The sequence below is a fragment of the Stenotrophomonas sp. STEN054 genome (assembly GCF_056854535.1).
On record NZ_JBXFWG010000002.1, the window covers coordinates 55,265 to 111,877 of the forward strand.

Consider the following 56,613-nt stretch of genomic DNA (forward strand, 5'->3'; position numbering starts at 1 on the left):
CGCATGGCGGTGGCGCCGCTGCAGGACGTACTGGCGCAGCTGCGCCGCTACCAGGGCGACCTGATTCCCGACGAAGTGAAGCTGTACGTGCGCGACGTGCACGACCACGCCGCGCGCATCAGCGATGTGATCGACACCCTGCGCGAGATGCTGGGCACGGCGCTGAGCGTGAACCTGTCGCTGGTGACGCTGGCGCAGGGGGAGACGGTGAAGCGCCTGGGTGCGTGGGCGGCACTGCTGGCCGCGCCTACCCTGATCACCAGCTGGTACGGCATGAACTTCAGCCACATGCCCGAGCTCAACCAGCCGTGGTCCTACCCGGTGATGATCGTCGGCGTGGCCGCGGTGTGCGTGGGGCTGTACCGGTTGTTCAAGCGCGCGAAGTGGTTGTAGGGCGTATCGACCAACGGTCGATACCTACCAGACCGGTAGGCCACGACCGTTGGTCGTGGCGCGTCGGGATGATTCATCAGGCCACGTAGACGGTCTTGATGTTCATGAACTCATGGATGCCGTGGTCGGCCAGTTCGCGGCCGAAGCCCGATTCCTTGCTGCCGCCGAACGGCAGCCGCGCATCGCTCTTGACGATGGCGTTGACGAAGGCCGCGCCACATTCCATGCGCTGGGCGAAGCGCTCGCCGCGCACCACGTCACCGGTCCATACGCTGCCGCCCAGCCCGAAGCGGGTGTCATTGGCCACGCGCAGCGCCTCGGCTTCGTCCTTGACCCGGATCACCGCCGCGACCGGCCCGAACAGTTCCTCGTCGTAGGCAGGCATGCCTGGGCCCACCTGGTCGAGCACCGTGGCCGGATAGCCCGCGTGGGTTCCTGCAATCGGCTCGCCGCCTGCCAGGACGCGCGCGCCCTTGGCCACACTGGCCTGCACCTGCTTGTGCAGCTCGTCGCGCAGGTCGCCACGGGCCATCGGTGCCAGCGTGGTGGCGCCGTCGTTGGGATCACCGTACTGGCGCTGGCTGGCGGCGTCGACGAAGCGCTGGGTGAATGCATCGGCCACCGCCTCGACCACGATGAAGCGCTTGGCCGCGATGCAGGTCTGTCCGCTGTTGTCGAAGCGCGACTTCACGGCCGCGGCGACGGTCTTGTCCAGGTCGGCATCTTCAAGCACCACGAAGGCATCGCTGCCGCCAAGCTCCATCACCGATTTCTTCAGCTGGCTGCCGGCATTGGAGGCAATCGAGCGCCCTGCCCGCTCGCTGCCGGTCAAGGTCACCGCCTTTACCCGCGCGTCGCGCAGCACCTCGGCGGCCTGGTCATTGTCGATGTGCAGCACATCGAACACACCCACCGGCAGGCCGCCGTCACGGCACACCGCCAGAATCAGGTCGGCGCATTGCGGTACGTTGCTGGCGTGCTTGAGCAGGGCCACATTGCCCGCCATGAACGCCGGAGCCAGGAAACGGAACACCTGCCAGATCGGGAAATTCCACGGCATCACCGCGAACACGCAGCCGATCGGCTCGTAGCGAACGTAGCTGCGCTGCGCCTCGGTGTCGATGATCTGCGGCTTCAGGTAATCCGCGGCATGGTCGGCGTAGAACTCGCAGGCGGCCGCGCATTTTTCGACCTCGGCCAAGGCCTCGGCCTTCAGTTTGCCCATCTCGCCGGTCATTGCCTGCTGCAGGTCACCGCGGCGTGCGCGCAGCTGGGCGGCGATGCTCTTGAGGATGGCGCCGCGATCCTGCAGGGAGCGGTCGGCCCAGACGGGGAACGCCTCGGCGGCGGCCTGCAGGCGCTGCTCGATGTCGGCCGCGCCGAGCAGTTCATGGCGGTAGGTGACCTGGCCGGTGGCCGGGTTGACGATTTCGACGGTCATGGGGAATCTCCATCAGGCAGATCCCCAGTCTGCGCCGGCACCCGTGAGCCGGGTGTTGCCGCCGCATGGCGGCGGCGTGCGGGCCTCAGCCGTTGTCCTGGCGGGCCAGCTGCAGGTCGCGCTGGCGCCGTTTCTCGGCACGCGCGTTGATGTACCAGCCGATTACCGCGGCCACCGATACCGCCGACACCAGCAGGGTCGCCAGCGCGTTGATCTTAGGGCTGATGCCCATGCGCACCGAGGCGAACACCTTCATCGGCAGCGTGGTCGAGCCCGGCGTGGCAACGAAGCTGGCCACCACCACGTCATCCAGCGACAGGGTGAAGGCCAGCAGCCAACCGGCCACCAGCGCCGGGGCGATGATCGGCAGCGTGATGCGGCCGAACACGGTCAGGCGGCTGGCGCCGAGATCCATCGCCGCCTCTTCCAGCGAGAGATCCATTTCCTGCAGGCGCGAGGACACCACCACGGTGACGAAGCACAGGGTGAAGGTGACGTGGGCGATCCAGATGGTGGCCAGGCCACGTGCGGGGAAGCCGGGGATGGCGCCCATCGACGCCAGCAGCGCCATCAGCGAGAAGCCGAGGATCACATCGGGCATCACCAGCGGCGCGGTGACCAGCGCACCGAACACCTGCTTGCCGCGGAAACGGCGGAAGCGGGTCATCACCATCGCCGCCAGCGTGCCCAGCACGGTCGCGGTGCAGGCGGTCCAGAACGCCACCACCAGGCTGGTCCACATCGCATCCATCAGCGCGCGGTCAGCGAACAGGTCGCTGTAGGCGCGCGTGGAGAACCCGGCCCAGACCATCGCCAGCCGCGAACTGTTGAACGAATAGAACATCAGCAGCAGGATCGGCAGGTACAGGAAGGCGAAGCCGAGCAGCAGCACGCCCAGGCCCAGGCCTTTTGCGCTACGCGGGCTCATGCCTGCTTCCCTTCCAGCAGGCGCTGCTGGGAACGGTTGAACCACAGGATCGGCACCAGCAGCAACAGGATCATCGCCACCGCCATCGCCGAGGCACCCGGCCAGTTGCGGTTGTTGAAGAACTCGTTCCACAGCTGGCGGCCGACCATCAGCGTTTCCGAGCCACCGAGCATTTCCGGGATCACGAACTCGCCCACCGCCGGGATCATCACCAGCATGCAGCCGGCGATGATGCCGGCCTTGGACAACGGCAGGGTGATGCGCAGGAACGCCTGCCACGGCTTGGCGCCGAGATCGTAGGCCGCTTCCAGCAGGCGGTTGTCATGCTTGACCAGGTTGGCGTACAGCGGCAGCACCATGAACGGCAGGTAGCAGTAGACGATGCCGATATACGCCGCAGTCGGGGTGTCGATCAGCTGCAGCTTGGGCAGGCCCATGCTGGTCATCAGCGACTGCAGGCCGCTGAACTGCAAAAACTGGTCGAGCAGGCCGTTGCGGTCCAGGATCGCCTTCCACGCATAGACGCGGATCAGGAACGAGGTCCACGACGGCAGCACCACCAGCATCATCGCCACGTTGCGCGCGGCCGGCGACAGGCGCGCGATGGCGTAGGCCATCGGGTAGCCGATCAGCAGGGTGAGGAAGGTGGAGATCGCCGCGATCTTGATCGAGCTCAGGAAGGCCTGGGCATAGATCGAATCGCGGAACAGCGCCAGGTAATTCTCGAGGTTGAGCTTGAGCGAGAACGCGCCATCCACGTACTGCAGCAGCCAGGTATACGGCGGCGAGCCGACCCGGCTGTGCGAGAAGCTGATCATCAGCACGATCAGGAACGGCAACGCGAAGAACAGCAGCAGCCACAGGGAGGGAATGCCGATGACCGTGGCACGCGTGCCCGGCAGCCAGCGCTTCAGGCCGGCCGCGTTCATGAGGTCAGCACCACGCCGTCGTTGTCGCGCCAGTGCACCCACACCTCATCGCCCCAGGTCAGGCCATCGCTGGCCCAGCGCTGCGAGTTGGCGAAGTTGGCCAGCACCTTGGCGCCGCTGGGCAGGCGCACGTGGTAGACCGAATGGCTGCCGAAATAGGCAATGTCCTCGATCACGCCCTGCGCCTTGTTGGTCGGCGCTTCCGGCTCGTCCTTGCCGATCATCACCTTTTCCGGGCGCAGTGCGAACGCAACCGGCTGCCCTTCGTAGCAGGTGATGCCGTGGGCGATGTAGACCGGTGCCGGGAACAGTGGCGAGCGCACGGTTGCGTACTCCGGCAGGTCCTCGTCGATGACACCTTCAAACAGGTTGACCGAGCCGATGAAGCCGGCGACGAAGCGGTTGGCCGGCTGCTCGTAGACCTCATCGGGCTTGCCGACCTGCTGGATCCAGCCGGCATCCATCACTGCAATGCGGGTAGCCATGGTCATGGCCTCTTCCTGGTCGTGGGTGACCATCACGCAGGTCACGCCCGACGATTCGATGATGCTGACCAGTTCCAGCTGCATCTGCGAGCGCAGCTTCTTGTCCAGCGCGCCCATCGGTTCGTCCAGCAGCAGCAGCTTGGGCCCTTTGGCCAGCGACCGCGCCAGCGCCACGCGCTGCTGCTGGCCGCCGGAGAGCTGGTGCGGCTTGCGCTTGCCGAGGTGGACCATCTGCACCAGGTCGAGCATCTCGCCCACGCGCTTGTTGATCGCGTCCTTGGCCAGGCCGTCCTGCTTCAGGCCGAAGGCGATGTTCTGCTCGACTGTCATGTGCGGGAACAGGGCGTAGGACTGGAACATCATGTTGACCGGCCGCTGGTACGGCGGCAGCGCATCCAGGCGCTGGCCATCGAGGGTGATGCTGCCCTTGGTGGGCGTCTCGAAGCCGCCCAGGCAGCGCAGCAGGGTCGATTTGCCGCTGCCCGAGCCACCGAGCAGGGCGAAGATCTCGCCCTTGCGCACGTCCAGGTTGACGTCGTCGACGGCGACGAAGCCATCGAATTCCTTGCGCAGGTCACGAATGGAGAGATAGCCGGGTGCACCGTTCGCATCGACGACGGCGGCTTCCGGCTGGGCTTCAACGGGCATGGGGGCTCCGGGAGCGGCGGTGGACAGCGGTGGCCATTCTACCGGCCGGGGGGCGCAAATGCGTGCCGACCAACGGTCGGCACCTACCGGGCCGGTGGGCGTCTGGCCGCAGCGCTCGCCGGGCGTGGCCCGGCGCTACCGGGGTGCGCGGCGGCGTGAACAGTGCCGACAGGAATCGTTCTGGTAGCGCCGGGCCATGCCCGGCGGAATGCATCACCGCGCGGCCACCGGCGGGGCGTCCTGCCAGCCCAGGCCCAGGCTCTTCTGCAGGGCCACGTAGCGCACCAGCAGCTGCAGGCGAGCCTGGGCGGCGGCATCCTGGGCCTGCAGGCGCTGTCGCTGCACGTCCAGCAGGTCGATCTGCGAGGTGGCACCGGCCTGCCGGCGCTGCAGCATCAGGGCCAGCGAGCGGTCCGCCGAGACCTCGGCGCGCAGGCTGGCCTGCAGCTGCTGGCGGGCGGCACCGAACCGGGCCAGCGCGGTGTTTGCGTCCTGCAGCGCGGCCAGCACCGTGCCCTCATAGGCCGCCAGCCGCGCCTCGTTGCCGGCCCGGGCCTGCGCCACCCGCGCCTTGTTCACCCCGAAATCGAACAGCGACCAGCGCAGGAACGGGGCGACGATGGTGGCCGCAGAGTCCGGCCCGAGGTCGGAAATCGAGGTGGCACCGGCACCGATGCTGCCCAGCAGGGTCACCTGCGGGAAGTAGGCCGAGATCGCCTGGCCGATCTGCGCCGAGGAGGCCGCCAGCTCACGCTCGGCCTTGCGCACATCCGGCCTGCGCTGGATCAGCGCGCCCGCGTCATCCACCGGCACGCTGGCCGGCAGCACCGGCAACGGCTGGTCAGCGGCCAGCCGCGCGTCCAGCGCACCGGGCTCACGGCCGACCATCAGCGCCAGCACGTCACGCGCCTCGTCGGCCTGTGCCTGCAGTGGCGGCAGCGCGGCCCGCTGCTGCTCGCGCTGGGCCTGCGCGCGTTCGACCTGCAGATCCGAATCGGCGCCGCGCTCGCGGCGTTGTCGGGTCAGTTGCAGGCTGTCATCGGCGGCGCGCAGATTGACTTCGGCCAGGGCGATGCGTTCGCGGCTGCTGCGGTAGCCCAGGTAGACCTGCGCCAGCTCGGCCACCAGCTGCACCTGCGCATCGGCCAGCGCTGCGGCATTGGCCTCGGCTTCGGCGGCGGCCTGCTCGGCCGCGCGACGACGGCGACCAAACAGGTCCAGCTCCCAGCTGGCATCAAAGCCGGCCACGTACAGCTCGGTATCCAGGTCGATATCGGCAAACTGCTGGCGCAGCTGCGCCGCCTCCTGCGGGCGACCGTTGGCCTCGGCCACCCCGGCGATGTTCTCGCCGAGGCCACGCACGCTGTTTTCAAGCGCATCGGGCGCGTTGACGTTCGCATAGCCGGCGACGGCACCCACGCTGGGCAGCTGCTCGGCGCGTCGCTGGCGCTGCAGCGCGCGCGACGCCAGCAGCTTGGCCTGGGCGGCACGCAGGTTGGGGCTGTTGCGCAGTGCCTCGTCCACCAGCTGGTCCAGCAGCGGATCATTCAGCGCGCGCCACCACTGGCTGGGCGGCGTGGCCGGCTGCACGTCGGCCTGCGCGGCACGCGGCAGTCGTGCCTGCGCGGTGGCGCCGGTGGCCACGTCCGGCTTCACGTAATCCGGGCCCAGCATGCAGCCGGCCAGCAGCAGCGGCAGCGTGGCCGGCCACAGGCGGTGCGGGCGAAGGGAGGTGGTGAAGGTCGTCAAAGTCATCAGTGCATCGCCAATGGAACGCCCTTGGGCAGGGGCTTGAGCAGGAACACCAGCGGCAGGGTCGCCACCACGATCAGGCCGAAGATCCAGAACAGGTCGTTGTAGGCCATCACCATCGCCTGCATCTGCACCGTCTGCGCCAGCACCGCCATCGCCTGCGTGGGATCGCCCAGCTGCTGGCCATAGGCGTGCAGCGCGTCCTGGGCGATGGTCGAATTGGCGGTGACGCTGCTGCCGATCGCATCGATGTGCAGGGTGGCGCGGCGTTCCTGGAACGTGGAAATGATGGCCAGGCCGATCGAGCCGCCAAGGTTGCGCGCGGCGTTGAACAGGCCCGAGGCATCGCTGGTGTATTCGCGCGGCACCGAGGTGATGGCCGCCTGGTTCAGCGCCATCATCGCCAGCGCCAGGCCGCAGCCCTGCAGCAGCTGGCCGATGACGAAGTGCGGGCCGATGCTGTCCGGGGTCAGCCCGAGATTGACGAAGCAGGCGGCGGCGAAGCACAGCATGCCGCCGAACACCATGATGCGCACGTCCACCGTTTCCAGCATCTTCGGCATCAACGGCATCAGCAGGATGGTCGGCAGGCCGGCCAGCAGCAGCACGTAGCCGGCCTGCTCGGTGTTGTAGCCGGCGATGATCGCCAGGAACTGCGGGATCATGTACATGACCCCGAACAGGATCATGCCCACCGCCATCACCATCACGAACACCGCGCCGAAACTGCGCTGGAACAGGATGTTGAGGCGGATGACCGGCGCCTTGCTGGTGAACTGCGAAAGCGCGAGCAGGGCAAACCCCAGCAGCGAGACGAGGCTGAGCACCACGATCATCGTCGATTCGAACCAGCGCTCGCGCTGGCCGTCTTCCAGTACCACGGTCAGCGCGGACAGGCCGGCGGTCATGCCGATGATGCCCAGCCAGTCCGCGCGCAGCAGCCCGCCCCAGTTCGATTTCTCATGCGGCAGGCCGAGCAGCAGCAAGGCAACCAGGCCTGCGCAGATCGGCACGTTGATGAAGAACGCGTAGTGCCAGCTGACGTTCTCGGTCAGCCAGCCACCCAGCAGCGGGCCGATCACCGGGCCGAGGATGACGGTCATGCCGAACAGCGCGGTGCCCAGCGGCTGCTGCTTCGGTGGCAGCCGCGTGCCGACGATGGTCAGCGCGGTGGGAATCAGCGCGCCGCCGGCAAAGCCCTGCCCTACCCGGCCGGCGATCATCATCGGCAGCGAATCGGCCAGGCCGCACATCACCGAGAACGCAGTGAACAGCGTGGCGCAGATCAGCAGGAAGGTGCGCAGGCCCAGCGTACGCACGAACCAGCCGGTCAGCGGAATCATCACGATTTCCGAGACCAGGAAGGCGGTGGAGATCCAGGTGCCTTCGGTGCCGCTGGCGCCGACCTCGCCCTGGATGGTCGGCAGCGCCGCGTTGACGATGGAGATGTCCAGCGTGGCCATGAACGAACCGATGGTGCCGGCCGCCACGGCCAGCCACGCGCCGGCATCGGCCTTGCCGTCGGCGGCGGGCGCTGCAGGGGCGGTGGTGGCGTTCATCGCGCCGGTGCGGCCGTGGCCTCGGCCTCGTCTTTGGTGCGCTCGCGCGCATCCTTGGCATTGCGCGTATCGACAGTCACTTCCACCGACATGCCCGGCACCAGCACCTTGCGCGCCTCGGCACCGGCATCCACGCGGATGCGTACCGGCACGCGCTGCACGACCTTGGTGAAGTTGCCGGTGGCGTTCTGCGGCGGCAGCAGCGCGAACTGCGAGCCGGTGCCGGGCGAGATGCTTTCCACCGTGCCCTGCAGGGTGGTGCCCGGCAGCGCGTCGACCTTGATCTCGGCCGGCTGTCCGGCGCGCATCAGGCCGACCTGGGTTTCCTTGAAGTTGGCGCTCAGGTACAGCGATTCAACCGGCACGATGGTCATGGTGCGGGTACCGGCGGCGACGAACTGACCGACCTGCACGGTCTTGTTGCCGACACGGCCGTCGATGCGCGCGCGCAGCTCGGTGTCCTCGAAGGCGACACGGGCCTGCGCGGCGTCAGCCTGGGCCTGCTTCAGGCCGGCATTGGCCTGTTCCAGCTGTGCCTGGCTGGCATCGATCTGGCTCTGCGCGCCCTGGATCTGCGCCTTCGCCGCATCGTACTGGGCCTGCGCGCGTTCGACATCGTGGCGCAGGCTTTCCACGTGTTCGTGGGTGTCGGCGCCGCTGGCGGCGAGCGGGGTGAAGCGGGCCAGCTCGGCCTTGCCGAAGCGCAGCGAGGCGGTGGCCGCGGTGAGCTGCGTGCGCGCCTGCAGCAGGCTGGACTGCTGGCCCTGCACGCCGGCGGCGGCGGCGGCGATGTCGGCTTCGCGCACGGCGATCACCGCTTCGGCCTGGTCCAGGGTCGCGCGGTAGGTGCGCGGGTCGATGCGCAGCAGCGGTTCGCCGGCCTTGACCCATTGGTTGTCCTGCACCAGCACTTCGGTGACGTAGCCGTTGATGCGTGGGGCGACGGCGACGGCGTCGGCCTGCAGGTAGGCGTTGTTGGTGTCCTGCAGGTAGCGGCCGACCAGCAGGTGGTAGATGAGCCAGGCGACCAGGGCGATGACCACGACGGCGCCGATGATGGCCAGGGTCCAGCGGACCTTGGGGTTCTTCAACGGCGAAGGCTTGTCCTCTTTAATGGAGGCGTCTTCTTCGGTGGGCGCGTCGGTGCGCTGGGGTTGGTCGGTCATTGTCTCGTCGCGGCGGTGGTCGGTGCCATACGGGACGGTAGGGGAAGGAGTGAGGAGGTGAGGTGAAAGCGTTTGTCGCGTGCCGGTGATGAGTTCCCGGTTGGCAGGATGCAGGGCAGGAGCAGAAGCAAAGAAAAACGGAGGCCGTTGGCCTCCGTTTTTCTGCCTGGTGGAGGTTGACCGTTGGTCGGCCCTCGCAGAAAGCGTGCCGACCAACGGTCGGCACCTACCTGCCGGTCTTCACTTCGGTCCACAGGCGGGTGTAGAGCTTGTCGGTTTCCGGGGTGTTGATCGAGTAGGTGAACATCTTCTCGGCGACGTCGGCCGGTGGGTAGATGGTCGGGTCGGTGCGGATCGCTTCATCCACCAGCTGGGTCGCGGTCGGCACCGGGTTGGCGTAGTGGATGAAGTTGGTGTTGGCCGCGGCGACCTTCGGTTCCAGCAGGTAGTTGATGAACTTGTAGGCCGCTTCCGGGTGCTTGGCGTCCTTGGGGATCGCCAGCATGTCGAACCACTGCGGTGCGCCTTCCTTCGGGATGGAGTAGGCCACGTGGACGCCATTGCTGGCTTCCTCGGCGCGGTCGCGGGCCTGGATGATGTCGCCCGACCAGCCCACCACCAGGCAGGTGCCGCCGTTGGCCAGCGAACCCACGTACTGCGAGGAGTGGAAGTTCTGCACGTACGGGCGGATCGACTTCAGCAGGTCGGCGGCCTTCTGCAGCTCGGCCGGATCGCCGCTGTGCGGGTCCAGGCCCAGGTAATGCAGGGCGATCGGGATCATGTCGGCCGGCGTGTCCAGGATGGTCACGCCGCAGTCCTTCATCTTCGCGATGTTTTCCGGCTTGAACACCAGGTCCCAGCTGTTGGCGATGTCGGCGCTGCCGCCGAAACGTTCCTTCAGCATGTCCACGTTGTAGCCGATGCCGGTGGTGCCGATCATGTAGGGCACGCCGTACTTGTTGTCCGGGTCCTGGGTGGCGATGCGCTTCATCACCGACGGATCCAGGTTGGCCAGGTTCGGGATCTTGCTCTTGTCCAGCGGCAGGAACACACCGGCCTGGATCTGGCGGCCAAAGAAGTTCAGCGTCGGCACCACCACGTCGTAGCCGCTGTTGCCGGCCAGCAGCTTGGTCTCGACCATCTCGTCACTGTCGAACACATCGTAGGTCACCTTGATCCCGCTCTCCTTCTCGAAGGTCGGAATGGTGTCCTCGGCGATGTAATCGCTGTAGTTGTAGACGTTCAGGACCTTGCTGTCCTGCGCGCCGCCGTTGCCACCGCCACAGGCGGCAAGCATGGCGGAGGCCAGGCCGAGCGTGAGGATACGCAGCTTCATCGGTGCTCCAGAATGCGGAATGGGGCGAGGCCGGCAGGGCCGGCGACGGGTGCCAGCCTACCCCCCGGCGGCTCATTCATCAATTGCGGGCCTTCACACGTTCAACAGCAGGAACTCGCGCTCCCAGGAGCTGATGACGCGGAAAAAGGTCTCGTATTCCTTGCGCTTGACCGAGATGTAAGCCCGGCAGAAGCGTTCGCCCAGCAGGGCCTGCAGTTCGGCGCACTGTTCCAGCCCGTCCAGCGCCTCGCCCAGCGAGCGCGGCAGGTTGTAGCCCAGCTCCTTGGCGCTGCCGGTCACTGGCGCGTCCGGGGCCAGCCGCTCGCGGATGCCGAGCAGGCCGCAGGCCAGGGTCGCGGCCATCGCCAGGTACGGGTTGGCATCGGAACCGGCGAAGCGGCTTTCCACCCGCATGTTCTCCGGCGTGTCCAGCGGCACGCGCAGGCCGCAGGTGCGGTTGTCATAGCCCCAATGCACGTTGCTCGGCGAGACCTCGCCGAACACCAGTCGCCGGTAGGAATTGACGTTCGGCGCGAAGAAGGCCATCGCCTGCGGCACGTACTTCTGCAGGCCGCCCAGGTAATGGCCGAATACCGGGCTGAACTCGCCCTCGCCATGGGTCTCGCCGGTGAACACATTGCTGCCGTCGCTCACCCGCACCAGGCTCTGGTGGATGTGCATGGCGCTGCCCGGTTCGTTCTCCATCGGCTTGGCCAGGAAGGTCGCGTACACGCCGTGGCGCATCGCCGCCTCGCGCATGGTGCGCTTGAACAGGAACACCTGGTCGGCCAGGTCCATCGCATCGGCGTGAGTGAAGTTGACTTCCAGCTGCGCCGCGCCGGATTCGTGGATCAGCGTGTCCACGTCCAGCTTCATCGCATCGGCGTAGTCGTACATCAGGTCGAGGATGGGATCGAATTCGTTGACCGCATCGATCGAGTACGACTGCCGCGCCGTTTCCGGGCGACCGGAGCGTCCGGCCGGCGGCAGCAGCGGGAAATCCGGGTCGGTGTTCTTCTGCACCAGGAAGAATTCCAGCTCCGGTGCGACCACCGGGCGCAGGCCCAGTTCGGCGTAGGCGGCCAGCACGCGGCGCAGCACGTTGCGCGGGGCCAGTTCGTGCGGTTCGCCGGTCTTGGTGTAGCAGTCATGGATGACCTGCGCGGTGGCGTCGGCCGCCCACGGCACCATGCGCACGGTGTCCGGGTCGGGCCGCAGCATCATGTCCGAGTCCGACGGCGAGGTCAGGTCGTAGTAATCGTCGGGGAATTCACCGGTGACCGTGGTGGCGAAGATGCCTTCGGGCAGGCGCGTGCCGTAGTCGTGCGAGAACTTGTCGGCCGGGATGATCTTGCCGCGCGCGTTGCCGGTGATGTCCGGCACCAGGCACTCGACCTCGGTGATGCGCCGCTCCTTGAGCCAGCGCAGCAGGCTGCTTTCCTGCGGTGCGGGGGGCGTGGCCGTCTTGCGCGGGCGAGATCGGGAACTCATCGGGAATCCAGTTGGTTCTGTTGGTACTGCCGGCAAGCTTGGCCGAAAGCACGGAAAATAGCGTGATAGAACGGCGCCTGCATGACACGCCACTCCGGGTGCCACTGTACGCCGAGCACGAAACGATGGTGGCGGCTGCGTGCGGCTTCGACCAGGCCATCGCCGGCCCATGCCTCCAACTGCAGGCCATCGGCCAGCCGGGCGATGCCCTGCCCGTGCACCGAATTGACCTGTGCGTGGTCGCTGCCGTGCCACTGCGCGAGCCAGCCATTGCCAGCCAGGGTGACCGCATGCGCCGGGCCGTACTGCACCTCGACCGCTGCCTGCGGATCCTCGCGATGGTCGGCCAGCCCCGGCACCGCATGCACCTGCGGATGCAGGGTGCCGCCCAGGGCGACGTTCAATTCCTGGAAGCCGCGGCAGATCGCCAGCACCGGCAGGTCCAGCGCCAGTGCGGCCTGCAGCAGGGCGAAGGCGTTGGCATCACGTGCGGGGTCATGCAGGTTGCCCGGCCAACTGCGGCCCCCTTCATAGTGCTGCGGCTCGATGTTGCTGACCGCGCCGGTCAACAGCAGGCCGTCCAGACCCTGCAGCCAGTCGTCGGCCGGCAGTGCCGGCTGCAGGCTGGGCAGCACCAGCGGGGTGACCTCGGCCGCGTCGACCAGCGCGCGCACGTACTTCTCGCCGGCCACCGCGCAACGGTGATGGCCAAGCACGGTAGTGTCGGTGGGCAGGCCCACCCAGGGCAGGCGGCGCATTGGAAAATTCCTTGGCGTGGGCATCCTTGGCCTGGGCATCAAAGTAACCGCCGGGGCGCGCGGGCGGCAAGTCGTCGCCGTCACACACCCGGCTGCGTGCATCGGCCAGACTATGCTGGTGAACAATGATCGCCCGCCCCTGCCCTGCCCCTTCATCCCGTGCCCGCGAGGCCAGCGGTGAGCGAGGATTTCCCGCCCAGCTGGTACGCCGACAGCCTGCCCGAACCGGCTGCGCTGCCGCCGCTGCGCGGTGATGTGCAGGCCGACGTGGCAGTGCTCGGTGCCGGTTACACCGGCCTGACCGCCGCGCTGGAACTGGCTCTGCGCGGCTACCGCGTGGTGCTGCTGGAAGCGCAGCGCATCGGCTGGGGGGCGTCCGGACGCAACGGCGGCCAGGCGCTGGTGGGCTACGGCTGCGAGGTGGATGAGCTGGAACGACAGCTTGGCCGCGACGACGCCCGCCATCTGTTCGACTGGTCGCGCGAGGCGGTGCAGTCGATGCGCCAGCGCATCGCGCGCCACGGCATCGACTGCCACTGGGTGGAGGGCCATGCCAGCGTCGCGATCCGTGCACGCCACGAACGCGACCTGCGCGCCGGCTGCGAGCACCTGCAGCGCCATTACGACTATCCGATGCAGTGGTGGGAGCGCGACGTCCTGCACGCGCAGCTGGACAGCCCGCGCTACCGCGCCGCGATGTTCGATCCGCTCAGTGCGCACCTGCATCCGCTGGCCTATGCGCGCGGCCTGGCCGATGCCGCCCGTGTGGCCGGCGTGGTCATCCACGAGAATTCGCCGGTCACCCGCGTGCAGCGTGGCGCGCAGGCCACATTGCAGACCGCGCAGGGCAGTGTGCGTGCCGCGCACCTGGTGGTGGCCGGCAATGCCTGGCTGCAGGGGCTGCTGCCGGACCTGGAGCGCCGCATCATGCCGGTCGGCACTTACATCGGCGCCAGCGCGCCACTGGGCGCCGAGCGTGCGCGGCAGCTGATCCGCAACAACATGGCGGTGGCCGACACCGCCTGGGCGCTGGACTACTTCCGTCTCAGCCATGACCACCGCCTGCTGTTCGGCGGCCGTGCCAGCTATTCGGCGCTGCCGCCACCGGGACTACGCGGGCTGATGCAGCGGCGCATGCACCAAATCTTCCCGCAGCTGGCCCACGTCCCCGTGGAACAGGTCTGGGGCGGCTACGTGGACATCACCCGCAACCGTGCCCCGCACTGGGGCCGGCTGGACGGCAACCTGTATTTCGCCCAGGGTTTTTCCGGGCACGGCGTGGCTGCCGCCGGCCTGGCCGGCGATGTGATCGCCGCGGCCATCGATGGCCAGAGCGCGCGGCTGGACGTGTTCCAGCGACTGCAGCACGCGCCGTTCCCCGGCGGCCGGCTGCTGCGCACGCCGCTGCTGGTGGCGGCGATGTCCTGGTACAAGCTGCGCGACGCGCTGTGGTAGCCCCCTGACGTGAAAATGTGAACTCGGTCGGAGCCCTCGCATACCGCGCGACAGCGGCGGAGTGGCACGGTCGTTGCAGGCAATTGCAAGCGTCCGCCGCAGCCGATACTGTCGCCGGCTGGGGCCAGGCGCGAAGCCTGAAGGGCGCTGGCGCGCAGCAGCATGGGAGGCTTGCGATTGAGCTGGTGGACGAATGGAATTCGCCTGGATGTACGTATCCGCCCGGCGGGGCTTGCCCTGGCGGCGCTGTACGCGCTTGCCTGCTGGGCCACCCGGCAGATTTCGCTGGACCAGTTCTACCTGCCTGCCGGCATCCGCGTAGCCGCACTGCTGCTGTGCCCGCCCCGCCTGTGGGGCTATCTGATCCTGGGCGAGTACGCCTACTTCGCGCAGATGCGCTACCCGATGATCGACCGCTACGGGCTGCCTTGGGTGGTACTGGCATCGGCCTGCCTGATACCCGCCGTGGCCCTGGTGGTGGCGCTGCACCGTCGGCGCCTGGCCACCTTCGGCGAAGCCTGGGTCCTGTCCATCGCCGCGTGGGCGGCGCTGGCCACCGCGGTCCTGAAGCTGGGTCTGGCCCATCTGCTGTGGCCTACCCCGCCCTCCGATCCGATCCTGGGTACCGCCATCCGCTACATGCTGGGCGACTACATCGCCATCATCACCGTGGTCCCGCTGGCCCTGTTGTGGTCGCAGCGCAGCGCGGGACATGACTGGTCCAGCTGGCGGCAGTGGCCGACCCTGGCCTCGCTGGCCGCCCTGCTGGTGCTGGGCAGCGCGGCGATCTGGGCCGGCGCCAGCTCCGACCCGGCCAAGACCAGCCTGCAGCTGCTGATGGCCCTGCCCGCCGTGGTGCTGACCTGCATGCACGGATGGCGCGGTGCGGCCCTCGCGGTGCCGCTGCTGAACATGTTGATCAGCGTGGGCACGCCCAGCAGTGGCCTGCCCGGCTCGTTCGACGAGCGCACGTTCATGACCCTGCAGATCGTCGCGGTCGCCGGCACCGCCCTGCTGGCGCTGGGCTCGCGCATCAGCCAGCACTACCACCACCACGCGCACCAGGACCAGGCGGGGCGGCAGGCGGCCGATTTTTCCCGCAATGCGCACATCGCCAATGAAATGGACCTGCGCCAGCGCACGTTGGCACTGCGGCGCATCGCCGATGACATCGAGACGTCGCTGGGCGAGACCGCCGACCTGCTGAAGCTGCATGGCCACCACGAACCCGCACGACGGTTGCTGGGCACCGTGACCAGCCATTCGCGGCAGTTCCGCGAGCTGACCAGCATGGTCTACCCCGCCGAGCTGGAGCAGCTGGGCCTGTATCTGGCACTGCAGGCCAGCGGCATCCACAAGGCCTGGGATGCGACCGATCGCCTCGGTCGCCACCAGCTGCAGGGCGACCCCTGCCAGTTGAACCTTGGCCTGCAGCTGGCTACCTACCGCACCCTGGCCGAGGCGGTTTCGCTGCTTCTGGACGGTGAGCGCGGACAGATCCAGGTGCGCGCACGCTGCGGCCGCCGCGGAACACAGCGCGGCATCGTGGTCACCGTCGGCCTGCTGGACCGCTACCGCACTCTGTCTGAGGACACCGTGGCCTTGGCACGACGCCGCTTGAGTGCGCGGCCCATTGCCTACGGCGGACGTGTGGACTTCCGCGGCAACCGCATCCGGATGCTGCTGCTGGATCCACCGGCGCATGCCGAGCAGGACAGTGCACTGCCGGCAAGGTTGGCGCCGCACGGCCTGCACTGAGCACCGCAACGACCGGCCCTGCGCGCGGCAGGGCCGGTCATGCATCAGCGTTACTGGCCTTCGCCCGGCAGCTCCACCGACCAGATCGCGTCGGCGCCCTTGCCATAGACCACCAGCGAGAACTCGGCGCAGCGGTATACCACCTGGCGCGGCGCATTGGCCGGAATCACCAGGCGCTGCGAGGGCAACGAGGTCTTCGCCGGCGACTTGCCCGCCGGCAGGGTCCAGAAAACGTTGTCGAGGGTGCCGACGATCAGCTTCACCTGGCCGGTCAGGTCATTCACCTGGAAATAGGTGATGCCATCGCGCTGGAAGCCATACACCTGCCAGGACGGATCCTGGCTCAGGTTCAGCGTGGCGGGCAGCGCCTCGCCCAGACCACTCCTGGCGAGCTGGATGCCATTGCCATCGCTGGGACAGCAAGCGGCAGCGGCGATCATCGGCGTGGACAGCAGCGCAGCCGCTGCAATGGCAATACGCATACGGGAAAAACGCACGGGCAACCTCCTTGTGGAATGAATGGTGATGGGCGGCCAGGCATTGCCGCGTTCGCCTGGCACAGCCGCTGTGCATCGGCGCGGGCACTGACGGTGCCCGTGAACTCCGAGGGCTCCCGGCCAGGACGGCCGGCAAGCGGCACCGAGCATACCGGTCCCGGTCCACCGCAGCCATGTCCCATCCCGCTGCGGTCACACGGCGCGGCTAAAGTTCCTGCCGAAACCGCCGCTATCCATCCCGAGCGCCCTTCCCTCACGTGAGCCTCCGCACCATGCCCGTCCTCCCGCAGGTCGTTGTCGATGGCGACCTGGCAGACCCCCTTCCGCAGCGGATCCTGCTGGTGGAAAACTCCCGCGCGTTCACCGGAATGCTGCGGGAAGCGATCGAGCAGCGCCTGGAACTGCCGGTGGTGGTGGCCTCGACCCTGGCCGAGGCCGATCGCCTGCTGAGTGACGATGGCGGCTGGTTCCTGGTGCTGACCGGACTGGTGCTGGCCGACGGTGACCGCGACGCCGTCGTCGAGTTCTTCCTCAAGCGCGACCTGCCCACTGTGGTGGTCAGCAGCGTGTACGACGAAGACCTGCGCAAGCGCGTGCTGCAGCAGCAGATCATCGACTACGTGCTGAAGAACACGCCCGGCAGCATCGATTACCTGGTGTGGTTGGTGCAGCGGCTGGAACGCAACCGCCGCATCGCCGCACTGGTGGTGGATGACTCGCCCTCGGCCCGCGGTTATGCCGCGGCGCTGCTGCGCATGTACGGCCATGAAGTGTTCGAAGCCGCCGATGGAGCCGAAGGACTGGCCGCGATCGAAGCGCACCCGGCCATCCGCCTGGCCGTGGTCGACCAGGAAATGCCCGGCATGCAGGGCGTGGAATTCACCCGTCGCCTGCGCACCCTGCGCTCGCGCGACAAGGTGGCGGTGATTGGCATTTCCGGCAACACCGACACTTCCCTGATCCCGCGCTTCCTGAAGAACGGCGCCAATGACTTCCTGCGGAAACCCTTTTCGCGCGAAGAGTTCTTCTGCCGTGTCTCGCAGAACGTCGACCAGCTGGAGCTGATCGGCACCCTGCAGGACCTGGCCACCCGCGATTTCCTCACTGGCCTGCCCAACCGCCGCTGTTTCCTGGAACAGAGCCAGCGCCAGCTGCCGCAGCTGCAGCTGCATGACCAGTGCGTGGCGGTGGCGATGATCGACATCGACCACTTCAAGCACATCAACGACACCCATGGCCACGAAGCCGGCGACGATGCGCTGCGCGCGGTGGCCCGCGCGGTGGGCGACCACGCGCGCAGCCAGGACCTGATCGCACGCTTCGGCGGCGAGGAATTCTGCCTGCTGGTGCCGGAGATGGAGCAGGACGAAGCCATCGTCTACTTCGAGGAACTGCGCCAGCGCATCGCCGCGCTGGAAGTGGACATCGGCACCGCCATCCTGCGCATGACCGTCAGCATCGGCCTGTGCTGCCTGCGCCCGCAGCGCGACTCGCTGCACAAGCTGATTTCCGAGGCCGATCGCCAGCTGTACCTGGCCAAGGCGGCCGGCCGCAACCGCGTCAGCTGCGCGACCGTGGCCAACCCGCTGCGCCCGCGCGGAGCGGCGATGGCCGCCGCGCTTTGATCCAGATCAACGCCGCCTGAGCGCGGCGATCCTACAGTCAGCCCCGACATGAACATGAAGGGGAGCCGGGGATGGCACTACTGGTCTGGCAGGACGATCTGAACATCGGCATCGATGTGATCGATCAGCAACATCGCCGCATCGTCGACATGCTCAACCACCTGCATGTGGCCCAGGCCGGGCTGCAGGCGGCGGTGGTGGCCGAAGTGATCGACGAAGTGGTGGACTACACCATGTCGCACTTCGCATTCGAGGAAGAGCTGATGGAGGAAGCGGGCTATCCGTTCTGCGCCGCGCACAAGCGCGTGCATGAGATCTTCATCAAGCGCGTGGCCGAGTACCGCCTGCGTTTCCAGGCGGGTGAGGACGTGACCGACGAACTGCGCACGATGCTCTCACGCTGGCTGTTCAACCACATCCGCGGCGATGACCAGGCCTACGCCGAACAGGTCAAGGCGCACCTCAACCAGTTCGCCCGCGAGCACCAGAGCGGTGGCTGGCTGGGCCGCACGCTCAAGCGTTTCTTTGGCTGAGCTGCGCGCGCCGCTGCAGGGCCAGCAACGCGCACAACGTCGCCACGGCGGTCAGGCACAGGTAGTAACCCACCGCGACCAGGCCGAAGCGCTCGGCCAGCCACGTGGCCAGGTACGGCGCCGGTGCCGCACCGAGGATGCCGGCCAGGTTGAACGACAGCGATGCGCCGGTGTAGCGCACTTCCACCGGATAGATCTCGGCCAGGAAAGTGCCGCACGGGCCGTAGGTCAGGCCCATCAGGAACAGGCCCAGGCACAGGAAGGTCAACACCAGCCACGGGCTGTCCGCCTGGAACAGCGGTGCGAACAGCACGCCGAAGCCGAGGATCAGCAGGCTGGCGAACACCATCGTGCGGCGCGTGCCCCAGCGGTCGCCATAACGCGCCGACAGCGGGATGCCCGCCGCGAAGAACAGCATCGCGCCCATCTGCATCAGCAGGAACTGTTCGCGGCTGTAGCCCAGCACGGACGTGCCGTGGCCGAGGCTGAACACCGTCATCAGGTAGAACAGCACGAAGGTGGCGAACGCGCCGAGCGTGCCCAGCAGCATCGGCAGCCAGTGGTCGCGCAGCACGGTCCACATCGGCAGCCGCACCGGCGCCTTGCGTTCCAGCGCCTGCTGGAAATCAGGCGTCTCGTGGATGTTCAGGCGCACCCACAGGCCCAGGCCGACCAGCAGCGCGCTGGCCACGAACGGGATGCGCCAGCCCCATTGCAGGAAGTCCTGCTGGCCCAGGCAGCGGCCCAGCAGCAGGAAGATGCCGGCCGACAGCAGGAAGCCCAGCGGCGCGCCCAGCTGCGGGAACATGCCGTACCAGGCGCGCTTGCCCGGCGGTGCGTTCTCGGTGGCCAGCAGCACCGCCCCGCCCCATTCACCGCCCAGCCCCAGGCCTTGGCCGAAGCGGCACAGCGCCAGCAGCGCCGGCGCCCACAGACCGATCTGCGCATGCGTGGGCAGCAGGCCAATGGCCACGGTGGACAGGCCCATGGTCAGCAGCGCCGCCACCAGCGTGGCCTTGCGGCCGATGCGGTCGCCGAAGTGGCCGAACACCGCCGAGCCCACCGGACGTGCGATGAAGGCCACCGCGAAGGTCGCCAGCGACTGCAGCAGGGCCGCCTGGTCGCTGCTTTGCGGGAAGAACAGATGCGGGAACACCAGCACCGCCGCCGTGGCGTAGATGTAGAAATCGAAGAACTCGATGGTGGTGCCGATGAGGCTGGCCAGCAGGACACGACTGGGGGAATTCACGGGCGGAGCGGCAGCAGTGATCGAGGACATCGGCAAGGCGTGGAAGGTGGATCGACCGATTCTGCCACGCGCGGGCGGCCTGACGGGTCGATGGTTTCAGCCGACACCGATGCCAACGGAATTTTTCTGGACACTGGTTAGGCTGCGCCACCGGTCCCTGCATGGATGCTTCGCCGATGGCCCCTGTGGTTGCGTTGCGCTGGTCCGATTCACCGCAGCTGCCGCGCACGGCGGCCTGGCTGGTCGTGGTGCTGCTGCATGCCCTGCTGGGCCCGTGGCTGTGGCAGAGCGGACGGCTGGGTGCCGCGCTGGAGGTCGAAGAACGCATCAGCCTGCGCTGGCTGCCGTCGCCGCAACCGCCCTTGCCGCGTGACGTGCCCGCTGCGGTTCCGGCGGCACCGACGCGTGCCCGCCCCTCGCGGCGGGTTGCGCCTGTATCGCAGTCGCCGGCAGATGTGGAAAGCGACAGTACGCCGACACCGCCCCCCCTCGTGCTGGGCCTGCCGGCCGGCAGCATCGACGGCGGTGATGGCATCACGGCGGCGGGGGTGGCACCACGATTGATCGGCCGCCGCGAGGTGCATGCCGTGTTCGGGCCGCGGCGGAACTACTTCCGCATCCGCAGGACGATGACGCCCGAGCAGATCGTGCACGGCGTGGCACAGCTGCTCGGCCTGTGGCCGCCGGGGTACATCGTCGACCCGTGCCAGCTGGGGAAGCAGGACATGGACTATTTCCAGGGAGCGGTGGAAGAAGTGGACCGGCAGGCGCTGCGTGACGCGGTGCTGGAGGTCAGCGGGAGATGCCGGTAGTGCGGTGTTTTGTAGAGTCCAGCCATGCCCGACTGCCTTTCGCGAAGATCAGCCGAGCATGGCTCGGCTCTACAGAAGATCAAGATCAGCCGAGCATGGCTCGGCTCTACAGAAGCCCGGTAGCGCCGGGCCATGCCCGGCGGCACGGGGCTACAGCTGGATCCAGGTCGCCTTGATCTCGCTGTACTTGTCGAACGCATGCAGCGATTTGTCGCGGCCATTGCCCGACTGCTTGTAACCACCAAACGGTGCGCTCATGTCACCGCCATCCCAGCCGTTCACCCACACACTGCCCGCGCGCAGCTGCCGCGACACGCGATGCGCTCGCCCCAGGTCGCGCGTCCACAGTCCGGCCGCCAGCCCATAGCGGCTGTCATTGGCCAGCCGCACGGCCTCGGCTTCGCCATCAAAGGCCAGCACGGCCAGCACCGGTCCGAACACTTCCTCACGCGCCAGTGCCTGCTCTGGCCGTACCTGGTCGAACACGGTGGGCTGCACATAGCACCCGCCCGCTTCCACCTCGGCGCGCTGACCGCCCAGCAGCAGGCGCGCGCCGTCGCCTTCGGCGCGCGCGATGTCGGCCAGTACCTTGTCCACGTGCGCGGCGTCGACCAGCGCACCCATCGGTGCATCGGCCTCCAGCGGATGGCGCGGCTGCATGCGCCGCCCATACGCCACCACCTGATGCACGAAATCGTCACGGATCGAGCGTTCCACCAGCAGCCGCGAGCCCGCCGTGCAGACCTCGCCCTGGTTGAAGAAGATACCCCGCGCCACGCCCTTGGCCGCCGCATCCAGGTCCGGCGCATCGGCGAACACCAGGTGCGGGCTCTTGCCACCACATTCCAGCCACACCCGCTTCATGTTGGAACGGCCGGCGTACTGCAGCAGCCTGGCGCCGGTGGCGGTCGAGCCGGTGAACGCCAGCACGTCCACATCCATGTGCAGCGCCAGCGGTTCGCCCACGTACATGCCCTGCCCGGGCAGCACGTTCAGCACGCCATCGGGCAGTCCGGCTTCGGCGGCGAGCGCGGCCAGCCGCAGCGCACTCAGCGGCGAGCGCTCCGAGGGCTTGAGCACCACCGAATTGCCCATCGCCAGCGCCGGCGCAATCTTCCAGCAGGCCATCAGCAGCGGGAAATTCCACGGCACGATCGCGGCCACCACACCGGCCGGCTCGCGGCTGACCAGGCCCAGTTCGTGCGGGCCGGTCGGCGCGATATCGCCGTACAGCTTGTCCACCGCTTCGGCCGTCCAGCTCAGGCAGCGCACCACGCCGGGCAGGTCGACGCGGCGCGCATCGCGCACGGGCTTGCCCATGTCCAGGGTTTCCAGCAGGGCCAGTTCGTCGGCATGTTTTTCCACCAGGGCGGCCAACGCCAGCAGCACGCGCTTGCGGTGCACCGGGCTCGCCTGCGACCAGTGGCCGGCCTCGAACGCGCGCCGCGCCCCTGCCACCGCACGCTCCACGTCCTGCGCATCGCAGTCGGCCACCTGGCCAAGCACGCGACCATCGATCGGGCTGATGCAGTCGAAGCGGGCGCCGCTGGCCGCGTCCACGTAGCGGCCATCGATGAAGGCCTGTGCGGGGATGGCCAGCTGGACGGCCAGAGCCTGCCAGTGGGTGCGGTCGGGGAAGTCAGCCATGTCCGGCTCCAAGCAGCGAATGCCCCGTTTATACCGCCGTGGCCGTGATGCGCCGGTTCTGCCGCCGCCGCTACCGCCAGGATGACGGGGCTGCGCTACAGTCGGTGCATCGGACCCGACGGAGGCGGCATGAAGAACCCCGCGATCGACCCGCATGCGCTGGCCACCCAGCGTCCCGATTCACTGGACGCGTACTGGATGCCGTTCACCGCCAACCGCCAGTACAAGGGCGCCCCGCGCATGCTGGTGCGTGCCGAGGGCATGCACTATGAGGACATCGACGGGCGCAGCATCCTCGATGGCGCCGCTGGCCTGTGGTGCTGCAACGCAGGTCACGCGCGGCCGCGCATCGTCCAGGCCATCGCCGACCAGGCGGCCACGCTCGACTATTCGCCCGCCTTCCAGATGGGCTCGCCACCCGCGTTTGCCCTCGCCCAGCGGCTGGCCGCGTTGGCACCGGCCGGGCTCAACCACGTGTTCTTCACCAGCTCCGGCTCGGAGGCGGTGGATACCGCGATGAAGATCGTGCTGGCCCACCACCGCCTGCGTGGCGAGGGCCAGCGCACCCGCTTCATCAGCCGCGAAAAGGCGTACCACGGGGTCGGCTTCGGCGGCATGGCGCTCGGCGGCCTGCCCAACAACCGCCGGCAGTTCGGCCTCCAGCTGGGCGGCGTCGACTTCCTGCGCCACACTCTGGACCTGGAGCGCAACGCGTTCAGCAAGGGCCTGCCGCGCCACGGCGCCGAACTGGCCGACGATCTGGAACGCCTGATCGCGCTGCACGATGCGTCTACGATCGCCGCCGTGTTCGTCGAGCCTGTGGCTGGCTCGGCGGGTGTGATCCTGCCCTCCCCCGGCTACCTGCAGCGCCTGCGCGAGATCTGCGACCAGCACGGCATCCTGCTGGTGTTCGACGAGGTCATCACCGGCTTTGGCCGGGTCGGCATGCCCTTCGCCGCGCAGCGCTTCGGGATCATCCCGGACCTGCTGACCTTCGCCAAGGGCGTCAGCAACGGCGCGGTGCCGCTGGGCGGGGTGCTGGTGGGCGAGGCGGTGCATGCCAGTTTCATGCAGGGCCCGGCGCAGGCCATCGAGCTGTTCCATGGCTATACCTATTCGGGCCACCCGCTGGCCTGCGCGGCCGCCCTGGCCACCCTGGACATCCACGCCGAGGAGCGCCTGTTCGAGCGCGCCATCGAGCTGGGCGAGTATTGGCAGGAGCGCCTGCATGCCCTGCAGGGGCTGCCGAACGTGGTGGACATCCGCAACTTCGGCCTGGTCGGCGCGGTCGAGCTGGCGCCGCGCCGCGATGCCGCCGGCGCCCGCGGCTACGAGGTCTACCGGCGCTGCTTCCACGATGGCCGCCTGCTGGTGCGCTGCACCGGCGACATCATTGCCCTGTCGCCGCCGCTGATCGTGGACAGGACGCAGATCGACCAGATCACCGGCACCCTGGGCGAGATGATCCGGGCCACCGCCTGAGGCCGGGCCGGCGGCGGGGAGCAGGTACAATGGTCGGTTCCGCTCCTGACTGTTGCCGTGCCCATGGACATCGTCGTCAAAGAAGAACTGAAGGCCTACATCGACCCGCTGACCGCGGACGAACATGACGCGCTGGAGCGCAGCATCCTGGCCGAGGGCTGCCGCGACGCACTGGTGCTGTGGGGTGATGTGCTGGTGGACGGCCACAACCGCTTCGGCATCTGCCAGAAGCACGGTCTGCCGTTCAACACCGTGCAGAACACCCGCTTCCAAAGTATGGAAGACGTGCACCTGTGGATGATCGAGCAGCACCTGGGCCGCCGCAGCGTGTCCGACTTCCAGCGCGGCGTGCTGGCCCTGCGCAAGCGCGACATCCTGTCTGCCCGCAAGCAGGTGGAACAGGCGCAGCTGCAGCGCGAGAGCGACGGTACGGCCGAACCGGCCGACGACACAGGCGAAGACAGCCCACCTTGGGAACCGGCACCGAAGGTCAGCCGCGCCGAACTGGCCCGCGAAGCCAAGCTGAGCACCAGCCAGGTCGGCATGATCGAGCGGATCCACGCCCAGGCCGCGGCCGAGGTGGTGGAAGCGGTGAAGGCCGGCGTGATCTCGATCAGCGCGGCTGCGGCCGTGGCCGACCTGCCGGAAGAGGAGCAGCGCGCGGCCGCCGCCGGTGGCAAGGATGAACTGAAGCAGGCGGCCAAGCGCGTGCGCGAATCCAAGCGCAAGCCGCGCGCACCGAAGCCTGAAGCGGCCGAGATGGATTTCGACGAGCCCAGCGAGGACGAGGTCGCCAGCCGCGATGCCGAAGTGCTGTCCGCACTGGAGCAGCTGGGCGAGGACGCCCCGGCGCTGCGTCGCCGTGTGGTCGCCCTGACCCGCGAGAACGATACCCTTCGCGCGCAGCTGGCCGCGCTGCGCAAGCAGCTTGACGGGCTGTAAGCATGCCGCCGGGCATGGCCCGGCGCTACCGATGGGAAGACGCGCCCCTGTAGAGCCGAGCCCATGCTCGGCTGCCGTGCACCGCGGCAAAAGCAGCCGAGCGTGGGCTCGACTCTACAGATCAGCGTCACCGTGCTGCAGGTAGACTCCCCCCATGACGTCTGCCATTGATCCGCGTCGCGCGCAGCTGCGACGCCTGAAAGCCATCGCCCTGGGCCTGCTGCTGTTGATGCTGGCCGGGTTCGCGGTCAGCCACTGGCAGGGCGAGCGCGGCGGCTGGGCCTGGGTGTCGGCCTTCTGCGAGGCTGCCGCCGTCGGCGCGCTGGCCGATTGGTTCGCGGTGGTGGCGCTGTTCCGGCGGCCGATGGGCCTGCCCATTCCGCACACGGCGATCATCCCGCGCAGCAAGGAACGCATCGGCGACAGCCTGGCCCTGTTCGTGCGCGACCAGTTTCTGGAGCCGGGCGTGCTGCTGGCCAAGCTGCAGGTCTTCGACCCCGCCAGCCGTCTCGGCAGCTGGCTGGCCGATCCGGCACGTTCGCGCATGCTGGCCGGCATGGCCCGTGGCTGGGCGCTGCAGGCCCTGGATTTCTTCGACGAAGGTGCCGTACGCCGGCAGCTGCACAGCTTCGTCGTGCAGCAGCTGCGACAGTGGAACGCGGCCTCCACCGCTGGCGAACTGCTGGCCCTGCTGACCGCCGATGGCCGCCACCAGCGCGTGCTGGACGAGGGCCTGCAGCGGCTCGGCCGCTGGCTGGAACAACCGGAAGTGAAGGAACGCGCCTCGCAGTTGATCGTGCGCTACATCCAGCGAGAGTGGCCGACGCTGTCGAACACGGTGAACTGGATCAAGCCGATCGACGAGATCGGCGACAGCCTGGCCGAGCGGCTGGCGGGGGCGGTGCTGGAGGAGCTGCAGCAGGTCCTGGCCGAGCCGCAGCATCCGTTGCGGCAGGATTACGAGGCCTGGCTGGGCAACTACGTGCAGCGCCTGCGCGAAGACCCGGCGCTGGCCGAGCGCATCGAGCAGCTGAAGCAGGAAATGATCGACCATCCGGCCCTGCAGGAGTACGTGCAGGGGCTGTGGGCGCGCATCCACGCCAGCCTGCGCGCGGATCTGCAGCGCGAGGATTCGGCACTGGTCGGCCATCTGCAGCGCAGCCTGGCGTCGCTGGGTTCGACGCTGCAGAGCGACCCCGCGCTGCGCGGTGCGCTCAACCAGCATCTGCTGGAGGGTGCGCAGCGCCTGACCGAGCGCCTGCGCGAGGGGGTGACCACGCACATCGCGCAGACGGTGAAGGGCTGGGACGAACGGCACCTGGTCGAGCAGCTGGAACTGAGCGTCGGCCGCGACCTGCAGTTCATCCGGTTCAACGGCACGCTGGTGGGTGGGTTGATTGGCGTGCTGCTGCATGCGGCAACGGTGCTGTTCAAATTTTGATGATTGCTTGGCAGGGGTGCGCCCTGCACCCGCGGTAGTGCCGGCCGCTTGCCGGCAACAGCAGCAGCAACGGCCAAAGCCTGCATTCCGTGGGTTGGCGGGATGGGTCCGGTTGAGGGGGACGCCGTAAGCCCATCCATAGGGGCTTGGTCGCCGCTTGCTCGTGTGCGCTGTCCTGCGCACACGGCAAGACCGGGGTTGGGCGTCCTGCCCAACCCGCCCGAGGCTTGCCTCGGGCCCATGCGGCTCACCCCCCCTCAACCGGACCCACCCCGCCTTCGACAGTTTCCCGCGATCTGTTTGGAACCTGCTGCTTATGGTGGGTGCCGACCGTTGGTCGGCACGGGGTCGGATCCCGTTGCTGCGCAACGGGCTCTGACCCCATGCCTGGCCGAAGGCGGCGGCATGTTGCGCGACTGGGGTCACACTCCTTATGCTCCCGCGCCATGCGGGCCAGGGTGGCCCGTGGGGGGATTCATGCGAAGGATATGGGTGTTGCTGCCATTGCTGGCGGCGGCCGGTGATGCGTGCGCGCAGCGTGTGTACAAGTGCAACGATGGCGGTCATACCGTCTACCAGACGCTGCCCTGCCCGAGCGGGCAGGATACGGGCGTGACGCGGCCGATCGTGCGTGATCCCAAACTGAGCTGGCAGGAGTCGGAGCGGGTCGACCGTGAGCTCCGCGATGCCCGCCGTCAGCTGCAGGCCAATGCCGGCCGCAGTGCGCCACAGGGTTCCGGCACGGTCATCGAGGCCGCCAGCAACGCCGAAGCCTGCGACAAAGCGCGTGCGCGCCGCGAGATGGCCGAGTGGTTCGGCACGCGCACGCCGCAGCGGCAGCTCAACGACGACGTCACCCGCGCCTGCGCGTCGCGCTGAAGGTGGGCCCCCACGCCCCGGCCAATCCGTGCTTGATTAACGAAATGCGAATGCCTATCATTTACTGATCGGTTGTACGCTCAGCCACCCGGCGCCCCCACCGCGCTTCCGCCCGTGTACATCCCCGGCTCCTCGTGCGCCGACGGCCCTGGCCGTCAGCGCGTGGCGATGGGAGATGCCTCGGGTCGCGCGATTCCGCGCAAGCGCCCGCACGCATGGATTCCATCGCTGATGTTTTTCTCCTGCATGGAATCGCACTGCATGGCCCGACCGAACATTCCCGTCGTTTCACCCTTGGCGCTGGCCCTGGCCACGCTGTTGTGTGCCCCGCTGGCCCACGCCGATGCGCCGTCCGCTGCCGATGCGCGCACGCTGGATACGGTGAAGGTGACCGCTGACGGCGAGATCGCGAACGGCTATACGGTCAAGAACGCGCGCAGTGCGACCAAGCTGGACCTGTCGCTGCGCGAGACGCCGCAATCGATCACCGTCATTACCCGCCAGCGCCTGGATGACATGGGCCTGTTCTCGCTGTCCGATGTGATGGGCCAGGTCACCGGCGTGCATGTGGCGGTCACCGACAGCGAGCGCATCAACTACGTCTCGCGCGGCTACAACATCACCAATTTCCAGATCGACGGCATGCTCAACACGTTTGGTGGGTCGATCAAGACCAACACCGACAACGTGATCTACGAACGCATCGAAGTGATCCGCGGTGCCACCGGCCTGACCACCGGCGCCGGTGATCCGTCCGGCACCATCAGCATGGTGCGCAAGCGCCCGACCGACACCCTCCAGATGGGTGCCAACCTGACCCTGGGCCGCTGGGGCAACCAGCGCCTGGAAGCCGATCTGGGCGGCCCGATCGCCTGGGATGGCCGCATCCGCGCGCGCGTGGTCGCCGCCAAGCAGCAGAGCGATTCGTTCCGTGATGTCTACCAGCTGGACAAGGACGTGTTCTACGGCATCGTCCAGGCCGACCTGACCGACAGCACGCTGTTCGAAGTGGGTTACGAGTACCAGTCGCCGCATACCCGCGGCGTGACCTGGGGCGTGGTGCCGTACTGGGGCCCGGATGGCACGCCGGCCAACCTGCCGCGCTCGACCAACCTCTCCGCGTCGTGGAGCAGCTGGCCGATCATCGAGAAGACCACCTTCGCGCGGCTGGAACAGCAGCTGGGCAGCCACTGGTCGGTGAAGGGCGCGATCAGCCGCGCCAAACGCAACACCGATGGCGCGGTCTGGTATGGCGCACAGGGCTACCCGCGTGCCGATGGCACCGGCGTGCTCGCCTACATCGGCAACTTCGTTGAAGACAGCACGATGGATGTGGCGGACGTCAACGCCACCGGCAGCTTCGAACTGTTCGGCCACACCCAGGAAGTGGTGTTCGGCGCAGGCCAGTCGGTGCGCAAGGGCGCGTACCCGGCGGCCTCCATCGACCCCTCCCCCGCCAGTTACGCCCAGGTGCCCGACTGGCGGAACTGGACCGGCGATGTCGCGCCGCTGTCGGTGACCCGTCCGGGCTACCTGGGTTCGCAGGATGAGCTGCGCCAGCAGGCGGCCTACGTGGCTACCCGCCTGCGCCTGGCCGACCCGCTGCTGGTGGTGGCCGGCGTGCGCTACGGCACCTGGGAAACCAAGACCTGGCGCTACAGCTACGACAGCAGCGGCGACCGCACCGGCACCACGCGCACCGGCTACAAGCCCAAGGACCAGACCACGCCGTACGCCGGCGTGGTGTACGACTTCAACCGCGTGCTCAGCGCCTATGCCAGCTACACCGACATCTTCGCGCCGCAGAACTACCGCGACAAGAACGGCAGCTACCTGGAGCCGGTGGTCGGCAAGATGTACGAAGGCGGCCTGAAGGCCGAGTTCTTCGACGGCCTGCTGAATGCCTCGGCGGCGATTTTCGAGGGCGAGAAGGACAACGTGGCCGAGGTCGATGATTCGGTGCCGCTGAATTCGCTTCCGGATGGCACCCAGGCCTACCGCTCCACCGGCAAGGGCAACAAGGTGCACGGCTGGGAAGTGGAGGCACAGGGCAGTCTCGGCGAAAGCTGGAACCTCTCGGCGGGCTTTGCCCACGCCGTCAGCCGCAGCCAGGCCGGCGTCGTACAGAACAGCACCACCCCGCAGGACACCTTCCGCCTCAACGCCAGCTGGCGCCCGGGCGGCATCGATGGCCGCTTCTGGCTGGGCGGCGGTGCCACCTGGCAGAGCCGCATCTGGCGCGCCAGCGTCAAGCCGGCAGCCGACTACCTGACCAGCGGCCGCACCGAAAGTGCGCGTATCCGCCAGGACGCGTTCTACCTGCTGAACCTGGCCGGCGGCTACCGCTTCAACGAGAACTTCAGCGCCCAGCTCAACATCAGCAACCTGCTGGACAAGAAGTATTACAGCAACGTCGGTTTCTACAACGGCGTGTACTGGGGTGAACCGCGCAACGTCACCATGACCCTGCGCTGGAAGCTCTGACGCCCTGATGGATGGCGCCGGTTCTGCGACCGGCGCCCGGCCATGGATGGCCAACCCCGGCGCGCTTCGGTGCGCCGGCCTTTCTTCCAACGAACCTGCAGGACCGCCGTGGACCGCTCGCCCGAACTTGCCAGCTCCCGCCTCAGCACCTTCTTCGCCAGCGAACGCTGGGGAGTGCTGTCCCGTTCCCTGGCCGCGATCTTCGGTGGCTACGCGCTGGCCTCGATGACCAGCGTGTTCTGCGCCGTGGCCCTGCCCGCCGCGCGTGGCCAGGCCGTGCTGACCGGCATGCTGCTGGCCATCGTGGTCGCCGCCTGCGCCGCGTTGTGGGCCTTCGCCACGCGCAGCGCACTGCGCGCCTGGGTCGGCATCCTCGGCCCCACCCTGCTGCTGGCCACCGCGTCGCGCCTGCTGGGGGCCTGGGCATGAAGAACGGATTCCGCCAGTCGATGGCCTGGCTGCACACCTGGACCGGCCTGCTGGTCGGCTGGCTGCTGCTGCTGATCTTCATGGCCGGCACCGCCAGCTACTACCGCGAGGAGATCAGCCGCTGGATGCGCCCGGAGCTGCCCAGCGCCAGGGTCAGCACCGACGTAGCCGCGCAGCGCGCCATCGATTTCCTGCAGGACAAGGCTGGCAACGCCGAGATGTGGTATGTGACGCTGCCGCAGCCGCGCAACCCGGCGATGAGCACGTTCTGGCGCGTGCCCGCCGGCCAGGCCGATCCGTCCAAGGGCCGTCGCGGTGCCTTCGGCGATGCAACGCTGGACCCGAACACCGGCGGCGAACTGAAGGCGCGCGATACCCGTGGCGGTGACTTCTTCTACCGCCTGCATTTCGACCTGCACTACATCCCGGTGTACTGGGCGCGCTACCTGGTGGGCTTCTGCGCGATGTTCATGCTGGTGGCGATCATCACCGGCGTCATCACCCACAAGAAAATCTTCAAGGACTTCTTCACCTTCCGCAAGAACAAGGGCCTGCGGTCGTGGCTGGATTTCCACAACGTCAGCGCGGTGATGGCCCTGCCCTACCACGCGATGATCACCTACACCGGCATCGTCACCCTGATGATCATGTACCTGCCGTGGGGCGTGAAAGTGGCCTACCCGCATGACGAGGACAAGTTCTTCGCCGAAGCCTTCGGTGGCATGCCCGAGGTAAGCGCACCGGCCGAGGGCCGCGCGCCGCCGCTGCCGATCGCGCAACTGCTGGACAGCGCGCGCGCACACTGGAAGGGCGTGGAAGTGGCGGGCTTCACCGTGACCAACCCGGGCGCCGCCAACGCGGTCATCGACATCCGCCAGCGCGACGGCAAGCGGCTGTCCACCGATACCCCGGCGCTTCGCTATGACATGGCCAGCGGTGCGCTGCTGCAGGAGAGCCCGCCTTCCGGCGCCGCAACCGCCACCCGTGGCGTGATGTATGGCCTGCACCTGGCCCGCTTCGCTGATTGGGGCCTGCGCGCGTTGTTCTTCCTGTCCGGCCTGACCGGCTGCCTGATGGTGGCCAGCGGCGTGGTGCTGTGGGCGGTGAAGGAACGGCCCAAGCATGCCAAAAGTTGCCGCATCGGCTTCGGCCTGCGCCTGGTCGATGCGCTGAACATCGGCGCCGTGGCCGGCCTGCCGATCGCGTTTGCCGCCTACTTCTGGGGCAACCGCCTGCTGCCGCTGGAGATGGCCGAGCGCTCGAATGCCGAGGCCAACGTGTTCTTCTACGCTTGGGGCGCCGCTCTGCTGGCGGCCTTCATCTGGCCCAAGCGGATGATGTGGGTGTGGCAGCTGTACATCGGCGCGGCCGCCTTCGCGCTGGTGCCGGTCGTCAATGCACTGACCACCCACGCGCACCTGGGCGCGACCCTGCTCAGTGGCGATTGGGTGCTGGCGGGTTTCGATCTGTCGATGCTCGCCTTCGGCGCGATGCTGGCGATGTGCGGCCGGCGCATGCAGCGCTGGACGCCGCCGCTGAGCGCGGCCGAAAAAAAGATGCGCGCAGCGGCGGCTGCAGCCACCAAGGTACCGGCTGCGCCTGCGGCTACCGAAGCGGAGGCCGGCGCATGATCCTGCTGGCCCTGACCCTGTCCTTCTCCGCGTTCACCGCGCTGTCGCTGGCGATGGAAAAGCACCAGCAGGACCTGCACGGCAAGGCCGCCGCGACGCCGGCACGGCGCGCACAGTGGCGCGTGCTGGGCTGGGCGCTGCTGACGGTCGCGTTCGCGCTGTGCGTGGTCGACCATGGCTGGGCGATGGGCCCGGTGCTGTGGCTGGGTGCGCTGACCCTGGCTGGCGTGCCGCTGGCATTTGGCCTGTACCCGTACCGGCAGACGTGGATCGCACCGCTGGCCATCGCGCTGCCGGTTCTCGGCCTGTTGGTGGCGTTTCTGTAAGCCGGCAGTCGGAGTCGGACCCCTTGCGCGCCGCGCAAGGACTCTGACCCCATCCAGGCACCGCGCATCCACGCATGGCGTGGGTCCACGCCGGGCATGGCCCGGCGCTACCGGCCTACAATTCCTGATATGGAATCAACTGCCCTGCTGCAACGGATTGCTGGAATCCGCTTCTTTTCCCGCTTGGGCGAAGAATTGCCGGCAACCTCAGACATCGTTCCCGTAGCATCCCTGACGCAAGCGTTGCAGGCCATTGATGCCGATGACTTCGAATGGATGCCGGTAACGCTGGGCGATCCGGATCCGTTCCATGGCGCATTGCCGCGCCCCGCCGAGCTGGCCGAACCCCGCCGCGAACTCAACCGCACCCTGATGCGCGTCCTGTCCGCCTCCGATCTGCCGGCCCTGCGCTGCGGCGCGCATTACCTGCACCAGGTTGCACGCGATGCGGCGATGTTCGCCGGGCGGCAGCGGTTGCTGGAATTACACCTTGGCCTGCCGGCGCACTGGGAGCCAGTGATCGCGTTGTACGAACAAGGGCATTGGCCGTTGGCCCACGCCCCGGGTCGGTTGCTGGTGTTGTAGGGCCATCCACGCATGGCGTGGATCTACGCCGGGCATGGCCCGGCGCTACCGGGACCGGATCCATTGCGCACCGCGCAAGGGATCCGACCCCCAGGTACCGGTCAGCCCAGGCGCTTCAGTTCCCACGCGCGGTGGATGCGCGCGTTGCGCTCGAAGTCCGGGCCAATCGTGCGCGCGGTGATCTCGCGGCACTGGGCGAACTCGGCAATGGCGTTTTCTTCCAGCTTGAAGCGGCGGAAGTTGTTGGAGAAATACAGCACGCCGCCCAGCGCCAGGCGCGCCACCGCGGCACGCAGCATCTTCACCTGTTCGCGCTGCACGTCGAAGTCGTCGGCACGGGCCGAGTTCGAGAACGTCGGCGGATCGCAGAAGATCACGTCGTACTGGCCACGGTCGCCTTCCAGCCATGCCATCGCATCGGCCTGCACCAGCAGATGCTGGTTGCCGCCCTGGCCGTTCAGCGCCAGGTTGTCGTAGCACCACTGCAGATAGGTCGCCGACAGATCGACGCTGGTGGTACTGGCCGCGCCGGCCACCGCCGCCTGCACACTGGCCACGCCGGTGTAGCAGAACAGGTTGAGGAAGCGCTTGCCACGCACCTGCTCGGCCATCATCCGGCGCAGCGGACGGTGGTCCAGGAAGAGACCGGTATCGAGGTAATCGAACAGGTTCACCTGCAGCAGCGCGTTGTTCTCACGCACCACGATGAACTCGTCGCGCTGCTCGAAGCGGCCGTACTTGCTGCCGCCCTTGCCGCGCTCGCGCGACTTCATCGACACCTGCTCCGGCGGCACGCCGAACACTTCGCGCGCGGCGGCCAGCAGTTCGTTGCGCCGACGGCGCACGTCGTTTTCCGGAATCGCGGCCGGTGCAGCGTATTCCTGCACGTGCAGGAAGGTGCGGCGCTGGCCACCGTCTTCTTCATAGACGTCGATGGCCGCCGCGTACTCCGGCAGGTCGGCATCGTAGGCGCGGAAGCAGGTGATGTCCTCGCGCGCGCGCCAGCTCTTGAACTTCTTCAGGTTCTTGCGCAGGCGGTTGGCCACCATCTGCGCGCCTTCGCTCAGTTCGCGCGGCTGCGCCGGGTCGCGGCCCGGCACGGCGACCGGGTCGCAGACGATCAGCGCGCACTCCAGCGCACCATTGAACATCTGGTACTTCTTGCCCGCGCGCAGGCCGGTGGCGAAGGCCAGTTCATCGTTGCCGCACAGCAGGCTCGCGCGCCACTGCGGCACGGCCTTCTGCAGCGCATTGCCCAGCGCGCGGTACAGCGCCGGATCGGCGGCCAGGCGCTCGTCGTAGGGCGGGTTGCAGACCACCGCGCCGATTTCCTGCTCCGGTGCGGCCAGGTCGGCCACGTCGGCACGGGTGAAGCGGATGGCGTGGGCCACGCCGGCCACTTCGGCATTCTCGCGGGCGGCCTGGATGGCCACCGGGTCGATGTCGCTGCCGTGGATGACCGGCTTCAGTGCGGCCAGGCCAGCGGCTTCGCGATCACGCGCTTCACTCTGGATCGCCTTCCAGGCGGCCTTGTCGAAACCCAGCCAGCGGCTCGGCGGCAGGCTGCCATGGCGCATCAGGCCGGGGGCGACGTCGGCGGCCATCAGCGCGCCTTCGATCAGCAGCGTGCCGCTGCCGCACATCGGGTCCAGCAGGCCACCACCGGCGGCGTGCAGGCGCGGCCACTGCGCGCGCAGCAGCAGTGCGGCGGCCAGGTTTTCCTTCAGCGGCGCCTCGTGGGCGGCGCCTCGCCAGCCACGGCGGTGCAGCGAGCCGCCGCCGAGATCGATCGACAGCGAGGCACGGCCCTTGCGCAGCGACAGGTTCACGCGCACGTCGGGCAGGTCGGTGTTGACCGAGGGGCGTTCCAGGCCTTCGTCACGCATGCGGTCGACGATGGCGTCCTTGATCCGCTGCGCGGCAAAGCGCGCATGGGTGATCTTGTCGCCGGACACGTGGGCGTCCACCGCCAGGGTCATCTCCGGCTTGATGTGCTCGTGCCACGGCAGCGCGCGCACGCCGTCGTAGAGGGCCTGCTCGTCCGGGCACTCGAACGCGTCGATCGGCCACAGCACGCGGCTGGCCAGGCGCGACCACATGACGATCCGCAGCGCCTGCTCCAGTTCGCCTTCGGCGTTGACGCCGGCAATGGTGGCGGTGGCCTTGCCAAGGCCCAGGGCCGACAGTTCATCGGCAAGCAGGTATTCCAGGCCCTTGGCGCAGGAGACGAAGAATTTCACGGGATCGGTTCGCAGGTGGTCGGGCGCGGCACGGGGGCCGGGCCAGTCGGAAAGGAGGGCCGTGGACACGGCCGGCAGGCCCGCGCCGGGGGCGGCGGGGCTGCCATTGTAGTCAAAGCGGGCGGGCGCGCCGTGCGCCCGGGCTTCACAGCTGGCGCAGGAGGCGCTCGAAGGCCTGCGCGGAGGCCTCTACGTGACGTTCCAGGCGGTGGCCGTCGTCCACCAGCAGCAGCTGCGCCGAGCGCGCCTGCGCCCAGGCGATGACCCCGGCGGCCGGTACCACCTCGTCATGCCAGGCCTGGACCACCGTGGTCGGCACGGCAGCGGCGTCCAGCGCCGGCATCGGGCCCATGGTGGTGGGCGGCACCATCAGGAACAGGCCGGCCACCGGCACCTGCAGCGAGGCGATGCCGGAAATGTAGGCGCCCAGGCTGGACCCGGCCAGCACCACCGGGCCCTGCGCAGCGGCCGCGGCGGCACGCTCGACCAGCCGCTGCAGGCGGGTGCGCACGTCGCCGACGCGGCTGATCTCGCTCATCGCGTCCAGGTCGGTGTAGTCGGGGCGCTCGTGGGTCCAGCCCAGCCGCTCGGCAACCTCGGCCAGGGCGGTGACCTTGGTGGCCTCCGGGCCGCTCTCGAAGCCATGGGACAGGATGCAGTGGCCGCGGCTCATGCATGCGCTCCCAGGGAGCGGTTCAACGTCGATCGGGAAGGCAGGTTCATCCTGCAATGCTAGCATCGCCGCATGCCCACCCCGCTCCTGCCCGGCCTGCAGCTGCAGCCCCTGCCCTACCACGACCGCCTGCCCCTGCGTGATGCCGACAGCCTGCGGATGGTGGTGATCCACTGCACCGAGCTGCCGGACCTGGCGATGGCCCGCGAGTATGGCGAGCGCGTGCTGTATGACAGCGGCGCGGGCAACAGCGGGCATTTCTACATCGACCGCGACGGCGGCATGGTGCAGTACGTGGCGCCGGAGCGCATCGCCCACCACGTGCGCGGCATGAACGCCGATACGGTGGGCATCGAGCTGGTCAACACCGGCCGCTACCCGCACTGGTTCGACAGCCGCCACCAGGCGATGGACGAGCCGTATACGGAGGCGCAGCTGGTGGCGCTGGAGGCGCTGCTGCTGGCGCTGGTGGCACGGTATCCGTCGCTGCAGCGCATTGCCGGGCACGACCAGCTGGATCTGGAGCGGGTGCCGGCCAGTGATGATGCGGGGCTGACGGTGGCGCGCAAGCGGGATCCGGGGCCGTTGTTTCCATGGGCGCGGGTGCTGGCGAAGGTGCCGTTGCAAGGGTTGGAGTGAGGGTTTGCAGGGCTGCGCCCTGCACCTGCAGACGCCAGGGCAACAGCAGAAGCTGGCTTCCTGAGGGGAGGCAGGGTGGGTCCGGTTGAGGGGGGCGCCGTAAACCCGTCCATGGGGGCTTGGTCGCGGCATCCATGCCGCTCACACCCCCTCAACCGGACCCACCCTGCCTTCGACAGTTTCCCGCGATCTGTCGGAACCTGCTGTTGATGGTGGGTACCGACCGTTGGTCGGCACGGGGTCGAATCAATCGAAATGCGCTTTTGTAGAGTCGAGCCGCGCTCGACTGCGCCTTGCACGGCTACCGGGCCGATAGGGTCAGAGCCGTTTCCCGTTGGGAAACGGATCCGACCCCGCGCGGCTCAGGCGCCGGTGGCGACCGGGCGGGTGCTGTCGCTGACCCAGCCGCTCCAGGAGTCGGCGTAGATGCGGGCGCCGCTCAGGCCGGCGCTTTCCATCGCCAGCAGCAGGTGGCAGGCGGTCACGCCGGATCCGCACATCAGCACGACGCGCTCGGGGTCCTGGCTGCCGATCACGCCCTGCAGTTCGGCGCGCAGTTCCTGCGGGTCGCGCAGGCGGCCGTCGAGGACGTTCAGGGCGAACGGGCGGTTGACCGCGCCGGGCACGTGCCCGGCCACCGGGTCCAGCGGCTCGACCTCGCCGCGGAAACGCTCGCCGGCGCGGGCGTCCACCAGCCAGCCGGGGGCGTGCTTGAGGCGCGCGGCGATTTCGTCGGCCGATGCCACCTGTGTGGTGTCGAAGCGGCCCGGATACGGGGGCTGCGCGGTCACCTCGCTGTGGCCTGTGCCCAGCGCGTGGCCCGCGGCCTGCCAGGCAGCAATGCCGCCGTCGAGCACGGCGACCCGGCTGTGGCCGATCAGGCGCAGCAGCCACCACAGGCGGGCGGCCGCCATGCTGCCGTCGCTGCCGTCGTAGACCACGACCTGGGTGTCCGGCCCGATGCCCCACTGGCCCACGCGCGCGGCGAAGGTGTCGCTGTCGGGCAGCGGATGGCGGCCATGGCCACTGCGGCGCAGGTCGGAAAGATCCTGGTTGAGATCGGCATGGACCGCACCCGGGATATGCCCGGCCGCGTACTGCCCCGCCCCGGCCTGCGGGTCAGCCAGCGCGGCGCGCGCATCCACCACGCGCACGGCGGTGCTGGCGGTGGCACGGGCATCGATCACGCGCACGTCGCCATCGAGGGCGGCGGCCAGCGTGGCGACATCGACCAGGGTGGTCCACGGCGGATCGATCGGCTTCATTGCACTTGCTCCAGGCGGCGACGCAGGTTGTAGAGGATGGCGGCGGTCGCGCCCCAGATGCGCTGGCCAGGCCAGCCGTATTCGAGGACATGGCGCAGGCGGCCGCGATGGTTGATCTCGACCTGGCGCAGGTTTTCGGCAGCCATCAGGTAGTCCAGCGGCACCTCGAACACCTCGGCCACCTCGCTGGGCTGCGGCACCGGCACGAAATCCGGATCGACCACCGCCACCACCGGGGTCACCCGGTAACCGGTGATGGTCACGAACGGATCGAGGTAGCCCAGCGCCTGCACCTGGCCCGGTGCCAGCGCGATTTCTTCCTGGCTCTCGCGCAGTGCGGCTGCCAGCGCATCGCGGTCGTCCGGTTCGGTGCGTCCGCCCGGGAAGCCGACCTGGCCACCATGAGTGCGCAGGGTCTCGGTGCGGCGGGTCAGGATGACCTGGGCACCGCCAGCACGCGGCACGATGCCGGCCAGCACCGCGGCTTCCACCGGCGGGCCGGGCGGCAGCAGGTCACTCAGTTCACTGCGGTTCCAGCCATCGCCCTGCGGCGGTTGGGCCAGCGGATGCAGCGCGCGCAGCAGGCGTTCGTGGTCGGCCAGTGATCCGCGCAGCGACTGCCGCAGTTGTTCGCGCAGGGGCTGCACGCGATGCAGGATGCTGCTGCGTTCTCGGTCGCTCATCGACGACCACCCTGCGATTTCATCGATATGCCGCCCGCACCCGGCGCACAGCCGGTTGTGATCCAGCTTGCACACTCCAATGCAGGGGCTTGCGACAACACGCGCCGGTTCTTCCGTAGTTTGCACCCTGCAACAGTAGCGCGAATGGCTGCAGTTGGGGACGATCACGAAGGTGCGTGATCGTCGCGGGATGCACAAACAGAAACGCGCCGGTGGAAGCCACCGGCGCGTTGTCTGCAGTGCAGTGATGTCGCTTCGACTTACTTGACGCTGACCAGCTTCACTTCGAACTGCACCGCCACGTTCGGCGGGAAACCGGTACGAGGGTCGGCGCCGTACGCCTGGTCCGGCGGCAGGGTGATTTCCCACTTCGAGCCTGCCGGCATCTGCAGCAGGGTCTCGCGCATGGCCTTCATTTCGACTTCGCTGACCTTGATCGACGGAATCTGCTGGGCCGGACGCGCTTCGGCCGGACGCTGGCCAAACGGGTACGGACCGGCCACTTCCAGCTGCACGGTGCTGGCCTGGGTCGGCTTGGCGCCCTTGCCGGCTTCGATCACGCGATACTGCACACCGCTCGGCAGCGACTGCACGCCCGCCTTGGCCTTGTTGGCCGCAACGAACTGGTCGCTCTTGGTCTTGTTTTCAGCAGCAGCCTTTTCGTACTCGGCCTTGGCGGCCTGGGCACGGCCCTGCTCGCGCTTCTGGAACGCTTCAACGGCCGGCTTCAGCTGCTCGGCGGTGATCGCCGGCTGCTTCTTGGCGTAGGCGTCCTGCAGGCCCTTCACCACCGAGTTGATGTCCAGCTGCTCACCACGACCGGTCAGCTCCGCCAGGTTGTTGCCGTAGTCGTAACCGAAGTAATAGCTCAGCTTGCCCTTTTCGGACGCGACGTCCTGGGCGAGGGCATTGCCCGTCAGGGCCAGGGCCGCGACGGCGACCGCGATAGAACGCAACTTCATCAAACAGTTCTCCAGGGGTGGTAACTCAGGGACGTTCTGCGCCGCCCTGAGGCGACGGGTTAGGATACCGGCCACAACGTGTAACCGCTACTGACCACGCAGGCTTTGACCCACCTGCGTTTCAGGAGTTCAATCTCACTTTTTTTTAACGTTCCAGGAGGTTTCCGTGGCCTCAGCCCCCGCCGACCCGCCCGTCGCCGCGACCGATGACGGTGCCATCCGCACCCTCACCGTGCAGCGCCCGGAAAAGCTCAACGCCCTCAATGCAGCCACCCTGCAGGCCCTGGCCGAGGCGTTCAGCGCGGCAGCGGCCGATCCGGACGTCCGCGTGGTGGTGCTGACTGGCGCCGGCACCAAGGCCTTCGTAGCCGGGGCAGACATCGCCGAGATGAACACCCTCAGCGCGGTTCAGGGACGTGATTTCTCGCTGCTTGGCCAGGCCCTGATGCGCCGGATCGAGCGCATGCCCAAGCCGGTCATCGCCCGCGTCAACGGCTTCGCGCTCGGCGGTGGGCTGGAGCTGGCCATGGCCTGCCACCTTCGCATCGCCGCCGATACCGCCAAGGTCGGCCAGCCGGAGATCAACCTGGGGCTGATCCCGGGCTTCGGCGGCAGCCAGCGGCTGCTGCGCCTGTGCGGCCGCGCCACCACCCTGGAACTGTGCCTGCTGGGCGCCCCCATCGATGCCGAACGCGCCCTCGCGCTGGGCATTGTCAACCAGGTGGTGCCGGTAGCCGAACTCGACAACCGCGTGCAGGACGTCGCCAGGCAGCTGGCACGCTCGGCGCCGCTGGCTCTGCGCGGCCTGCTCGATGCCGTGCACGTGGGCGGCGAATGCAGCCTGGAAGCCGGCCTGGAGTATGAAAGCGCGCAGTTCGGCCTGCTGTTCGCCACCGAAGACATGCGCGAAGGTACCAGCGCGTTCCTGCAGCGCCGCCCGCCGGCCTTCCAGAATCGCTGATCGCATGGCATCCCGACCCAACCCCGTGCAGCTGTTTGCCCGGGTCCAGGCAGACGATCTCGATGGTGCCCTGCAGAACGGCCTGATGGACTACATCGCTGCGGATGCCGACGCACGCCTGCTGCCCGACCACCCGGAGCTGCCGCAAAGGCTGCTGCGGGCACAACATGACCTGCGCACCGCCTGGGCCGCACGCGAACGCTTTCGCGCACGCGCCGTTCGCCTTGCACGCCGTGAAGCCGAACGTGATGCACGTCGCACACCGGCTCCGGCGCCCGATGTGAAACCCGCGCTGCCCGCTGCGGCCGCCGCGATCCTCGCCCGGGCCAAGGCCCGCGCCGCAGGCAAGGAGCAGTAATGGCCACTGCAAAGAAGACTACGCGCGCACCTGCGCGTCGTGGCAGCGTGATGCCGCGCGCCGACGTGGTGGAAATGTTCACCCGCCTGCGCGAACTCAACCCGCACCCGAAGACCGAACTGGAATACAGCTCACCGTTCGAACTGCTGGTGGCGGTGGCACTGTCGGCGCAGGCCACGGACGTGGGCGTCAACAAAGCGACGCGACGCTTGTTCCCGGTGGCCGACACACCGGCGAAGATCCTCGCACTCGGTGAGGACGGCCTGAAGAAATACATCGCCACCATCGGCCTGTTCAACGCGAAGGCAAAGAACGTGATCGCCACGTGCGCGATCCTGCTGGAGAAGTACGACGGCGAAGTGCCGCGCGATCGCGAAGCGCTCGAAGCCCTGCCCGGTGTCGGCCGCAAGACCGCCAACGTGGTGCTCAACACGGCGTTCGGCGAACCGGTGATGGCGGTGGACACGCACATCTTCCGCGTCTCCAACCGCACCGGGCTGGCACCGGGTAAAAGTGTGCGCGAAGTCGAGGACCGTCTGGTGAAGGTGATCCCGGCCGAGTTCCTGCTCGATGCGCACCACTGGCTGATCCTGCACGGACGGTATGTGTGCAAGGCACGCAAGCCGGATTGCCCGGGCTGCGTGATTGCCGACCTGTGTCGCTTCAAGGAAAAAACCGTCGCGTAGGCCGCAGGAAACGCATCCACGCGTGGCATGGATCTACTGCAATCCATGCGCAACCCCAGCGTCACATGCAAGCGTTTACATCGTCAGCCCCTGACGCGACGGGGCCTGCGGCGGATCCCGGCCGCGCGCGAACTGTCACATTTACGCAATCTTTACCTTCTAGCCTGCGCGCATCTTCCCACCTGCCTGCAAGGCTCCTCTCCATGAAACTGCATCACCAACTCCTGACGGTGGCCGTGGCTGCTGCGCTGTACGTGCCGGCTGCTCACGCTGAAGTCGCCATCGATGTGATCGGCGGTTCGGAAATCACCTTCGAAGGCCTGGTCCAGGCCGACGGCAACTGGTTCGACAATGACGTCGTGGACCTCAACGGCGGTGACGCCGGCAATGGCAAGGACAGCGAATTCGAACTGCGTCGCGCCGAGCTGGTGCTGAAGGGCAAGGGACCGGGCAACGTGGAGTGGGTCGTCGGCTACGACGCCAAAGCTGACAAGTTCCTCGACACCAACGTCAAGTACAAGCTGCTGGGCAACGCCAACCACTTCATCCAGGCCGGCCAGTTCAAGCAGCCGAACAGCCTGGAAGAACTGTCCAGCACCAAGAACAACGACTTCATCTCCAAGGCTGCGGTCACCAACACCTACGCGGTCGCCCGCCGCCTCGGTGGTGCCTACAGTTACGGCCAGGACAACTGGTCGGTCACCGCCAGCGCCTTCGGTCGTGAACTGACCCGCAACCTGGCCCACGGCAGCGGCTACGGCGCACGCGGCACCTTCGCCCCGATCAACGAGAAGGGCCAGGTCCTGCACTTCGGCCTGAGCTACGTCGACTACGACGCCGACGCCGACACCCTGCGCGTGCGTGCCCGTCCGAACGCCGACCTGGCCACTGCGCGCCTGGTCGACAGCGGCAACATGACCGACACCGACCGCGTCAGCACCCTCGGCGCTGAAGCCATGTACTTCCAGGGTCCGTTCAAGGCCCAGGCCGAGTACTACAGCAGCAAGGCCAAACGCTACGACCACGACAACTACACCAGCGACGGTTACTACGTCAGCGGAGTGTGGAACGTGACCGGCGAGACCTGGAGCTACAAGGGCGGTACCCCAGGCACCGGCCTGCCGAACAACCCGGCTGGCGGCCAGTGGCAGCTGGGCGTGCGTTACGACCACATGGATCTGAACGACGGCAACCTGTCGGCCAACCCGGTGGCCGGTCGTCCGCCGATCGTCGATGGCGTGCTGGGCGGCAAGATGGACATCTGGACCGTCGGCGCCAACTGGTACTGGCGTTCGAACTTCAAGTTCATGGTCAACTACGTGATGGTGGACAGCAAGAAGTACAGCTCTACCGCCCGCGGCTTCGTCAATGACGATCCGAACATCCTGGAAGCCCGCGCGCAGTTCTTCTGGTAAGACCTGACGCACGCGTTGCAACGAAGGCACGGCTCCGGCCGTGCCTTCGCCGTCTCAGCGCCCTCTCGCCCCGCGACCCGGGCGGCCGCACCTGCGCAGCACCGGCGCCGGAGCTGCGCCGCGGGGGCCGCAAAGCGCCCTTCCCTGCCCTGTCCCGAAGGCCTCGCAGGCCATCTGGCGCGGGTTCCGGGACATTCATGACGGGTGTCACGATTGCGTCATATGACAGACGCGGGCGTGTCACGTAACCGTTATGGAATGTGCACCGAAACGTCGGGCAGCCGCCCTTCGACCACCCCAGGAGTCTCTCCCGTGATCCACGCCTTCAAGTCGCGCGCCGCTGTCGCCATCCTGGCTGCATCGTCCGTGTTTGCCGCCAACGCCGCCGATGTCACCGGCGCGGGCGCTTCGTTCATCTACCCGGTCATGTCCAAGTGGTCGGCGGACTACAGCACCGCGACCGGCAAGAAGGTCAACTACCAGTCGATCGGCTCCGGTGGTGGTATCGCCCAGATCAAGGCGGCGACCGTGGACTTCGGTTCCTCCGACGCCCCGCTGAAGCCGGAAGAGCTGGCTGCTGCCGGCCTGGCCCAGTTTCCGTCGGTCATCGGCGGCGTGGTGCCGGTCATCAACGTGGCCGGCGTCGCCCCGGGCGCGCTGAAGCTGGACGGGCCGACCCTGGCCAACATCTTCCTGGGCAAGATAAAGACCTGGAACGACCCGGCCATCGCTGCCCTGAACAGCGGCCTGACCCTGCCGAACGCCAAGATCACCATCGTCCACCGTTCGGACGGTTCGGGCACCACCTTCAACTTCGTCAACTACCTGTCCAAGGTCAGCCCGGAGTGGAAGAGCAAGGTCGGTGAAGGCACCTCGGTCCAGTGGCCGGCCGGCATCGGCGGCAAGGGCAACGAAGGCGTCGCTGCCTACGTGAAGCAGATCAAGGGTGGCATCGGCTACGTCGAGCTGTCCTACGCCCTGCAGAACAAGATGTCCTACGCGGCAATGAAGAATGCTGCCGGCAAGATCGTGCAGCCGTCGGACGCCTCGTTCTCGGCCGCGGCCGCCAGCGCTGACTGGGCCAATGCCAAGGACTTCTACCTGGTCATGACCAACGCCCCGGGCGAGCAGGCCTGGCCGATCACCGCCACCAACTTCATCCTGGTGCGCAAGCAGCCGAAGAACGTGGCCGGCGCCAGGTCGACCCAGGAATTCTTCCGCTGGATCTACAAGAACGGCGACGCCCAGGCCAAGCAGCTGGACTACGTGCCGCTGCCGGACACCCTGGTCAAGCAGATCGAGACCTACTGGTCGCAGAACCTGAAGTACTGAGCAAGGCGTTCCCCCGCAGGAACGGGGGTCGGCGGGTCCTCTCTCCCTCGCCGATCCCAACCGGGCGCTGGACCTTCGGGTCTGGCGCCTTTCTCTTTTGGGGGCCCGGCCCTGCCCCTTGTAGAGCCGAGCCCATGCTCGGCTGACGGACCGCAGCCGATCATGGGCTCGGCTCTGCAAGGGCAGGCGCCGTCGAGCGAGCTCGACGCTACGGGAGGTGGACCGCGCGCAGTCCAAGGCCCCGGGGGCACCGGACATCCCCGCCCCGGGCGTCCAGAACCCCGTGAAACCCTTGTCAGAACGTGATGTCCGACACCTCTGTCATGGACGTCATACGGCTGTAACAAAAACATCATTTCATAGCCGCATCCGCTGACGCCGTCAGCTCTTCCCCGCTATGGAGTGAACATGAAACTGCACTCGGCCGGCCTCGCCGCCCTTTCCCTGGCCATCGCCCTGGGCCTGTCGGCCTGCGGTGGCGACAAGCAGGCTGCACAACAGCCGGCTGCCGACGCAGCCGCCGCGCCGGCCGTTGCCGGTGACAAGGTGACTGCTGAGGTCTCCGGCGCTGGCGCATCCTTCATCTTCCCGCTGGTGTCCAAGTGGTCGGCCGACTACAACACCGCCACCGGCGCCAAGATCAACTACCAGTCGATCGGTTCGGGTGGCGGCATCGCCCAGATCAAGGCCGGCACCGTTGATTTCGGTTCCTCCGACAAGCCGCTGAGCAGCGACGAGCTGGCCCAGGCCGGCCTGGCCCAGTTCCCGTCGGCCATTGGCGGCGTGGTCCCGGTCGTCAACATCGAAGGCCTGGAAGCCGGCAAGCTGCGCCTGACCGGTGCCCTGCTGGCCGACATTTTCCTGGGCAAGGTCAAGACCTGGAACGACCCGGCCATCGCCGCGGCCAACCCGGGCGTGACCCTGCCGGACGGCAAGATCACCATCGTCCACCGTTCGGACGGTTCGGGCACCACCTTCAACTTCTCCAACTACCTGTCCAAGGTCAGCCCGGAGTGGAAGACCAAGGTCGGCGAAGGCACCTCGGTGCAGTGGCCGGATGGCGTCGGTGGCAAGGGCAACGAAGGCGTTGCCTCCTACGTGAAGCAGATCAAGGGCTCCATCGGCTATGTCGAGCTGGCCTACGCGCTGCAGAACGCCATGCCGTACGCCGCCCTGCAGAACGCCGCAGGCACCTGGGTGCAGCCGAACGCTGAAACCTTCGCCGCCGCTGCTGCCAGCGCCGACTGGGCCAGCGCCAAGGACTTCAACCTGGTCATCACCAACGCCCCGGGCGAGCAGGCGTGGCCGATCACCGCCACCAACTTCATGCTGATGCAGAAGAAGCCGAAGGACGCCAAGCGCAACCAGGACACCCTGGCCTTCTTCAAGTGGGCCTTCGAGAACGGCCAGACCCAGGCCAACGAGCTGCACTACGTGCCGCTGCCGGCCGAACTGACCAAGCAGATCGAGGCCTACTGGGGCACCGAGCTGAAGTGATGGACCCGACGGTGCCCGCCCCGCGCGGGCACCGTCACTTCCACGTCGTGCCGCCCCCTTTCCTGGCCCTGCCGTCCCCATGAATGCCATCGCCCAGCCTGTAGCAGCTCCGTCCACGCGCGATGCGCGTGATGCCCGCAATGACAAACTGTTCCGATGGGTGCTGGTCGGCACCGTCATCTTCGTCCTGATCGCCCTGGCCTGCGCCGCGCTGTCCATGCTGTGGGGCGGCCGCCACGCCCTGCAGATGCAGGGCCTGAGCTTCTTCTTCTCCTCCGACTGGAATCCGGTCGAAAACAAGTTCGGCGCCCTCGCCCCGATCTACGGCACCCTGGTCACCGCGTTCATCGCGATGGTCATCGCCGTGCCGGTCAGCTTCGGCATCGCCTTCTTCCTCACCGAAGTCGCGCCTCGCTGGCTGCGTGGCCCGGTCGGTACCGCCATCGAACTGCTGGCAGGCATCCCCTCGATCATCTACGGCATGTGGGGCCTGTTCGTGCTGGTGCCAGTGATGACCGAGTACGTCACCCCGTTCCTCAACGAAACCCTGGGCGAATGGCCGATCATCGGGCCGATGTTCCAGGGCCCGCCGCTGGGCATCGGCATGCTCACCGCCGGTTTCGTGCTGGCCATCATGGTCATCCCGTTCATCTCCTCGGTGATGCGCGAAGTGTTCCTGACCGTGCCGACCCGCCTGAAGGAATCGGCCTACGCGCTGGGTTCCACCAAGTGGGAAGTGAGCTGGGACATCGTCCTGCCCTACACCCGCTCGGCCGTCATCGGCGGCGTCTTCCTCGGCCTCGGCCGCGCACTGGGCGAAACAATGGCCGTGGCCTTCGTGATCGGCAACAGCGTGCGCCTGTCGCCCTCGCTGCTGGAACCGGGCACCACCATCGCCGCGCTGATCGCCAACGATTTCGGCGAGGCCACTGAAACCTACCGCTCGGCGCTGCTGCTGCTCGGCTTCGTCCTGTTCATCGTCACCTTCGTCGTGCTGGCCATCGCCCGCCTGATGCTGATGCGCCTGTCCCGCAAGGAGGGCAACTGATGTCCACCACCGCTGACTCCCTGTACCTGCGCCGCCGCATCGGCAATGTCATCGCCATCGCGCTGTCCTGCGCCACCGCCCTGTTCGGTCTGTTCTTCCTAGGCTGGATCCTGTTCACCCTGGCATCCAAGGGCCTGGCCGGCATCAATCTTGATCTGTTCACCAGGATGACGCCGCCTCCGATGCAGGAAGGCGGCCTGGCCAATGCCTTCTTCGGCAGCGCGGTGATGTGTGCGCTGGCGATCGGCATCGGCACCCCGCTGGGCGTACTGGCCGGTACATGGCTGGCCGAGTACGGCAACGCCCGCAAGGCCGGCACCGTGGTCCGCTTCGTCAACGACATCCTGTTGTCGGCACCGTCCATCGTGCTGGGCCTGTTCGTCTACACCCTGTACGTGATGCAGACCGGCGGCAACTTCTCCGCCTTCGCGGGTGCCCTGTCGCTGGCCTTCATCGTGCTGCCGGTGGTGGTACGCACCACCGACGAGATGCTGCGCCTGGTGCCTTCACAGATGCGCGAAGCCGCCCTGTCGCTGGGCATCCCGCAGTGGAAAGTGATCGTGCAGGTGCTGTACCGCAGTGCCTCGGCCGGCATCATCACCGGCATCCTGCTGGCCCTGGCCCGTATCTCCGGTGAGACCGCGCCGCTGCTGTTCACCGCCTTCGGCAACCAGTACTGGAACAACAACATCTTCCAGCCGATGGCCTCGGTGCCGGTGGTGATGAACCAGTTCGCCGGCAGCCCGTATGAATCCTGGCAGGTGCTGGCCTGGGCCGGTGCCCTGGTGCTGACTGTCTTCGTGTTGCTGGTCAGCCTTGCCGCCCGTGGCATCCTGCTGCGCAACCGTATCTCCCATGACTGACCTTTCCGTGGATAACGCCATGAACGACCTCTCCAACGCCGTGCCCATGCAGCGCATCGCGGTGCCGGCCTCGCACGAGAACCTGCACACGCCGTCGCCGGTCAAGCTGGCCGCGCGTGGTCTGGACTTCTACTACGACAAGTTCCACGCCCTGAAGGGCATCAACCTGGAGATCCCGGAAAAGCGCGTGACCGCGCTGATCGGTCCCTCCGGTTGCGGCAAGTCGACCCTGCTGCGCATCTTCAACCGCATCTACGCGCTGTACCCGAAGCTGGAAGCGCGTGGTGAGGTGCTGCTGGACGGCGAGAACATCCTGTCGCCGAAGTACCCGATGAACCGCCTGCGCAGCAAGGTCGGCATGGTGTTCCAGAAGCCGGTGCCGTTCCCGATGACCATCTTCGAGAACGTGGCCTACGGCATCCGCCACCACGAGAAGTTGAGCAAAGCCGACATGGCCGACCGCGTCGAGCAGGCGCTGCGCCAGGGCGCGCTGTGGGACGAAGTGAAGGACAAGCTGGGGCAGAGCGCCCTGGGCCTGTCCGGTGGCCAGCAGCAGCGTCTGTGCATCGCCCGTGCCGTGGCCCTGCGCCCGTCGGTGCTGCTGCTGGACGAGCCGACCTCGGCGCTGGACCCGATCTCGACCAGCCGCATCGAGCAGCTGGTGGAAGAGCTCAAGCACGAGTACACCATCGTCATCGTCACCCACAACATGCAGCAGGCAGCGCGCGTGTCCGACTACACCGCCTTCATGTACCTGGGCGACCTGATCGAGCACGACCGTACCGAAGTGATCTTCTCGCAGCCCTCGCAGCGGCAGACCGAGGACTACATCACCGGTCGCTTCGGCTGATCGGTGTTGCCCCCTCGCCACATGTCCCAGCCAGGCGCGGCCTGGCTCTACCCGGATTGCAGACCATGAATCTTCCCAACGACCACATCGTCAAGAGCTACGACGAAGAGCAGCAGCGCCTGGTGGCCGAAATCGTGCGCATGGGCGAGATGGCCGTCGCCCAGCTGGAGGCGTCGATGGACGTCATCGAGAAGCGCGACGAGAACGCCGCCCACCGCATCATCGCCAACGATGAAGCCATCGACCAGCTGGAACAGCAGATCAGCCACGACGTGATGCGCCTGGCCCTGCGCGGCCCGATGGCCCGCGACCTGCGCGAGATCCTGGCCGGCCTGCGCATCCCGGCTGACATCGAACGCATCGGTGACTACGCCGCGAACGTGGCCAAGCGCTCGATCGCGCTGGGCAAGGTGCCGCCGCTGCCGCAGATCCAGGGCCTGCGCGCCCTCGGCCGCCTGGCCGCGCAGCAGGTGCGCCGCGCCATCGCCGCCTACCGCGACAACGACGCCGAGGCCGCCATCGCCCTGCGCCAGGACGACGCCCGCCTGGACGCGCAGTACACCGCGCTGTTCCGCGAGCTGCTGACCTACATGATGGAAGACCCGCGCAACATCACCCCGTGCACCCACCTGCTGTTCATGGCCAAGAACCTGGAGCGCGTGGGCGACCACGCCACCAACATCGCCGAGAACGTGTGGTTCCTGGTGCACGGTGAGCAGCCGCTGCCGCCGCGCGAGAAGCGCGACGAGACGTCGAGCACCGACCAGGTCTGACACTGCGCTGCAACAGCAGTTTCGTCTACGCAGGCCCCTGTCGGCATGACAGGGGCCTTTTTGTTGGCGCGCGATCCGGGGTTTCATCCACGCATGGCGTGGATCTACTGCTGTCCCGCAACTTGCCGCAGGCGGATGGGAGGCGGCGCACGACATCCAGTAGATCCACGCCATGCGTGGATGCCGTGCGCCCCGCTTTTCCTGCCCGTAACAATTCTCACGAAAATTTGAGCTATCGGCGAGGATTCGGTGAGCAGGATGACTGCACCATCGTTTCACCCCGGGCGCCCGCCCACCACCCAAGGAGTACGACCGATGAGCAGTTCCAACAAGACCCTCTCCCTGCTGACCGCCACCGCACTGGCCGCAGGGCTGGGCGTGACTGCCAGCGCTTCGGCTCTGAGCATGACCGACCTCACCCAGGGCTACCTGGTGGCTGGCCAGGCGGCCAAGGCGGGTGGTGCAAAGGCCGCCGACAGCATGGCCGGTGATGCCGCCAAGCATGCCGAGGGCAAGTGCGGTGCCGACGGCAAGAGCGCTGAAGGCAAGTGTGGCGCCGACAAGGGCAAGGCCAAGGACGGCACGGGTGCCGAAGCCAAGGCCAGGACCGCCGGCGACAAGAAGGCCGCCGAAGGCAAGTGCGGCGAGGGCAAGTGCGGTGTCAAGCACTGACGCTGCCGCCAGCGTCGTCCACCCACGGCTGCCGCTGCCTGCGGCGGCCGTCGGGCTGGGCCTGCGGCGTGCGCTGCTGCAGGACCTGCACGACGCTCCGGCCGGTGACTTCGATTTCCTGGAATGCGCGCCGGAAAACTGGATCAACGTCGGTGGCCCGGCCGGCGATGCCCTGGACGAACTGGCCAGGCGCCACCCCTTGAGCTGCCACGGCCTGTCGCTGTCGCTGGGCGGCAGCGCTGCGCTGGATACCGAGCTGCTGCGGCAGGTCGGCCGTTTCCTCGAGCGCCACCGCGTGCCGCTGTACAGCGAACACCTGAGTTACTGCAGCGACGACGGCCAGCTGTACGGCCTGCTGCCGATTCCCTTCACCGACGAAGCCGTGCGCCACACCGCCGCGCGCATCGCCCGCGTGCAGGACCTGCTGGGCCGCCGCATCGCGGTGGAGAACGTGTCCTACTACCTGGCCCCGCAGCCGGCGATGGACGAACTGGCCTTCACCAACGCGGTGCTGGCCGAGGCCGACTGCGACCTGCTGCTGGACGTCAACAACGTGTACGTCAACGCCTGCAACCATGGCTACGATGCCGACGCCTTCATCGCCGGGCTGCCCGCGCAGCGCATTGTCTGCCTGCACGTGGCCGGCCACCTGGACGAGGCACCCGACCTGAAGATCGATACCCACGGCAGCCCGGTGATCGACCCGGTGTGGGCGCTGCTGGAGCGCAGCTACGCCCGCTTCGGGCCGCGCCCGACCCTGCTGGAACGCGACTTCAACATCCCGCCCTACGCCGAACTGCAGGGCGAGCTGCATGCCATCCGCCGACTGCAGGGCACACCGCGCGAGGTCGCCCATGGCTGACGCGCCCGAGCGCCTGCGCGCGCAGCAGCATGCATTCACCGCACACCTGCGCGACCCGCAGCAGGTGCCCGCCCCGGCCGACCTCGACCCGCGCAGGGTGGCGGTCTACCAGCGGCTGCTGTCCAACAACCTGCTGGGCCTGCTCGGCAACAGTTTCCCGGTCTGCGTGCGCCTGCTCGGCGATGCGGCCTGGGCCGAGCTGGTCCGCCACTACTTCGCCCACCACCGCGCACGCACGCCGCTGTTCACGGCGGTAGCGGCCGAGTTCGTGCAGTGGCTGCAGGCGCAGCCCGAGCTGCCGCACCCGGCGCTGGCCGAGCTGGCCCACTACGAGTGGGTGGAAACCGATCTGTACCAGCGTGCGGCCGAGCCATTGCCGCCGGCCCCGGGCATCGACCCGCTGCAGGAACCGCTGCGCTGCTCACCGCTGGCCTGGCCGCTGCTGTACGCCTGGCCGGTCCACCGCCTCGGCGCCGATGACGCAGCGGTCGCCCCTCCGGGCGAACCGACCGGCCTGCTGGTCCGCCGCGACGGCGATGGCGTGGTGCGCTTCGCCCAGCTCAGCCCGTTGGCCGCGCACCTGGTGATCCTGATCGACGAGGCGCCGGGAGCCACCGGCGGGCAGCAGCTGCAGCAGCTCGCCACCCTGCACCACCTCGACGCCGGTGCGTTGATCGAACCCGGCACCCAGCTGCTGCAGCAGTTCCTGCAGGCCGGTGTGATCGGCCCGCTGCCCGCCGTGGCCTGATACCCCCCCAACGAGGAGTTCCCCCGTGATGAACACCCCGCACCTGGCCGCCGTGCGCGGCCAGCTGGATCGCTGCGGCCCGTGGTTGGCGCCGCTGGGCCTGCGCCTGCTGCTGGCCTGGGAGTATTTCGAGTCCGGCCGCGAGAAGCTGCTGGGCGAGAACTGGTTTGCCGAGCTGCAGGGGGCATTCCCGTTCCCGTTCGACCAGCTGCCCGCCGGCGTGAACTGGCAGTTGGCGACCTGGTTCGAGCTGGCCGGCGCGGCCTGCCTGCTGTTCGGGCTCGGCACCCGCTTTGCCGCGGCGAGCCTGCTGGTGCTGACCGCGGTGGCGACCTATGCCGTGCACTGGCCGAAGCACTGGCATTCGCTGGGTGATCTGGCCATGGGCTACGCGATCAGCGACCAGGGCTTCGGCAACTTCAAGCTGCCGGTGCTGTTCATGGCGATGCTGCTGCCGCTGCTGTTCAACGGCGCCGGACGCCTGAGCGTGGACGCGTGGGTGGCCGGCCGGGCCGCCGCGCCCCGGTAGTCGCGTCGGCCCCGTTACACGACGATACGCGCCGAAACCGCGCAAAAGGCCGATTTAATCGCCTATTCATCAAAAAAACCCGATGCTGGATCCGTGGCCTCGATGACCACGTCCTTCCCCCGGAGTTGCCCGATGAAGCGCCTGATTGCCGCCACCCTTTCGCTGACCCTGCTGGCCACCGCCGTCTCGCCCGCGATGGCCGCTCCCTATGGCGCCGGTGGGCGTGACGACCACCACGGCCACAAGGATCACCACGACGACCGTCGCGATCCGCCCCGTCGCGGCCACAAGCTCGCCCGTGACCACCGCGGCGAGCACGTCCGCGATTACCGCCACCATGGTCTGCACGCCCCCGCCCGCGGCCAGGAATGGCGCAAGGTCGACGGCCGTTACGTGCTGATTGCCGTGGCCACCGGCGTCATCGCCGACGTGGTGCTGGCACACCGCTGACCCGTGCACAGCGTCCCGGCCATGCGATGCGTGGCCGGGCGCTCAGGGTCGCTCTGCTAGAATCCGCGCATGACTGACCCCACCCCCGCAGCCGACGCCGCCCCTGTTTCCGTAGTTCCGATGGCGCAGCGCGCGATGTCGCAACGCTTCCGCGGCTTCCTGCCGGTGGTGGTGGACGTGGAAACCGGCGGCTTCGACAGCCAGCGCAACGCGCTGCTGGAAATCGCCGCCGTGCCGATCGAGATGGACGAGAACGGCCTGCTCTACCCCGGCCAGACCGCCAGCGCCCACGTGGTCCCCGCCGAAGGGCTGGAGATCGACCCGAAGTCGCTGGAAGTGACCGGCATCATCCTCGACCATCCGTTCCGGCTGGCGAAGGAAGAGAAGGCCGCGCTGGACCACATCTTCACCCCGGTCCGTGCAGCGATGAAGAAGTACGGCTGCCAGCGCGCGATCCTGGTCGGGCACAACGCCCATTTCGACCTGGGCTTCGTCAATGCCGCCGTGGCCCGCACCGGCCACAAGCGCAACCCGTTCCATCCCTTCAGCGTGTTCGACACGGTTACCCTGGCTGGTATCGCCTATGGGCAGACGGTGCTGGCACGTGCGGCCAATGCCGCCGGCCTGGGCTGGGATGCGAACGAGGCGCACAGCGCGGTGTACGACACCGAGCAGACCGCGCGGTTGTTCTGCACCATCGCCAACGCCTGGCCGCGGTAGATCCACGCCATGCGTGGATGAGATGCATCGGCCGTGCGGACCAACGGTCCGCACCCACCATCCAACCTGCCCGGTAGATCCACGCCATGCGTGGATGGAACATCACCCGATGCTGGTGCGGTCGCGGCCGTCGCTCTTGGCGCGGTACAGCGCGCGGTCGGCACGCTGGTACAGCAGCGCCGGGGTTCGGTCGTCGTTGGCCAGTTCCACCAGGCCCGCGCTGAAGGTCACCCGCAGGCCCTTCACCCCGGCCCAGTCCGGATGGTCATGGAACAGGCCGCGCAGGCGCGCGCAGACCTGCGCCGCTTCTTCCAGCCGCGTGTCATTGAGCAGCAGCGCGAACTCCTCGCCGCCGGTACGTGCCGGCAGGTCCGAATCGCGGCACGCCGCGGCGATCACTTCGGCCACTTCCTTCAGCACCAGATCGCCGATGCTGTGGCTGTAGGTGTCGTTGACGTACTTGAAGTGATCGATGTCCAGCACCACCAGGCTCAACGGGTGACCGCTGCGCTGCGAGCGGGCGAAGTCGCGCGCCAGCGTCTCATCGAAGCCGCGGCGGTTGGCCAGGCCGGTCAGCGCATCCTCGCGGGCCTGCCGCTCGAACGCCTCGGCCTGCCGCGCCAGGCGCTCGGCCAGCTCGGTCTTTTCCTGGTTCAGCGCCTGCAGGTGCACGGTCTGCGCCTGCAGGTCGAAGGTCGCTTCATCCACCCGCCGCGCCAGGCGCAGGTTGCTGGCCTTGTACTGCTGCAGCAGGAACCGGTACAGCGCCACCAGCGCGCCCAGCAGCAGCAGGCCGATGAAGGCCTGCACGCTGTGCCGCTGCCACCAGAACGGTTGCACGGTGAAACTCCACACCGCTTCCTGCTGGCCCCAGGCACCGCCCGGGTGCGAGGCCGCCACGTGCAGGGTGTAATCGCCCGGCGGCAGGCCGACGAACTCGACGCTGCGCTGCGGGCCACGCTCGACCCAGCCGGCGTCCAGGCCTTCCAGCCGGGTGCGGTAACGGATGCGGTCGGACATCAGGTAGCTGAGGCCGACGAAGCTCACCGCCAGCCGGCGCCCGCCGGGGATCAGGTTGCGCTCGGGCCCTTCCCAATGCACCTGCGCGCCATCGACCTGCACGCTTTCGATCGCCGCCGGCGGCGCAGGGCGTTCGCGGAAGCGCTGCAGGCGCTGTGGGTCCACCGTGCTGAGGCCACCGGCGGTGACGACCCAGAAGGTGCCGTCCTGGCGCAGGATCGCCGAGGGCCCGGAACTGCCATTGGCCTGCGCGTTGGCCATGCCGTCGATCTCGTTGTAGCGCTCCACCGTCACCTGCGGCGCGCGCCCGTCGGCAACGGCGTTCAAGGTCGCCATGTCGGTGCGAAGCACGCCGCGGTTGCTGCTGATCCACACATTGCCCAGCCGGTCGGGCACCAGCTGGAACACGGTATCGACCGGCATGCCCTGCTCCAGGCCGACCCGCGACAGGCGGTTCTTGTACCAGCGGTACAGGCCACGGTCGCTGCTGATCCACATCGCGTCGCCGATCTGGTGGAAGCCGAACACGCTGCGGCCGCCGCCCAGTGGTGCCAGATCGATGGACTGCACATGGTCGCCGCGCAGCACGCGGATGCCCTCGATGGTACCGATCCACAGGTTGCCCTGATGGTCATGTTCCAGCGCAGTGATCAGACCGCCCGGCATGCCGGGTACGTCGGACACATGCACGCGTTCACCCTCGATGCGTACCACCCCCTTCTGTGTGCCCGCCCAGACGACGCCGGCTGGATCGATGCTGATCGCGCGGATGTTGCCGCCCGGCATGCCATCGGCCGCATCGTAGTTGTGGCGCAGGCTGCCATCGGCGCGCAACCGGTACACGCCGTCGCCGAAGGTGCCCACCCACAGATCACCCTCAGGGCCTTGGGCCAGGCTGAGGACCGACGGCGCCTTGCCACCCCGGTTGTGCAGCGGCATCGGCCGGAAGCGGCCGTCGGCGGTCTGCTGGTCCAGGCCGCTGGCGCTGCCCACCCAGAGCCGACGGTCGCGGTCCTCGAACACGGTGCGCACGTAGTCACCGCTCAGGCCATCGCGCTCGGTGTAGCTGCTGAACAGCGTTTCGCGCAGGCGGTACAGGCCGCCGTTGGCGCCAACCCAGATGCTGCCCTCGGCGTCCTCGCGCAGGCTCACCACCCGCCCGCCGGGCAGGTTCAGGCCGGCCGGCAGGCGCTCCAGGCCGTGGCTGGAGATGCGCAGCAGGCCCTGGTTCTCGGTGCCGAGCCAGATGTCGCCGTGACGGTCCTGCAGCATCGCGGTCATGTGCAGCTGCCCGGGCAGGCTGTGCACCAGCACCAGGCGGTCATCCTCGACCCGGTAGAGGCGCTCGCCGGCCACGATCCACAACGCGCCATCGGGCGCGCGATAGGGCCAGGTCAGGCCCTTGTCCACGCCCCACTCGGCCGGCGCGCGCTTGAGCTCGCCATCATTGTCGCGCAGCACCAGGCCATCGAGGGTGCCGATCCAGACCCGGTCCTGGGCGTCGACCACCAGCTTGGTGAAGCTCATCGCCAACGGCAGGTCCGGCGGCGGCGGCTGGTAGACGATGCCGGTTTCCGGGGTCAGGTAGGCGATGCCCTTGCCTTCGTACAGCAGCCACAGGCGCCCCTGGCTGTCCATCTGCATCGACTGGATCAGCACTTCCGGGGTGTTGGCCTGGTGTTCCCAGACGCGCCACTGGCCGGCGTTGCTGCGGTAGGTCACGTTGCCGCGCGAATCACTGATCCACAGACCGCCCTGGCGGTCCACCAGCAGCGCGCCGATGCCGTTGTCGCGCAGGCCCGGCCGCGTGCTGCGGTCGAACACGGTGAAATCCAGGCCGTTGTAGCGCACCAGCCCTTCCCAGGTGGCGAACCACAGATGGCCTTCGGGGGTCTGGGCGATGTCGCGCAGCGAGTTGTGCGGCAGGCCGTTGCGCGAGGTCCACACGTCGATGGCGTAGTCGCGCAGCGGCGGCGCGACGGACTGGGCCGCCAGCGGCGACGCCAGCAGCAGCAACAGCCACAGCACACCGAGCCGCAACAGGCGACCGATGTGGTGTTCCGGGTGGCGCCCCGCCAGGCGCCTGCCAGCCCCCTGAACGCCCATTACTGCAACGGCAGCGGCCAGGTGCGGTTGCCGCGCAGGGCAACAGGCTGGAACAGGAACAGCCGGGCGGCACGGGGCCGCGCGCCGGTGTTGACAGGCTGGCTCATCGCGGGATCTGTGGGGAGATGGGGCGAATGATAGGCCAAACACCCCCCTCGGCGTCACCGCGGCGTGAAAGCCGGGCTTCACTCGGGGTCAGGGCCCTTCCCCCCATGGCGCAAGGGATCTGCCCCCCAGACCCGGCCTCGGCCGTCAGCGCCCGGCCACCGCGCTGCCCGCCGGCCACTGCACCACCGCTTCCAGCCCGCCCTCGGGGCGGTTGCGCAGCCACAGCCGGGCGCCATCCTTCTCGGCCAGCGCGCGCGCGATGGTCAGGCCCAGGCCGGCGCCGCCGGTCTGCCGCGATCGCGAGGTTTCCACCCGCACAAAGGGATCGAACACCGCTTCGAGCTGGTCATCGGCCAGCCCCGGGCCATCGTCGGCCACCACCACGGTGATACCGCCGCCGCTGCGGTCCACGCGCACCCGCACGCGCTCGGCATACATCACCGCGTTGTCCACCAGGTTGGAGAACAGGCGGTGCATGGCCAGCGGCCGCAG

General features: G+C 68.0%; 52 protein-coding genes (2 of these 52 only partly in view). 32 read left to right on the forward strand and 20 right to left on the reverse strand.

Translation table 11 applies throughout. The features are described 5' to 3' along the window. On the forward strand, positions 1-393 hold the final stretch of the coding sequence (locus tag AC1VXD_RS01150; RefSeq protein ID WP_482990462.1) for a magnesium and cobalt transport protein CorA. Its footprint begins 630 nt before the window's first position; only the last 393 of its 1,023 coding nucleotides appear in the window; the start codon falls outside the window, past its left edge; the stop codon is at positions 391-393. Between the two features lie 76 nt (positions 394-469). Here AC1VXD_RS01150 and AC1VXD_RS01155 read toward each other — a convergent pair whose 3' ends face one another. From AC1VXD_RS01155 to AC1VXD_RS01200, 10 genes are all read right to left on the reverse strand, one after another. Then, positions 470-1,834: an NAD-dependent succinate-semialdehyde dehydrogenase gene (locus tag AC1VXD_RS01155; RefSeq protein WP_482990463.1), complete on the reverse strand. Its 1,365-nt coding sequence runs from the start codon at positions 1,832-1,834 to the stop codon at positions 470-472. A gap of 85 nt (positions 1,835-1,919) precedes the next feature. Continuing rightward, a complete protein-coding gene (locus AC1VXD_RS01160) occupies positions 1,920-2,762 on the reverse strand; it encodes an ABC transporter permease subunit (protein WP_108768374.1) in 843 nt (280 codons plus the stop codon). Further along, on the reverse strand, positions 2,759-3,691 hold the full coding sequence (locus tag AC1VXD_RS01165; protein ID WP_482990464.1) for an ABC transporter permease subunit: 933 nt from the start codon (positions 3,689-3,691) through the stop codon (positions 2,759-2,761). Before AC1VXD_RS01165 ends, AC1VXD_RS01160 begins: the two co-directional genes overlap by 4 nt. Then, entirely contained in the window at positions 3,688-4,824 is a 1,137-nt protein-coding gene (locus AC1VXD_RS01170; RefSeq protein ID WP_482990465.1) for an ABC transporter ATP-binding protein, read from the reverse strand. Before AC1VXD_RS01170 ends, AC1VXD_RS01165 begins: the two co-directional genes overlap by 4 nt. A 213-nt stretch (positions 4,825-5,037) precedes the next feature. Next, on the reverse strand, positions 5,038-6,579 hold the full coding sequence (locus tag AC1VXD_RS01175; protein ID WP_482990466.1) for an efflux transporter outer membrane subunit: 1,542 nt from the start codon (positions 6,577-6,579) through the stop codon (positions 5,038-5,040). Next, positions 6,579-8,135, reverse strand: coding sequence for a DHA2 family efflux MFS transporter permease subunit (locus AC1VXD_RS01180; protein ID WP_482990467.1), 1,557 nt, complete (start codon positions 8,133-8,135; stop codon positions 6,579-6,581). The genes AC1VXD_RS01175 and AC1VXD_RS01180 overlap by 1 nt, the downstream gene beginning before the upstream one ends. Next, a complete protein-coding gene (locus tag AC1VXD_RS01185; protein ID WP_482990468.1) occupies positions 8,132-9,301 on the reverse strand; it encodes an HlyD family secretion protein in 1,170 nt (389 codons plus the stop codon). Before AC1VXD_RS01185 ends, AC1VXD_RS01180 begins: the two co-directional genes overlap by 4 nt. 226 nt (positions 9,302-9,527) lie before the next feature. Next, positions 9,528-10,637, reverse strand: coding sequence for a polyamine ABC transporter substrate-binding protein (locus tag AC1VXD_RS01190; RefSeq protein WP_482990469.1), 1,110 nt, complete (start codon positions 10,635-10,637; stop codon positions 9,528-9,530). A gap of 93 nt (positions 10,638-10,730) precedes the next feature. Next, positions 10,731-12,128, reverse strand: coding sequence for a glutamine synthetase family protein (locus AC1VXD_RS01195; protein ID WP_482990470.1), 1,398 nt, complete (start codon positions 12,126-12,128; stop codon positions 10,731-10,733). Then, a complete protein-coding gene (locus AC1VXD_RS01200) occupies positions 12,125-12,886 on the reverse strand; it encodes a gamma-glutamyl-gamma-aminobutyrate hydrolase family protein (protein ID WP_482990471.1) in 762 nt (253 codons plus the stop codon). The genes AC1VXD_RS01195 and AC1VXD_RS01200 overlap by 4 nt, the downstream gene beginning before the upstream one ends. Before the next feature lie 177 nt (positions 12,887-13,063). Here AC1VXD_RS01200 and AC1VXD_RS01205 point away from each other — a divergent pair, with 177 nt between their 5' ends. Both AC1VXD_RS01205 and AC1VXD_RS01210 read left to right on the forward strand, forming a co-directional pair. Next, positions 13,064-14,341 carry an NAD(P)/FAD-dependent oxidoreductase gene (locus AC1VXD_RS01205; protein ID WP_482990472.1) on the forward strand — a complete coding sequence of 426 codons (1,278 nt, stop codon included), beginning with the start codon at positions 13,064-13,066 and terminating at the stop codon, positions 14,339-14,341. Positions 14,342-14,518: 177 nt separating this feature from the next. Continuing rightward, the gene (locus tag AC1VXD_RS01210) at positions 14,519-16,099 is read left to right on the forward strand and encodes an MASE1 domain-containing protein (RefSeq protein ID WP_482990473.1); all 1,581 of its coding nucleotides are present in this window, start codon (positions 14,519-14,521) and stop codon (positions 16,097-16,099) included. A 50-nt stretch (positions 16,100-16,149) separates the two neighbouring features. On the opposite strand, the gene AC1VXD_RS01215 is transcribed toward AC1VXD_RS01210, so the two are convergent. Beyond that, on the reverse strand, positions 16,150-16,596 hold the full coding sequence (locus AC1VXD_RS01215; RefSeq protein WP_482990474.1) for a hypothetical protein: 447 nt from the start codon (positions 16,594-16,596) through the stop codon (positions 16,150-16,152). A 272-nt stretch (positions 16,597-16,868) separates the two neighbouring features. Here AC1VXD_RS01215 and AC1VXD_RS01220 point away from each other — a divergent pair, with 272 nt between their 5' ends. Next, positions 16,869-18,221, forward strand: a complete 1,353-nt coding sequence (locus AC1VXD_RS01220; RefSeq protein WP_482990475.1) for a diguanylate cyclase — start codon at positions 16,869-16,871, stop codon at positions 18,219-18,221. Positions 18,222-18,292: 71 nt separating this feature from the next. After that, positions 18,293-18,754 (forward strand): bacteriohemerythrin, encoded by a 462-nt coding sequence (locus AC1VXD_RS01225; RefSeq protein ID WP_482990476.1) that lies wholly within the window; start codon positions 18,293-18,295, stop codon positions 18,752-18,754. Here AC1VXD_RS01225 and AC1VXD_RS01230 read toward each other — a convergent pair. Next, positions 18,735-20,033, reverse strand: coding sequence for an MFS transporter (locus AC1VXD_RS01230; RefSeq protein WP_482990477.1), 1,299 nt, complete (start codon positions 20,031-20,033; stop codon positions 18,735-18,737). The genes AC1VXD_RS01225 and AC1VXD_RS01230 overlap by 20 nt on opposite strands. Positions 20,034-20,179: 146 nt before the next feature. On the opposite strand from AC1VXD_RS01230, the gene AC1VXD_RS01235 reads away from it, so the two are divergent. After that, positions 20,180-20,815, forward strand: a complete 636-nt coding sequence (locus AC1VXD_RS01235; RefSeq protein WP_482990478.1) for a hypothetical protein — start codon at positions 20,180-20,182, stop codon at positions 20,813-20,815. A 150-nt stretch (positions 20,816-20,965) separates the two neighbouring features. On the opposite strand, the gene AC1VXD_RS01240 is transcribed toward AC1VXD_RS01235, so the two are convergent. Continuing rightward, complete coding sequence (locus AC1VXD_RS01240; protein ID WP_482990479.1) at positions 20,966-22,462, reverse strand: aldehyde dehydrogenase; 1,497 nt, start codon at positions 22,460-22,462, stop codon at positions 20,966-20,968. Between the two features lie 129 nt (positions 22,463-22,591). On the opposite strand from AC1VXD_RS01240, the gene aptA reads away from it, so the two are divergent. The 9 genes from aptA (at position 22,592) to AC1VXD_RS01285 (ending at position 32,661) form a co-directional block, all read left to right on the forward strand. Next, positions 22,592-23,944 (forward strand): omega-aminotransferase AptA, encoded by a 1,353-nt coding sequence (gene aptA, locus AC1VXD_RS01245; RefSeq protein ID WP_482990480.1) that lies wholly within the window; start codon positions 22,592-22,594, stop codon positions 23,942-23,944. A gap of 63 nt (positions 23,945-24,007) precedes the next feature. After that, positions 24,008-24,886: a ParB N-terminal domain-containing protein gene (locus AC1VXD_RS01250; RefSeq protein ID WP_482990481.1), complete on the forward strand. Its 879-nt coding sequence runs from the start codon at positions 24,008-24,010 to the stop codon at positions 24,884-24,886. A 154-nt stretch (positions 24,887-25,040) separates the two neighbouring features. Then, on the forward strand, positions 25,041-26,327 hold the full coding sequence (locus AC1VXD_RS01255; RefSeq protein WP_482990482.1) for a DUF445 domain-containing protein: 1,287 nt from the start codon (positions 25,041-25,043) through the stop codon (positions 26,325-26,327). Between the two features lie 495 nt (positions 26,328-26,822). After that, positions 26,823-27,206 carry a DUF4124 domain-containing protein gene (locus tag AC1VXD_RS01260; protein WP_482990483.1) on the forward strand — a complete coding sequence of 128 codons (384 nt, stop codon included), beginning with the start codon at positions 26,823-26,825 and terminating at the stop codon, positions 27,204-27,206. A gap of 261 nt (positions 27,207-27,467) precedes the next feature. Beyond that, the gene (locus AC1VXD_RS01265) at positions 27,468-29,690 is read left to right on the forward strand and encodes a TonB-dependent siderophore receptor (RefSeq protein ID WP_482990484.1); all 2,223 of its coding nucleotides are present in this window, start codon (positions 27,468-27,470) and stop codon (positions 29,688-29,690) included. Between the two features lie 108 nt (positions 29,691-29,798). Beyond that, on the forward strand, positions 29,799-30,119 hold the full coding sequence (locus AC1VXD_RS01270) for a DUF3649 domain-containing protein (protein ID WP_367381866.1): 321 nt from the start codon (positions 29,799-29,801) through the stop codon (positions 30,117-30,119). Then, positions 30,116-31,750 (forward strand): PepSY-associated TM helix domain-containing protein, encoded by a 1,635-nt coding sequence (locus AC1VXD_RS01275; protein ID WP_482990485.1) that lies wholly within the window; start codon positions 30,116-30,118, stop codon positions 31,748-31,750. Before AC1VXD_RS01270 ends, AC1VXD_RS01275 begins: the two co-directional genes overlap by 4 nt. Continuing rightward, entirely contained in the window at positions 31,747-32,076 is a 330-nt protein-coding gene (locus AC1VXD_RS01280) for a DUF3325 domain-containing protein (RefSeq protein WP_482990486.1), read from the forward strand. The genes AC1VXD_RS01275 and AC1VXD_RS01280 overlap by 4 nt, the downstream gene beginning before the upstream one ends. Before the next feature lie 96 nt (positions 32,077-32,172). Beyond that, positions 32,173-32,661 (forward strand): hypothetical protein, encoded by a 489-nt coding sequence (locus tag AC1VXD_RS01285; RefSeq protein ID WP_482990487.1) that lies wholly within the window; start codon positions 32,173-32,175, stop codon positions 32,659-32,661. Between the two features lie 101 nt (positions 32,662-32,762). On the opposite strand, the gene rlmKL is transcribed toward AC1VXD_RS01285, so the two are convergent. Together rlmKL and AC1VXD_RS01295 are read right to left on the reverse strand one after the other, a co-directional pair. After that, positions 32,763-34,901 (reverse strand): bifunctional 23S rRNA (guanine(2069)-N(7))-methyltransferase RlmK/23S rRNA (guanine(2445)-N(2))-methyltransferase RlmL, encoded by a 2,139-nt coding sequence (gene rlmKL, locus AC1VXD_RS01290; protein ID WP_482990488.1) that lies wholly within the window; start codon positions 34,899-34,901, stop codon positions 32,763-32,765. A gap of 145 nt (positions 34,902-35,046) precedes the next feature. After that, positions 35,047-35,574, reverse strand: coding sequence for an alpha/beta hydrolase (locus AC1VXD_RS01295; RefSeq protein WP_164075492.1), 528 nt, complete (start codon positions 35,572-35,574; stop codon positions 35,047-35,049). Positions 35,575-35,646: 72 nt separating this feature from the next. On the opposite strand from AC1VXD_RS01295, the gene AC1VXD_RS01300 reads away from it, so the two are divergent. Beyond that, on the forward strand, positions 35,647-36,213 hold the full coding sequence (locus AC1VXD_RS01300; protein WP_482990489.1) for an N-acetylmuramoyl-L-alanine amidase: 567 nt from the start codon (positions 35,647-35,649) through the stop codon (positions 36,211-36,213). A 362-nt stretch (positions 36,214-36,575) separates the two neighbouring features. On the opposite strand, the gene AC1VXD_RS01305 is transcribed toward AC1VXD_RS01300, so the two are convergent. From AC1VXD_RS01305 to AC1VXD_RS01315, 3 genes are all read right to left on the reverse strand, one after another. Further along, positions 36,576-37,478, reverse strand: coding sequence for a sulfurtransferase (locus tag AC1VXD_RS01305; protein ID WP_482990490.1), 903 nt, complete (start codon positions 37,476-37,478; stop codon positions 36,576-36,578). Beyond that, complete coding sequence (locus AC1VXD_RS01310; RefSeq protein ID WP_482990491.1) at positions 37,475-38,287, reverse strand: CoA pyrophosphatase; 813 nt, start codon at positions 38,285-38,287, stop codon at positions 37,475-37,477. Before AC1VXD_RS01310 ends, AC1VXD_RS01305 begins: the two co-directional genes overlap by 4 nt. Positions 38,288-38,421: 134 nt before the next feature. Then, positions 38,422-39,123: an FKBP-type peptidyl-prolyl cis-trans isomerase N-terminal domain-containing protein gene (locus AC1VXD_RS01315; RefSeq protein ID WP_482990492.1), complete on the reverse strand. Its 702-nt coding sequence runs from the start codon at positions 39,121-39,123 to the stop codon at positions 38,422-38,424. A 166-nt stretch (positions 39,124-39,289) separates the two neighbouring features. Between AC1VXD_RS01315 and AC1VXD_RS01320 the strand changes: the two genes are divergently transcribed. The 16 genes from AC1VXD_RS01320 (at position 39,290) to rnt (ending at position 52,887) form a co-directional block, all read left to right on the forward strand. Beyond that, positions 39,290-40,084: an enoyl-CoA hydratase/isomerase family protein gene (locus tag AC1VXD_RS01320; protein WP_482990493.1), complete on the forward strand. Its 795-nt coding sequence runs from the start codon at positions 39,290-39,292 to the stop codon at positions 40,082-40,084. A 4-nt stretch (positions 40,085-40,088) separates the two neighbouring features. Continuing rightward, complete coding sequence (locus AC1VXD_RS01325; protein ID WP_482990494.1) at positions 40,089-40,442, forward strand: hypothetical protein; 354 nt, start codon at positions 40,089-40,091, stop codon at positions 40,440-40,442. Beyond that, a complete protein-coding gene (nth, locus tag AC1VXD_RS01330) occupies positions 40,442-41,128 on the forward strand; it encodes an endonuclease III (protein WP_482990495.1) in 687 nt (228 codons plus the stop codon). Before AC1VXD_RS01325 ends, nth begins: the two co-directional genes overlap by 1 nt. Before the next feature lie 203 nt (positions 41,129-41,331). Further along, positions 41,332-42,543 (forward strand): OprO/OprP family phosphate-selective porin, encoded by a 1,212-nt coding sequence (locus AC1VXD_RS01335; RefSeq protein WP_108768343.1) that lies wholly within the window; start codon positions 41,332-41,334, stop codon positions 42,541-42,543. 312 nt (positions 42,544-42,855) lie between these two features. Continuing rightward, the gene (gene pstS / locus AC1VXD_RS01340) at positions 42,856-43,875 is read left to right on the forward strand and encodes a phosphate ABC transporter substrate-binding protein PstS (protein WP_482990496.1); all 1,020 of its coding nucleotides are present in this window, start codon (positions 42,856-42,858) and stop codon (positions 43,873-43,875) included. A 408-nt stretch (positions 43,876-44,283) separates the two neighbouring features. After that, positions 44,284-45,372 (forward strand): phosphate ABC transporter substrate-binding protein PstS, encoded by a 1,089-nt coding sequence (gene pstS, locus AC1VXD_RS01345; RefSeq protein WP_482990497.1) that lies wholly within the window; start codon positions 44,284-44,286, stop codon positions 45,370-45,372. A gap of 79 nt (positions 45,373-45,451) precedes the next feature. Continuing rightward, positions 45,452-46,420 carry a phosphate ABC transporter permease subunit PstC gene (gene pstC / locus AC1VXD_RS01350; RefSeq protein WP_079221293.1) on the forward strand — a complete coding sequence of 323 codons (969 nt, stop codon included), beginning with the start codon at positions 45,452-45,454 and terminating at the stop codon, positions 46,418-46,420. Continuing rightward, complete coding sequence (gene pstA / locus AC1VXD_RS01355) at positions 46,420-47,283, forward strand: phosphate ABC transporter permease PstA (protein WP_482990498.1); 864 nt, start codon at positions 46,420-46,422, stop codon at positions 47,281-47,283. The genes pstC and pstA overlap by 1 nt, the downstream gene beginning before the upstream one ends. Before the next feature lie 19 nt (positions 47,284-47,302). Continuing rightward, the gene (pstB, locus tag AC1VXD_RS01360; RefSeq protein WP_108751511.1) at positions 47,303-48,133 is read left to right on the forward strand and encodes a phosphate ABC transporter ATP-binding protein PstB; all 831 of its coding nucleotides are present in this window, start codon (positions 47,303-47,305) and stop codon (positions 48,131-48,133) included. 65 nt (positions 48,134-48,198) lie between these two features. Continuing rightward, the gene (phoU, locus tag AC1VXD_RS01365; protein WP_482990499.1) at positions 48,199-48,906 is read left to right on the forward strand and encodes a phosphate signaling complex protein PhoU; all 708 of its coding nucleotides are present in this window, start codon (positions 48,199-48,201) and stop codon (positions 48,904-48,906) included. Positions 48,907-49,221: 315 nt separating this feature from the next. Continuing rightward, a complete protein-coding gene (locus AC1VXD_RS01370) occupies positions 49,222-49,578 on the forward strand; it encodes an HvfA family oxazolone/thioamide-modified RiPP metallophore (RefSeq protein WP_482990500.1) in 357 nt (118 codons plus the stop codon). After that, entirely contained in the window at positions 49,565-50,440 is an 876-nt protein-coding gene (locus AC1VXD_RS01375) for an HvfB family MNIO-type RiPP peptide maturase (protein ID WP_482990501.1), read from the forward strand. The genes AC1VXD_RS01370 and AC1VXD_RS01375 overlap by 14 nt, the downstream gene beginning before the upstream one ends. Beyond that, positions 50,433-51,188, forward strand: coding sequence for an HvfC family RiPP maturation protein (locus AC1VXD_RS01380; protein ID WP_482990502.1), 756 nt, complete (start codon positions 50,433-50,435; stop codon positions 51,186-51,188). The genes AC1VXD_RS01375 and AC1VXD_RS01380 overlap by 8 nt, the downstream gene beginning before the upstream one ends. 28 nt (positions 51,189-51,216) lie before the next feature. Further along, positions 51,217-51,717, forward strand: a complete 501-nt coding sequence (locus AC1VXD_RS01385) for an HvfX family Cu-binding RiPP maturation protein (protein ID WP_482990503.1) — start codon at positions 51,217-51,219, stop codon at positions 51,715-51,717. A 132-nt stretch (positions 51,718-51,849) separates the two neighbouring features. Then, complete coding sequence (locus AC1VXD_RS01390; RefSeq protein ID WP_482990504.1) at positions 51,850-52,167, forward strand: RcnB family protein; 318 nt, start codon at positions 51,850-51,852, stop codon at positions 52,165-52,167. 120 nt (positions 52,168-52,287) lie between these two features. Next, positions 52,288-52,887: a ribonuclease T gene (rnt, locus tag AC1VXD_RS01395; protein ID WP_108768335.1), complete on the forward strand. Its 600-nt coding sequence runs from the start codon at positions 52,288-52,290 to the stop codon at positions 52,885-52,887. Positions 52,888-52,989: 102 nt separating this feature from the next. Here the strand turns inward: rnt and AC1VXD_RS01400 are convergent, their stop codons facing one another. Further along, the gene (locus tag AC1VXD_RS01400) at positions 52,990-56,013 is read right to left on the reverse strand and encodes a two-component regulator propeller domain-containing protein (protein ID WP_482990505.1); all 3,024 of its coding nucleotides are present in this window, start codon (positions 56,011-56,013) and stop codon (positions 52,990-52,992) included. Between the two features lie 252 nt (positions 56,014-56,265). Then, on the reverse strand, positions 56,266-56,613 hold the end of the coding sequence (locus AC1VXD_RS01405; protein ID WP_482990506.1) for an ATP-binding protein. 1,050 nt of this gene lie beyond the right edge of the window; only the last 348 of its 1,398 coding nucleotides appear in the window; the start codon falls outside the window, past its right edge; the stop codon is at positions 56,266-56,268.

Bases quoted from the DNA above. Each gene is read 5' to 3' on its own strand.
- AC1VXD_RS01155 (WP_482990463.1), bottom strand. From the start codon at position 1,834: ATGACCGTCGAAATCGTCAACCCGGCCACCGGCCAGGTCACCTACCGC.
- AC1VXD_RS01160 (WP_108768374.1), bottom strand. From the start codon at position 2,762: ATGAGCCCGCGTAGCGCAAAAGGCCTGGGCCTGGGCGTGCTGCTGCTC.
- AC1VXD_RS01165 (WP_482990464.1), bottom strand. From the start codon at position 3,691: ATGAACGCGGCCGGCCTGAAGCGCTGGCTGCCGGGCACGCGTGCCACG.
- AC1VXD_RS01170 (WP_482990465.1), bottom strand. From the start codon at position 4,824: ATGCCCGTTGAAGCCCAGCCGGAAGCCGCCGTCGTCGATGCGAACGGT.
- AC1VXD_RS01175 (WP_482990466.1), bottom strand. From the start codon at position 6,579: ATGACTTTGACGACCTTCACCACCTCCCTTCGCCCGCACCGCCTGTGG.
- AC1VXD_RS01180 (WP_482990467.1), bottom strand. From the start codon at position 8,135: ATGAACGCCACCACCGCCCCTGCAGCGCCCGCCGCCGACGGCAAGGCC.
- AC1VXD_RS01185 (WP_482990468.1), bottom strand. From the start codon at position 9,301: ATGACCGACCAACCCCAGCGCACCGACGCGCCCACCGAAGAAGACGCC.
- AC1VXD_RS01190 (WP_482990469.1), bottom strand. From the start codon at position 10,637: ATGAAGCTGCGTATCCTCACGCTCGGCCTGGCCTCCGCCATGCTTGCC.
- AC1VXD_RS01195 (WP_482990470.1), bottom strand. From the start codon at position 12,128: ATGAGTTCCCGATCTCGCCCGCGCAAGACGGCCACGCCCCCCGCACCG.
- AC1VXD_RS01200 (WP_482990471.1), bottom strand. From the start codon at position 12,886: ATGCGCCGCCTGCCCTGGGTGGGCCTGCCCACCGACACTACCGTGCTT.
- AC1VXD_RS01220 (WP_482990475.1), top strand. From the start codon at position 16,869: ATGCCCGTCCTCCCGCAGGTCGTTGTCGATGGCGACCTGGCAGACCCC.
- AC1VXD_RS01225 (WP_482990476.1), top strand. From the start codon at position 18,293: ATGGCACTACTGGTCTGGCAGGACGATCTGAACATCGGCATCGATGTG.
- AC1VXD_RS01230 (WP_482990477.1), bottom strand. From the start codon at position 20,033: ATGTCCTCGATCACTGCTGCCGCTCCGCCCGTGAATTCCCCCAGTCGT.
- AC1VXD_RS01235 (WP_482990478.1), top strand. From the start codon at position 20,180: ATGGCCCCTGTGGTTGCGTTGCGCTGGTCCGATTCACCGCAGCTGCCG.
- AC1VXD_RS01240 (WP_482990479.1), bottom strand. From the start codon at position 22,462: ATGGCTGACTTCCCCGACCGCACCCACTGGCAGGCTCTGGCCGTCCAG.
- aptA (WP_482990480.1), top strand. From the start codon at position 22,592: ATGAAGAACCCCGCGATCGACCCGCATGCGCTGGCCACCCAGCGTCCC.
- AC1VXD_RS01250 (WP_482990481.1), top strand. From the start codon at position 24,008: ATGGACATCGTCGTCAAAGAAGAACTGAAGGCCTACATCGACCCGCTG.
- AC1VXD_RS01255 (WP_482990482.1), top strand. From the start codon at position 25,041: ATGACGTCTGCCATTGATCCGCGTCGCGCGCAGCTGCGACGCCTGAAA.
- AC1VXD_RS01265 (WP_482990484.1), top strand. From the start codon at position 27,468: ATGGCCCGACCGAACATTCCCGTCGTTTCACCCTTGGCGCTGGCCCTG.
- AC1VXD_RS01275 (WP_482990485.1), top strand. From the start codon at position 30,116: ATGAAGAACGGATTCCGCCAGTCGATGGCCTGGCTGCACACCTGGACC.
- AC1VXD_RS01280 (WP_482990486.1), top strand. From the start codon at position 31,747: ATGATCCTGCTGGCCCTGACCCTGTCCTTCTCCGCGTTCACCGCGCTG.
- AC1VXD_RS01285 (WP_482990487.1), top strand. From the start codon at position 32,173: ATGGCCCGGCGCTACCGGCCTACAATTCCTGATATGGAATCAACTGCC.
- AC1VXD_RS01295 (WP_164075492.1), bottom strand. From the start codon at position 35,574: ATGAGCCGCGGCCACTGCATCCTGTCCCATGGCTTCGAGAGCGGCCCG.
- AC1VXD_RS01300 (WP_482990489.1), top strand. From the start codon at position 35,647: ATGCCCACCCCGCTCCTGCCCGGCCTGCAGCTGCAGCCCCTGCCCTAC.
- AC1VXD_RS01305 (WP_482990490.1), bottom strand. From the start codon at position 37,478: ATGAAGCCGATCGATCCGCCGTGGACCACCCTGGTCGATGTCGCCACG.
- AC1VXD_RS01315 (WP_482990492.1), bottom strand. From the start codon at position 39,123: ATGAAGTTGCGTTCTATCGCGGTCGCCGTCGCGGCCCTGGCCCTGACG.
- AC1VXD_RS01325 (WP_482990494.1), top strand. From the start codon at position 40,089: ATGGCATCCCGACCCAACCCCGTGCAGCTGTTTGCCCGGGTCCAGGCA.
- nth (WP_482990495.1), top strand. From the start codon at position 40,442: ATGGCCACTGCAAAGAAGACTACGCGCGCACCTGCGCGTCGTGGCAGC.
- AC1VXD_RS01335 (WP_108768343.1), top strand. From the start codon at position 41,332: ATGAAACTGCATCACCAACTCCTGACGGTGGCCGTGGCTGCTGCGCTG.
- pstS (WP_482990497.1), top strand. From the start codon at position 44,284: ATGAAACTGCACTCGGCCGGCCTCGCCGCCCTTTCCCTGGCCATCGCC.
- pstC (WP_079221293.1), top strand. From the start codon at position 45,452: ATGAATGCCATCGCCCAGCCTGTAGCAGCTCCGTCCACGCGCGATGCG.
- pstA (WP_482990498.1), top strand. From the start codon at position 46,420: ATGTCCACCACCGCTGACTCCCTGTACCTGCGCCGCCGCATCGGCAAT.
- pstB (WP_108751511.1), top strand. From the start codon at position 47,303: ATGAACGACCTCTCCAACGCCGTGCCCATGCAGCGCATCGCGGTGCCG.
- phoU (WP_482990499.1), top strand. From the start codon at position 48,199: ATGAATCTTCCCAACGACCACATCGTCAAGAGCTACGACGAAGAGCAG.
- AC1VXD_RS01370 (WP_482990500.1), top strand. From the start codon at position 49,222: ATGAGCAGTTCCAACAAGACCCTCTCCCTGCTGACCGCCACCGCACTG.
- AC1VXD_RS01380 (WP_482990502.1), top strand. From the start codon at position 50,433: ATGGCTGACGCGCCCGAGCGCCTGCGCGCGCAGCAGCATGCATTCACC.
- AC1VXD_RS01385 (WP_482990503.1), top strand. From the start codon at position 51,217: ATGAACACCCCGCACCTGGCCGCCGTGCGCGGCCAGCTGGATCGCTGC.
- AC1VXD_RS01390 (WP_482990504.1), top strand. From the start codon at position 51,850: ATGAAGCGCCTGATTGCCGCCACCCTTTCGCTGACCCTGCTGGCCACC.
- rnt (WP_108768335.1), top strand. From the start codon at position 52,288: ATGGCGCAGCGCGCGATGTCGCAACGCTTCCGCGGCTTCCTGCCGGTG.
- AC1VXD_RS01400 (WP_482990505.1), bottom strand. From the start codon at position 56,013: ATGGGCGTTCAGGGGGCTGGCAGGCGCCTGGCGGGGCGCCACCCGGAA.